Source organism: Photobacterium rosenbergii (assembly GCF_003026455.1).
Classification (GTDB): domain Bacteria; phylum Pseudomonadota; class Gammaproteobacteria; order Enterobacterales; family Vibrionaceae; genus Photobacterium; species Photobacterium rosenbergii.
In genome coordinates, this window is the sequence record NZ_PYMB01000028.1 from 1 (window position 1) to 52,369 (window position 52,369).

The window sequence follows — 52,369 nt, forward strand, 5'->3', positions numbered from 1 at the left end:
GTCCGCTCCGCCACTTATTCAGACAAAGTTAAGTCTTTAAAATAACTACAGGGGTGTAGCTCCAATTGGCAGAGCAGCGGATTCCAAATCCGCGTGTTGGGAGTTCGAATCTCTCCACCCCTGCCATATTTAAGCCTCAGCAGAAATGCTGGGGCTTTTTTGCGTCTGTTGCTTCTTTGAAGCAATGTTGGGAGCTGGAGCGCCAGCCCGGTCGAATCCCGGGGTGCCGGCCCAGTCCCCCCTGCCATCTTCAAGGCTCTAGCAGAAATGCTAGAGCCTTTTTCGTATTTGCAATTGGCAGAGCAGCGGATTCCGCCAACACCAAAAACAGCGCGTGTTGGGCGTTCGAATCTCCGGGATGCCGGCCCAGTCCACCCCTGCCATATTTAAGCCTCAGTCGAAAGGCTGGGGCTTTTTTACGCTTGTTGCTTTTCAAAAAATACGCCCTCAAGTGAGGGCGTATTATGAATCAATAGTTTTTGCAGCTGACCGCTTCCGGGCGGCAGAACATTTCATCATGATCACTGATGCACTGGTTGACGACCTTAGCAATTGCCTTGCCCCGGCTGGATGAACGGCCTTTATATGTTTCGCCAAAGATGCTCATTTTGCATTGGTACATTCGGTCATGGCGATCGTAATCTTGTTTGTGATCAAGCTCCCTTTCAAGGCTATCTACCCGTTGGGTCAGCAAGCGAATTTGGTATTCCAGCTCTTTGATTCGCTGATCAGTATTATTGCTTGCCGCATGGGCTTGTGTGGTGACAACAAGGCTGAGTGCCAGTAAGGGCAGTATTTTCTTAAACATAGTATTGCTGGATCTTTAAATTGAACGGTGTTTTATTTGTGTTTGATGGTAGCAAAATATCACTTGATTTGAAATGTGAAACACTTTGAATGGGGTGGTTTGTGTACAGTGTTTGACCCGAAATTGACAAAAATAGCTGCGAAAAAGATGTGTTAGATGGTATCTTGTGGCTTTTTCAGGTTAAGCAAAATTGGAGTTACCATGCCGCACCTGCGTTTCAGAGCCGTTGAATTTGATCATGTGAAGGCGCTGTCGACCAAACTGGTTGACGATCTGCAGCCGCTTATGGCTTGTCCTCGTGAGGATTTTACCCTTGAGCATATCTCAACCACTTTCATTTTTGATGGTGAGGTATCCGATGCCTACCCGTTTGTGGAGGTGCTGTGGTTTGATCGTGGCCAGGAAGTTCAGGATCAGGTTGCTGAGCTTATCACCAAGGCTGTGCGTGCTGAACTTGAAGAGCCAGAACAGGATGTTGCGGTAATATTCTCAGCGCTGACGCCGTCAGCATATTATGACAACGGTAGTCATTACTGATACTCAAAGCGGCCAATAGGCCGCTTTCCTTACTGTGGTAGCTTGTTTTAAGTCAGTTGTTGGTTGGGTAGGTTAGATGTCGCGTTATACCAAGGTTGTAGCAGGATTGGGGGTTGTCGCAGGAGCCTTGGGGCTCAGCACGGGCTTGTCATTTGATGTGTCCGAAGTCCCTGAGGTCAGTGCCAATGTGTTGGCACCACAGTTCTCGTTCAACTGTATAAAAAGCGATGTGGCCATGCCGCTGGATAACGATGGTTCGTTTTCGGTTTCGGTGTGGAATATCTACAAGCAACAGAAGGACAACTGGCGCAGCGAACTGGAAAGGTTCAGCCAAAATAGCGGGTTGGTATTGCTCCAAGAAGCGAGCCTGACCGCTGAGCTAAAAGATTACCTGGACGATACCCAATGGAAAGTCAGAATGGCCAATGCCTTCAAGTTCCTCAATACCCCGGCGGGTGTGATGAACTTGTCTTCGGTTAATGCCAAGACGACCTGTGCTTACTTGGCTATGGAACCTTGGTTGCGCTTGCCAAAATCGGCTTTGTTGTCCGAGTTTGTGCTTTCAAATGGCCAGACTCTGGCGGTCGTTAACTTGCATGGCGTTAACTTTGCCCTAGGCTTGGAAGAGTACAAGGAGCAGTTCCATACTCTCAAGCGGGTGTTGGATAAGCATATTGGCCCGGTGATCCTAGCCGGTGACTTCAATACCTGGCGACAGGCAAGATTGGACGTTGTCGATGAGTTTGCCCGGAGCTTAGGCTTGGAAGATGCGGTGTTGCGCCGCGACCAAAGGGTGAAGGTGTTTGGCAAGCCACTCGATCACCTGTACTACCGAGGGCTAGATTTAGTAAGCGCAGAGGCACCGTCAACCGATGCCTCTGATCATAACCCGATCATTGCCAACTTTAGGCTGCAATAATCATTATCGGCCAGACGATCAGTGTCAGCAGCCATGGCAAGGCGGCAACAATGATACATTTGGCACGGTCAAAGTCAGTCCATGCGGCAACCGCTGCATAGCTAAGCGCGATATACCATGGTGCCAACAGAGGGGCGGTGGTCGCAAATGCCGACCAAGGGTGGTTGAGTGGTAGCTTCAAGAACCCGTTGAGGCTGTTGAGATCCGCTGCGTTTGGCAAGAAGTTGGCCGTATTGAACACCGCATTCAAGTAGCTGGCCAAGTCACCGATGACCGCTGGCAGCATAATAAAGCATGCAGCAGCCAACCACTTACCAAAGCTGTGCTTGTAGCTATTGCTCTTGGTAGCCAGGTTCAACCATAGCGCCAAAACAAAAATCGCGGCCGTCCGGCCAAAGAAATCACTGAACACTTCACCAGCTAAAAGCACTTCCTTAGTCAACCAGGCTTCCTGTACCTGTTGCTCGACGTTCGGAAGTTGCATCATCAGAGTTTGCTGTAACCAGTCCATGTCGACATGGTTGAAGTAGCCCCCCCAAAAGAAGAACGGACCAACAATGATCAACAAATAGGGAAGGAACGCCCATTTAGGGCGTTCATGGACGGCAGCAAAGCAGTCAATCGGTGAGCGGAAGGTATCGAGAACCGCAACAAACGGGTTTTTGGAAGGCGTCATACACTTACCTTGGTAACATCAACATAAAGCTTTAATTGCTGTCCCGGTTTCAGGTACTTCTGGCCATTGATCTGGTTCCATTTCACGACATCGGCAACTTTCACCTTATAGCGCTGGGCAATGGTACTCAGGTTGTCACCAGAGCGAACCTTGTAGTAAACCGTGCGGATCACACCACCTGTCTCACTCGATTTCCATAGGGTCAGCTTCTGGCCAACGCGAAGCGGCGAGTTCTTGCTGATCCCGTTCCATCGGGTGATCTGGTCAATAGACACTTTTTGTTGGCGGGCAATGGTCCACAGGCTATCGCCAGACTGGACAGTATAGGTTGTACGGTAACCGCTGCCGTGGCTTTGCTGGGTGTTGTTTGCCATGCGGGCAGCAACAGTCTCGCCATCTTGCATCGCAACCGGGATAAGGATGTGGCGGCCAACACGGATATTGGTGCCGCTCATATTATTGGCACGCTGGATCTGCTTGGTCGTGGTCTTATGTTTGCGGGCCAGCACACTCAGGGTATCGCCCGGTTTGACCTCGTAGCGGATCACTTTCATGCCACGGTGACCATTCTCTGCAAAGGCAGCATTGAACTTGTCGACCTTGCTGACTGGCAGTAACAGGTGGCTCGGGCCTTCAGGAGCGGTCGCCCAGCGGTTGTAGCCGGGGTTCAGGCGTTGGATCTCATCAAGAGAAACATTGGCAAACTTTGCTGCCATCGCCAGATCCATTTGGGTCTTAGGCTTAACCAGTTTCACTGCAGGTTCGTTGTCGATTGCAGGGATACTGATGCCGTACTTGTCACGGTTCTGGATCACGTCAGAAACAGCAAGCAGTTTAGGTACATAGTCGCTGGTTTCACGTGGCAGGTCGAGCGACCAGAAGTCAGTCGGTTTACCTGCTGCCCTGTTATTGCGGATCGCACGGAATACTCGGCCTTCACCGGTATTGTAGGCAGCAAGGGCGTGGAGCCAGTTACCGTCAAACTTACGGTTGAGGTATTCGAGTAGGTCCAACGCGGCACGGGTTGACTCCACTACGTCACGACGACCGTCATACCACCAGTTTTGCTCAAGGCCAAAACTGCGGCCTGTCGGTGCTGTGATTTGCCACAGACCCGCTGCCCGGCCATGGGAGTAGGCAAACTGGTCGAATGAACTTTCAACAATCGGTAACAGGGCAAGCTCAAGCGGAAGATCACGCTTTTCGATTTCCTCGGTGATCATATAGAGGAATGGTTCGGCTCGCTGGGCTACGGTATTGAGGTGGCTTGGGTGACGGAGGTACCAGTCTCGGTAGTGGATGACGCGTTGGTCATTAGGGATATCCGCCCTCAGCTGCATGCTGATGCGTTCCCACACATCTTGTTGCTCCTGAGGGGTTGGAATTTTCTTAGGGACAACGACCTGCGGCTTAGGTGTTGTTTTTGTTGTTGCTGTTGGGGCAACTTGGGCCGCAGGGTCATTATTTGTTGTGTTTGTTTTTTCTTCTACTGTATTTGTCGTATTAGTAATTTGGCAACCAGCCAGAAGTAGCGCACTCGCCAAAAAAAATCGGGTTTTCATGTGTCCAGCCTATAGCCAAAATAGTTGGAGATAATACTTGTCCAACCACCTTAGTTACAAGTGACACAGGTCAAAATTCGTCTTTCCAACGGCGCAGTGCAGCAAAGGTTTCTACATCGCTATCGTTAACTGCTTTATTTGCCACTGATTTTTTGATACTCAGCTGGTCACAGCGCAGGAAGGGATTAATCAATTTTTCTTGTTTCAAAGTGCTAGGGATGGTGCTAATCCCCTGTGCCCGCATTCTGCTGACTTCTTCGCGGTAACGCTGCAAGTGCGGGTTGTCCTGCTCTGCCACTAGAGCGAAGGCCAAGTTGCTACTGGTATATTCATGGGCGCAGTACACTTCGGTTTCATCCGGCAGGGCGCTTAGCTTCTGTAGCGAGTTGTACATTTGCTCAGCGGTCCCTTCGAACAGGCGGCCACAACCGGCAGAGAATAGGGTATCGCCGCAGAATAGCTTGCCGTCGCCAACGTAGGCGACGTGGCCTGCAGTATGGCCCGGTACACCCAGTACCATGAAGCGCTCGCCGAAGATTTCAACCTGGTCGCCATCGTCAACGGATTGCGATACACCCGGGATAGGTTCGGCTGAAGGGGCGACGATATGGATATTCGGGTAACGGCGCTTGAGTTCGCTGATCCCACCGATATGGTCATGGTGGTGGTGGGTGATCAGGATGGCATCAAGCTCCAGCTGCTCTTGCTCCAGGAACGCCAGCACCGGAGTGGCATCACCGGGGTCGACCACCACACAGTGGTTATCCGGACTGTGAATCAGCCAGATGTAATTGTCATTGAATGCAGGTATGCTTTTAATGGTCAGCATCTTTGTTTCTCCGGCTTTTTTTGCTATTGAGCATCGACTTAGTTTGGAATTGCTATGAAGCCAGCCCGCATACTAAAACATATCGAACCACCACACACCTGGTCACAAGTGGTCAATGGTGAATGGGCAGCAGAGCTACTGCAAGCCCAGCTAGATGAATGGTGGCCCAAACTGTTTGGCTACCATATGCTGAAGCTGGGTGGGCTAAGCTGCGAATTGGCCAGTGGCCATTGTAACATCCAGCATCAGATTTGCATTGATAAGTTCAACCCTCTGCATAATGTTGTGGCGGATCCCTTTGCCTTGCCATTTGTCGAGAAGGCCTTTGATGCCTGTGTGATTGCCCATCAATTAGATTATTGCAGCGATCCCCACCGGCTGCTGCGGGAGGTTGACCGGGTGATTGTCGACGACGGCTATATCCTGATTAGTGGTAATAACCCGGTTAGTGCGTTGGGAATGCGCGGCCTTTTACCATGGAACCGTAAGCGTTTTCCCTGGAAAGGGCGGATGTTCATGCCGATGCGGGTTAAAGACTGGCTAGGGGTTTTGAACTACGAAGTTGTCTTCCATGAGAACTTTGCGATATTGCCTGCCACCCGCCACCAAGCATGTTCAGCCTGGGTGGAAGGGATGGTATCTGATAGCTTATCGTCGGTAGGCAGTATGTACCTGATTGTCGCGAGGAAGCGGACTGTGCCTCTTAAGCCGATTAAACCGACGTGGAAATTGAGGCGGCAGTTGGCTCCATTAGGCATGAACTGCCGCACTAAGGCATCCCGCAAGCAGAAGTGCTAACTCATACTTTGGCTAGCTAGCCTGATAGCCGGTATCGTCTTTGTCTGGTGATTCGGCAGCTGTGCGGGCCAGTTCATCACAGCGCTCGTTTTCAGGGTGGCCGGCATGGCCTTTCACCCAGTGCCAACTGACCTGGTGGCGTTGGGTTTCGTTATCGAGGCGCTGCCAAAGGTCGGCATTTTTTACCGGCTTTTTGTCGGCCGTTTTCCACCCGCGCTTTTTCCAGTTGTGGATCCATTGGGTGATACCCTGGCGAACATATTGGCTATCGGTGGTGAGATCTACCTGACAAGGCTCTTTCAGGCTCGCCAAACCGACAATCGCAGCGAGAAGCTCCATACGGTTGTTGGTGGTCATGAAAAAGCCTTCGCTGAGCTCTTTTTCATGCTGTTTATAGCGTAACACGGTACCATAGCCTCCCGGCCCCGGGTTGCCGAGACAAGAACCGTCCGTGAAAATTTCTACCTGCTTCGTCATATTTGGTAGTATTCGTCTTAGTTAAAACTTTAGTCTGACACAATCGTTACTATGAAAGCCACTAATGAACGCATAATCGTATTCGATACTGAAACAACCGGTATGAATATGACCGGTCCTCACTATGAAGGGCACTGCATTGTCGAGATCGGTGCCGTGGAGATCATCAACCGTAAGCTTACGGGCAATACTTTCCACGTCTATATCAAGCCAGATCGCGAAATCGATGCCGAGGCGATTGATGTCCACGGTATTACCGATGAGTTTTTGGTGGATAAACCGACTTATGGTGACGTGCACCAGGAGTTCATGGACTTCATCCAGGGGGCTGAGTTGGTGGCCCACAATGCGCCCTTCGATATCGGCTTTATGGACTACGAGTTCGGTAAGCTTGATCCCTCAATAGGCAAAACAGAGGATTTCTGCAAGGTGACCGATACCTTGGATATGGCCAAGCGCCTATTCCCAGGTAAGCGTAACAACCTTGACGTGCTCTGTTCCCGTTATGGTATTGATAACTCACACCGTACCCTCCACGGGGCATTGCTCGATGCCGAGATCCTGGCCGATGTCTACCTGATGATGACAGGTGGCCAGACATCCTTAGCTCTTAGCAGCGGCAGTGAAGAAAGTGATGCTGGTGCAGAAAATGCGATCCGGCGTCTGGCTTCCGGGCGAAAAGCGCTAAAGGTTATCCGAGCTTCTGCCGATGAAATACAAGCGCATGAAGCGCGTTTGGATATTATCGACAAGAAGGGTGACGTGATGTGGCGTCAGTAAGGGTATGATGAAGCGATTATGGTTGCTATTGCTGGTGTGGCCGCAACTGTTGTTATGGCCAACGTTATCGTGGGCTGACGGCAGTACGGTGATGTCATGGCTGGATAATCGCTTTCGTGTAGATCCTACGGTGCAGCAGGTCTCTTTTATGGTCAAGCGCGACCAGAAGAGTAACTCCGTCGTATTGGTCCGCCCCGATGGTCAAAAGTATTACGCCTGGCGCCATCCTGACAACGTCTCTTGGTATGAAGAGACGGGGATGGATATCATCTCTATCGAGAACCCAATGCCCGGGCCGTGGCAGGCCGTTGGTAAGGTGAGCCCGAAAAATCAAATTACCGTCCTGTCCGATTTGAAGCTGGATGTCGACAACCTACCGGCAAGGCTCTATCAATCGGAAACCATCAAATTTACCGCCCGCCTGAGCCAAAACGGCCAACCGTTACAGTTGCGCGATTTCCTCGACCGTGTCAGCTTATCCGTGGTGTTCTATGAATATATCGAGAACCCCGATGAACTCCCTAAAGAAGCCTTGCCGATGCCTATTCCAATGGGGACCTTTGCCGATGATGGTCAGGGATTTGACGAGGTGGCCGGCGATGGGGAGTTTACGGTTGCCCTTCCTGTAGAGCTTCAGCCGGGGAAGTACACGGTCAAGGTCAGTTCCAGCAACGGTATTTTTCTTCGTACCTTCGAGCAAGAAGTGTTGGTTTACCCTCCACCGATCAATGCTAGTTTTATTCAGGGGCGGGGACAAGAAGAAGCTCACCAAGTGGTCATTACTGGCGAAGAAGGTACATTGAAGACCGGCTCGCTGGCTGCCCATATTGAGCAGGTTAGCTTTGAAGGTGAAACCACTATTAGCCAGCAAGCGGCTTTGCCTGATGAGGAAAGGCTGACGGTATGGCTACCTAATGGGAAGTTACCGGGGCGTTATACATGGTCGGGATGGCTCTATGCGACCGATAATTTCAGCGAGCGGGAACTGATTTTCCAGATACCCCAAAGCCATTTTGCAGTTCAGGCTGAATTACAGCTCGATCGTAACCTCAATGCTTTCCGTGAACAGCAAGAGGCTAAGGAGCGGCAGGCGGAGTTTGCCCGGTTAGAGGCAGAACGTCAGGCCAGTCGTGCCAAAGCAATAAAAGTTATCGCCCTCGCCAATGTTGTCGTAATTGTGCTGGTGGTCGTCGCTGCCGTGCTTTGGCGCAAGCGCAAAGTGAAGAAAGCGATGGAAAGTGCTGAGCTCAGCGTGCCTGGAAGCTAAGGACTACCTTACAGAATGAGACAAATAAAAAGGGAAGCCGGCAATGGCTTCCCTTTTTGCTTCATGTCGATATGGATTAAGCCGCTATTTCCTTAGGTGTCGGTTGGTAAGGCTTAGCAGCAAGCTCTTGAGGATCGAAGTCATCGACGTTGATCGTGCGAAGTCGACCTTCCTCGGCACGGCAGAGAAGCTCGGCTTCTTCAGGGTTGATGACATTGAGTTCAAGCCCTTTCTCGGCCACTTTGTCCAGCTGCATGAACGGCATTTTCTTACCTGTGGCTTTACAGACACGGTCGTAGATTGGTTCGGCAGCAAGGATATCGCTTAATGTCGCTTCGATCATACCCACTGCGTTGTTGGCTGTTGCTTCGAGGTACTGGTTGCGGCCAATACGGCTGCGGGTTTCGCTCGGGGTCTGGATGATCCTAGCCAGCTTGTGATCCAGTTTGTCGGATGGGCGAACACGGCCTAGGCCAAGCGGGAACACCATGGCACGAAGCAGTGCCGCGACAGGACGGTTAGGGAAGTTACGCAAGAATTCATCCAAGGCTTCCTGGGTTTGGTAAAGCGCATCTTGCAGCCCCCAGTGTACCAATGGCAGATCTTCGGCTTTCGCACCTTCATCGGTGTAACGCTTGAGTGTTGCCGAAGCCAAGTATAGTTGGCTCAACACATCACCTAAGCGGGCTGACAAACGTTCTTTGCGCTTGAGCGAGCCACCCAGTACAGCCATAGAGATATCTGCCAGCAGAGCCAGGTTGGCACTGTAGCGGTTGAGTTGCTGATAGTAACGGGTGGTTTGATCTTTTCTCGGCGCTGCCGAGCCGCGACCATCAGTCAGGCCGAACCAGAATGAACGGACCATATTGCTGATCACAAAGCCGACATGGCCGAACAGCGATTTATCAAATTCCTGCAGCGCTTTTTCTGCATCTTCGTCGTATGCCGCGTTGATCTCATTGAGGACATAAGGGTGGCAACGGATCGCCCCCTGACCAAAGATGATCATCGAGCGGGTAAGGATGTTGGCCCCTTCCACGGTAACGGCAATCGGTGCACCTTGGTAACCTCGGGCGAGGAAGTTACTCGGTCCCATACAGATCCCTTTACCGCCAACAATATCCATCGCGTCGATGACACTGCGCTGGCCACGGTGGGTACAGTGGTATTTCACTATTGCCGAAATCACCGAAGGTTTTTCGCCAAGGTCGATACCGGCAACGGTAAAGTTGCTGGCAGCATCCATCACATAAGCGTTACCTGTGATACGGGCCAATGGCTCTTCAATACCTTCCATCTTACCAATAGGCAGTTTGAATTGGCGACGGATGCGGGCATAGGCACCTGTTGCCAATGCAGCGGTTTTCAGGCCGCCAGTTGAATTTGAAGGCAATGTGATACCACGACCGACAGATAAACACTCAACTAGCATCCGCCAGCCTTGGCCAGCCATTTCTTGGCCACCAATGATGAAATCGATAGGCACAAAAACCTTGTCGCCTTGTGTCGGACCATTCTGGAACGGGATATTCAGCGGGAAGTGGCGGCGGCCAATATCGACGCCATCAATATCGGTCGGGATCAGGGCACAAGTGATCCCCAGCTCTTCTTCGTCCCCAAGAAGATGGTCGGGGTCGAATAGCTTGAACGCCAGACCAAGAACAGTGGCGACAGGGGCTAGAGTGATATAGCGCTTGTTCCAGGTCAGTTCCATACCCAGCACTTCTTCCCCTTGCCAGATCCCCTTCTTGACGATACCGAAATCAGGAATAGATCCGGCATCAGAACCCGCTTCTGGGCTGGTCAGGGCAAAACAAGGGATTTCTTTACCTTCGGCAAGGCGAGGTAGGTAATGATTCTTTTGATCTTTGGTCCCGTAGTGCTGTAACAGTTCACCAGGGCCTAGTGAGTTAGGTACCCCTACTGTCGATGACAATACGGCAGAAACACCGGTCAGTTTTTGTAGCACCAGTGATTGGGCATAGGCTGAAAACTCCAAACCGCCGTACTCTTTTTTGATGATCATGGCGAAGAATTTGTGGTCTTTCAGATATTGCCAGACTTCCGGTGGCAGGTCGGCCAGTTCATGGGTGACCTGGAAGTCATTGACCATACGGCACACTTCGTTGACTGGACCGTCAAGGAAAGCTTTTTCTTCCGTGCTTAGGCGCGGGGCAGGGATATCATGCAGCTTGTTCCAATCAGGAGCACCACGGAACAGGTCCGCTTCCCACCAAACTGTACCGGCATCAATGGCTTCTTTTTCAGTGCGTGACATTTCAGGCATCACTTTCTTGAATGCCTCGAGTGCACGACGGCTTAGCAGTGAGCGGCGTAGGGAAGTAATGTTTAGCGGTATAGCAATAGCAAGGAAAGCCAGCCAGCTGGACTGACCGGTAATATCAAGTAAGGTGCCCGCAGCCAGTGCCGCAGCAATAGCCAGGGTGAAGGTGCGCAGGTTTGCCCGGTGGTAAGCCAGCACACCGGTTATACCAATCAGCCCCAGTAGGTACACGAGTGTAACCATTTTCAATCTCCTTATTTGGGCGTTGCTTTATTATATTTTGGGTACATTTTATGCAAGGTAAGAGGTCTAACCACTTGTGATAAGTGTAATGTTGTTTTTAATGAAATGTAAAATAATTTTCCGTTCTGAAAGTGGGGAGTTACGTAAAGATGTCTTGTCACTGCTTGTAAAATAAGGGATTGATCGAGATCAGCGGGAAGGAAAAAAGTACTTGCGTTAATTCCTCATACAATTAAGATCCCGTGACATAGCTCACGTATTACTAGGATCTCGGCATCGAAGCCGGCATTTTCGTGAATCTTCAAGGAACGAGCAGGGCGACGCAAAGTGGCCTTTTCAGATTGTTGCCTTTCCCGAACTCCGACTGACAGTTGCCCGCCGGATCCCATTCTCGGGATGACGACTACTTACAATTCTTCATTTTCTTTTCACCAAACGGTAACAAGCCGCATTTGGCTTTTGGCGTTCCTGTTTGGCTGGTAAGGGGTTATTTCCGTGTTGTTATTTGATGCGTTTAGACAGGCGTGGCGTGACGGTTTCTCTCTTTCGTCATTAAGATCCGATATTGTTTCTGGCGTCACCGTCGGTGTGGTAGCTATTCCTTTGGGCATGGCTTTGGCAATTGCAGTCGGTGTCCCGCCGCAGCATGGTCTTTATACTGTTATCGTAGCTGGCCTATTGGCTGCACTGTTGGGTGGCTCCCGTTTTAATATCACCGGCCCGACAGCGGCGTTTGTGGTGATCCTTTTGCCTATCACCCAGCAGTATGGCCTTTCAGGCTTAATGCTGGCGACTATGATGTCCGGGGTGATTTTGTTACTCATGGGCGTCTTGCGCCTTGGTCAGCTGGTGGCCTATGTGCCGTATCCTGTCACAACAGGGTTTACTGCCGGTATTGGCCTCACGATTGCTTTCTTGCAGCTTAAAGATTTGCTTGGCCTTAGCGTCGCAACGAATCCTATTCATTTCCCGGAAAAGGTGGTGGCGTACGCCAGTGCCATGCCAACGCTGAACATGGCGGATGCGTTGGTGGGTTTGGTAACGATTGCTGTCTTCATCCTTTGGGCCAAGCTAAAGACCAAGGTTCCTGCCCACGTTGTTGCACTTTTAGCGGGCACTTTGGTGGCTTTGTTTGTCAACCAGATGGGGGATAACCATGTCGGCCTATTGGGTGAGAAATTCCATTATCAAATTGGTGACTTGGTTGGTCAGGGGATCCCACAGGTATTGCCGCAGTTAGTGATGCCTTGGCAGGGTGGTCATTTTTCATGGGATCTAGTGATTGAGCTGCTGCCAGCTGCATTTACCATTGCCATGTTAGGTTGTATCGAGTCCTTACTGTGTGCGGTCGTTGCCGATGGCATGACCGGGACCAAGCATAACCCCAATGCTGAACTGGTTGGACAGGGTCTGGCAAACATCGTGGTCCCTTTCTTTGGCGGGATCCCGGCTACTGCTGCCATTGCCCGTACCGCGACCAACATCCGTGCTGGGGCATTTTCGCCAATCTCTGCCATAGTCCATGCTCTGTTTGTACTGGCTGCAATGATAGCTTTGGCCCCGATGCTTTCTTATGTCCCTATGAGTGCGTTGGCTGGCCTGCTAATCATGGTGGCATGGAACATGTCTGAGGCGCCGCACTTTGTTCATACCCTAAAAGTGGCACCACGCAGGGATGTGGCCGTATTGCTTACCTGTTTCACCCTAACTGTTGTCTTTGACATGGTAGTGGCTGTGGTGGTGGGGCTGCTTCTAGCAGGTGTGCTGTTTATCCAGCGAATTGCATCATTGACCACCGTTAACAAGGTATCGGGTGGACACCCGCACCAGAATTTTGGCGAAGATGTTGTCGTGTATGATATCAATGGTCCACTGTTCTTTGCCGCTAGTGAAAAAGCCTTGTCGGTGATTGACTACACGGCACCGGACACCCAGGCGGTGGTGCTGGATTTCAGTGATGTCAGCACCATCGACATTACCGCAATTCATGCATTGGAAAATGCCATTGACCGGATCCGCGATTACCCGGTTTACTTGCTTGGTGTGGCTGCGCATATTGAGAAGAAGTTAGCATCAGCCGGTCTTCTGGCCGTGGATAATGTCGCTTGCTGTGGCTCTGCCGACTCATTACGTGAACATTTGGCGCTAAAGACTCACAATGTTCAATCTAAGGAGTCGACACTTCCAAGCGTTTCTTTGTACACTGCTAGTTGATAATAATTTTTGATAAGACAGAGAAGGTCCTATGTATCAAGACACCATCCGCGCCGAGTTGACGGAAGCGGCAGACGTCCTCAACCGTTTTTTAAGCGATGACAAGAATATTGCTGATATCGAAGCAGCTGCCAAACTTCTGGCCGAGTCGTTTAAGCAAGGTGGCAAGGTGTTGTCTTGTGGTAACGGTGGATCTCACTGTGATGCGATGCATTTTGCCGAAGAGCTAACGGGACGTTACCGTGAAAACCGTCCGGGCTACCCGGGGATTGCGATTTCAGATCCGAGCCACCTGTCTTGCGTGAGTAATGACTTCGGCTATGAGTCGGTCTTTTCGCGCTACCTTGAAGCGGTCGGTTCGCAGGGTGATGTTCTGTTTGGCCTGTCGACCTCGGGTAATTCCGGTAATATCTTGAAAGCGATTGAAGCGGCCAAGGCCAAGGGGATGAAAGTGATTGCCCTGACTGGTAAAGACGGCGGTAAGATGGCAGGCTTGGCTGATGTAGAAATTCGCGTGCCGCATTTCGGCTATGCTGATCGTATCCAAGAAGTACATATCAAGATCATCCATATCTTGATCATGCTTATCGAAAAAGAAATGGCGGAATAATCCAGTCTCGATGACTGGTGCAACAGAGGAAGGGCATAAAGGACTATGTGTGAATTACTTGGCATGAGCGCCAATGTGCCAACAGATATTTGCTTTAGTTTTACCGGCTTGATGCAGCGTGGCGGGAATACTGGCCCGCACAGTGATGGCTGGGGGATTACCTTTTACGAGGGCAAGGGGTTTAGGACCTTCAAGGACCCAAACCCAAGCAGCAAATCGCGTATTGCAGAGTTGGTACAGGAATACCCGATAAAGAGCTGTGCGGTGGTCAGTCATATCCGGCAGGCAAACCGTGGCGGCGTGAGCTTGGAAAATACCCACCCGTTTACCCGTGAGTTATGGGGGCAGTACTGGACCTTTGCCCATAACGGCCAGCTGACGGGGTACGACGAACTGGATACCGGTCGCTTCAAGGCGGTTGGGGATACCGACAGTGAAATCGCTTTTTGCTGGCTGCTCAAGCAGCTAGACGACAGGTTCCCGGATACGCCGGATGACTGGGAGGCCGTCTATCACCTACTGGCGGAGAGTTGCGACAAGCTGCGTGAGTTGGGCGTATACAATATGTTATTGAGTAATGGTGAGTATGTACTTACCTATTGCACTAACAACTTGCATTGGATCACTCGCCGAGCACCATTTGGCAAGGCCTCACTGATTGATGAGGATGTCACTATTGACTTCCATCAGGAGACGACGCCGAACGATGTCGTGACGGTAATTGCTACCCAGCCGCTGACCAATGATGAAAGTTGGCACAAGATGGAAGTTGGCGAGTTCAATGTTTTCCACTTGGGCGAGCAGGTCTTCAACCGCACGCTGTAATATCAAGCCAGATAAATAAAAAACGCGACCTTAGGTCGCGTTTTTTGTATCTGTACTGTTTGCTAACAATCCCGATCACTCATCGGTCGCATAGCCGGACAGGGGCAATATCAGCCCATCTAGTACCGCTTTTCCGTCTGTCATTACAACACGGTCTTGCAGGCACCAGTTGGCAACCATCGGGTAGATACGGTGTTCCTGCTCCTGCACGCGTGCCATTACTTCCTCGGCATCGTCACCGGCAAAGATTGGCACCTTGGCCTGGAGGATCACCGGACCGCCGTCGAGTTCCTCAGTAACGAAATGGACGCTGGTACCATGCTCGCTGTCCCCGGCATCGATAGCCCGCTGGTGGGTATTAAGACCAGTGTATTTCGGTAGCAGGGAAGGGTGGACATTAAGCATCCGACCCTCATAGTGACGAACAAATTCGCCGCTGAGGATGCGCATGAAGCCAGCGAGGATCACAAGATCGGGCTGGTAGCTGTCAATGCGCTCGGCCATGGCTTGGTCAAAAGCCGCACGATCAGCATAGTCAGCCGCAGAAAGATGCAGAGCATCAATACCTGCTTGGCGGGCACGCTCTAATCCGTAAGCGTCAGCCTTGTTGGACAACACCGCACTGATGCGGGCGTCCTTGATGATGCCTGACTCGCAGGCATCAATCATCGCTTGAAGGTTAGAGCCGTTGCCTGAGATAAGAACAACGATATTCTTCATCGCTTACAGGATCTCCACCTGCTCTTCGCCTTCGTTAGCGTTAGCAATGTGGCCTAGTAGCCATGCTTGCTCGCCTTCGGCATTTAGGATGCTGATTGCTTGCTCTGCCTGCTCTTTTGGCAGGGCAATCACCAGACCAACACCACAGTTGAAGGTACGGTACATCTCGTACGTGTCCACGTTACCAGCTTGCTGTAGCCAGTTGAATACCGCAGGCCACTGCCAGCTGTTACCATCAACGACTGCCTTGGCACCTTCAGGAAGTACGCGCGGGATGTTTTCCCAGAAGCCACCACCTGTGATGTGGGAAATCGCGTGAACATCACAGCTTTCCATCATCTTCAGGGTCGACTTAACGTAGATTTTAGTTGGCTCTAGTAGGTGCTCAGATAGGGCTTTGCCTTCTAGCTCCTGGCTTAGGTCAGCATTTGAAACCTCAATGATCTTACGGATCAGCGAGAAGCCGTTCGAGTGTGGACCGCTTGAAGCGACAGCGATAAGTGCATCGCCTTCTGCCACTTTGCTGCCATCAATGATGTCAGCTTTCTCAACCACACCGACACAGAAGCCGGCAACATCGTAGTCTTCGCCGTGGTACATGCCAGGCATTTCAGCGGTTTCACCACCGATTAGTGCACAGCCAGACTGGATACAACCTTCACCGATACCGGCTACTACGTCAGCTGCTGTATCAACGTCCAGCTTGCCTGTTGCGTAGTAATCAAGGAAGAACAGTGGCTCGGCACCTTGTACGATCAAATCGTTGACACACATAGCAACCAGATCGATACCGATAGTGTCGTGCTTGTTCAGATCCATTGCCAGGCGCAGTTTTGTTCCAACACCGTCTGTACCAGATACCAAAACTGGCTCTTTGTACTTGGTCGGCAGGCTGCACAATGCGCCAAAGCCGCCAATACCGCCCATCACTTCTGGACGGTGGGTGCGTTTTACCACCCCTTTAATACGATCAACTAATGCATTACCTGCATCGATATCAACACCAGCATCTTTGTAGCTAAGAGAAGAGTTATTGCCGCTCACAGGAGTTTCCTCAACGTATTAAAGTAAAAAAGCGGGGGTATGATAACAGCAGTCAGGGCGGAAAGGAAAACGTTTGCGTCAATATTTGTCACTGGGTGTTTCCTGAGCAAATAACAGCTGCACCCCTACCAGAGCGTAAATGGTCTAGTGTATAATAGTGCGATTTTTTGAAATTTATTTGCCAGGAGTCAGAGATGAAAGTCGTTGAGGTTAAACACCCACTAGTAAAACATAAGATTGGTCTTATGCGCGAAGGTGACATCAGCACTAAGCGTTTCCGTGAACTAGCAACGGAAGTTGGCAGCTTGCTGACGTATGAAGCGACTTCAGACTTCGAAACAGAAAAAGTTACCATTGAAGGCTGGAATGGTCCAGTTGAAATTGATCAGATCAAAGGTAAAAAAGTCACAGTTGTGCCAATTCTTCGTGCCGGCCTAGGCATGATGGACGGCGTACTTGAGCATATGCCAAGTGCCCGTATCAGTGTGGTTGGTATCTACCGTGACGAAGAAACACTTGAGCCAGTTCCTTACTTCAACAAGCTAGCATCTAACATCGACGAGCGTATCGCGCTGGTTGTTGACCCTATGCTGGCAACGGGTGGCTCTATGATTGCTACTCTAGACTTGCTGAAAGAGCAAGGCTGTAAGCAGTTCAAAGTTCTAGTGTTGGTGGCCGCGCCTGAAGGTATTGCAGCGCTTGAGAAAGCACACCCAGATGTCGAGCTATACACTGCCGCTATCGATGAGAAGCTAAACGACAAGGGCTACATCGTACCGGGTCTTGGCGATGCGGGTGACAAAATCTTCGGTACTAAATAACTTCTAAAGCACCGCTGAAAAAACAAAAAGCCGGATTGTTATCCGGCTTTTTTTATGTGCTCGATACCTAAACTAACCGGGTATGGGGTCATTAACACCTGGTACCCGGTTAACGGTTTATCGTTTATTTGTCTGACGCTTCCATTTGAGCATTATCGACCACATGGTTCTCACCAAGGTCATCCGGCAAGATAAGGTTCAGCAGGATTGCCACAATACCGCACAAGCTCACACCCTGTAGGCTGAACTCGCCGATACCGAAAGCCATACCACCGATACCAAATACCAGTGTTACCGCCACAATGACTAGGTTACGAGCCTTGTGCAAGTCAACTTGGTTTTTGATCAGGGTATTGAGGCCAACGGTGGCAATTGAGCCAAACAGCAGGATCATAATACCGCCCATTACCGGCACAGGGATGGTTTGCAGCACGGCACCTAGCTTACCGACAAACGCCAGAACCAGTGCTGTGACAGCAGCATAGGTCATGATCACGGGATTAAAGGCTTTGGTCAGCATTACGGCACCGGTCACCTCTGAGTAAGTGGTGTTTGGCGGCGCGCCGAACATCGAAGCAGCCATTGTTGCTACCCCGTCACCTGCCATGGTGCGGTGCAGGCCTGGTTTTTTCAGGTAGTCTTTACCGGTGACGTTAGAAATAGCCAGCATATCGCCAACGTGCTCAACGGCAGGGGCAATGGCAACTGGGATCATGAATAGCACGGCATTGATGTTGAACTCAGGGAAAGTGAAGTTAGGTAGCGCTAACCATGCAGCCTGCTGCACTGGTGTGAAGTCAACCACGCCGAAGCCAAGACTAACTAAGTAGCCTGCCACAATACCAGCCATAATCGGGACAAGCTTGAAAAAGCCTTTGGCAAAGACGCTGAAGCCGATGGTCACAAGCAGTGAAATCGCTGAGATCCATAAAGCAGCATCCCCGTTGACCAACTGCACTGCACCATCACCGGTTTTACCCAGCGCCATGTTGACCGCCGCTGGTGCCAGTCCCAAGCCGATAACCATGATCACCGGGCCAACCACAACCGGTGGTAGCAGTTTATGGATAATCGCTACGCCGCGCACCTTGATGATGGCACCCATACAAACGTAGATTACACCGGCCATCATTAGGCCACCCATGGTCGCAGGGATCCCCCAGGTTTGTACGCCATACATAATAGGGGCAATAAAAGCAAAAGAGGAGGCGAGGAAGATAGGGACGGAGCGTTTGGTGATGACTTGAAAGAGGAGAGTACCGATACCGGCACCAAAGAGGGCAACGTTAGGATCCAGCCCGGTAAGAAGCGGTACCAGAACCAATGCACCAAATGCAACGAAAAGCATTTGGGCACCCTGTAATATCTGCATCATGGTTGATTTCCACCCTGTCTGTAAAAAAAATCGCGGAATGTTATCACAGGGGCAACCGTTTACCTACGGCTAATCGGCAAAATGTGCCAAAAAAGGATCTCAGCATAATTTTGTGATGTATGTAATGAAATCTTACAGAACATTGACGTTGATTATTGTCATATAGCAAAGACTTATAAAAAGTTAGGAACAGAAAAATACAATTGAATGATTTTTTTGTGTTCGTAGCAGTTGCCCCGCAAGATATGTTCAATTTATGATCGGGCATTAACTTTAGTGATAATGAGTACTTTATGTTGCGTATTGCATTACTTTTCTTGGCACTTTTGGCTTTGCCGTTGAAGGCAGCCACGGTGACTAACCTTTATCAGGCGCAGGTTGCCTTGCCTGATACGGATCGCCAATCCGAACAAGCAGCCAGGAAGCAGGCCCTAGAGCAGGTACTGATCAAGGTATCGGGGCAGAGTGACATCGTTGAGAACGAAGTCGTTGCCAAAGCGCTTGGAAGCAGTAGCCAATACGTCAGCCAGTTCAGCTATGCCAACCGAGATGGCCAGCGCACCTTGCTGCTGACTTTTGATCGTAGCCGTATCCGTACCCTGCTGACTCAGGCCAACTCAACCTTCTGGAGTGAACAGCGCCCGAGTGTGTTGGTATGGTTGGTGGAAGATGCTAACCGCAGCCGTAACATTATCTGGGATCAGTCTAATAACGATTTAGCCAAGCTTATCCAGAGCGAAGGCGATCGCCGCGGTGTGCCCGTGATGATGCCAATCGGTGATTTTGAAGATGTCACGGCTATCAGCACGCCAGATATCTGGGGTGGCTTTGTCCAGCCGATCGCAACAACTAGCCAACGCTACCAGCCGCAAGCCGTGCTTGTGGTACGTGCCCGCCAGCAAGATGACGAACAAGTTGCGCTGAATTGGCAGCTTTACAGTGGAAATATCGACCAGCTTGCCCGTAACCAGGTCGCTCCATCCGAAGGCCGTAACAGCGGTGAAACGGTGACAGCGGTCGGCCAGATGGTCGATAGCGTGTCCGATATCCTTGGGGCTAAATATGCAGTGCCGCTAGGTGGCGATACCAGTGGTCAGTTGGCAGTAGTAGTTGAGAATATCCAATCATCGAAAGATTTCTTTACCTTGGAGCGTTTGATCACCAACCTGACATCGGTAGCCGGAGTGAATGCTTACCGTATTCAGGGAAACCGTGTTGAGTTTACGGTTCAACTGCTAAGTACTGAAGATGTGTTCCAGCGTGAACTGAGCCAGGACAGCCGCCTATCAGCGGTCACTGCGCCAGTGGCGGAGCAGTATGAACCTGCACCACAGCCAGAAGGTATGCTGCGAGCAACTGATATCTCGACTCAGGCCCCAGCAGATCAGCCAGCCCCAGAGGGTGATGAGTCATCAGAGGTAGATGTTTCTGGCACCGAACAACTGGATGGTGAGCCACAAGCTGTGAATACGCAGCTCGAAGTAAAGCCAGCCAAACAGGCAGCGGTCTTTAGCTGGTCGAATTCAGCGTCAACATCGGTTGCGCTGTAAGTGGCAGCCTAAGCAAATTATTGTGACATTAAAAAACGGTGGCCAAGGCCACCGTTTTGTTTATCACGCCTAACGCCTAACGCCTAACGCCTAACGCCTAACGCCTAGCGCTATTGCCCTTCATGGCGGGCCCTTTCCTCTTTTTCGACCAGGGAGAGCTTTTTCAGCTTGAGGCCCAACTCCCTGCCACGGTGGCGGGCAAACAAAATATTGGCTATGAAAGCTGCAGTTGTCAGTGATAACTCAATCAGTGCCAGCCAGCGCTCACCGTCATCGATCCACAAGATGGTCAGGGCATGGAGGAAATAGAACATCAGGATGAAGTTGGCCCAGGCATGAGTATAAGGCTTGCCCGCTAAAATCCCCTTGAGCGGAAGTAGCAAGGGAGCCATCCAGACCAGCGCCATTACCATGTTATTGAGGTGTGGGTGCGGGGAAAGGCTGGCTTGCCATAAGGCTACCCAAGCCAATAGGCCTAGGTTGCTGGAAACGGCGCTATAGCGTAGCAAGCGCGTTTTTTTCTGCATGACGGTCATGACTTCTATCCTTGTAATTTGCAGGCAGTTTCCGCCAGACGTTTACCACAGGCTTGGGCCAATTCACACTCTTCTGCACTCAACTGGCGCGATTGCTCATGGTTGAGGTGAGAAGGGCCGTAGGGAGTCCCTCCTGTTCCGGTTGTATGCAACGCCGGCTCTGAATAGGGTAGGCCGACAATCAACATGCCGTGATGCAGCAGCGGTAGCATCATCGATTGCAGGGTGGTTTCCTGTCCCCCGTGCATTGACGAAGAGGCGGTGAACACACAAGCCGGTTTGCCGATCAGGGTACCGCTCAGCCACTCGGCGCTGGTTGAGTCAATAAAATGCTTGAGCGGCGCGGCCATGTTGCCAAACCGGACCGGGCTACCGAGAGCCAGCCCTGCACATTGCTGCAGGTCGGTTTTGGTCACTAGCGGATCACCTGTGGCTTCAAGCTGCAGTTGACCGTCAGCGCCAAGCTCGGCGACAGTGCGCAATACAGCCTCGCAGCCAGCAACCTGCTCGATACCACGAGCAATTTGCCGCGCCAGCTGGCGAGTGGAGCCGTGGCGGCTGTAATACAACACGAGAATGCTATGCATAAGCGCCTCGAGAGATTAAAGGATGTCTAGGACTTGCTCTGGTGGGCGGCCCATGGCTGCACGGTCACCGTTAACGACAATAGGGCGCTCAATCAGTTTCGGATTGGCCGCCATTGCATCAATCAGTTGCTGCTCGGTGATGTCTGCGCCTCCAAGCTCCAACTCTTTGTACAGGGCTTCTTTGGTGCGCATCATCTCGCGAGCTGAGGTGTAGCCCAGCTGGCTCAACAAGGTTTGGATCTGCTCGGCTGAAGGGGTGTCATCGAGGTATTTGACGATGGTTGGGGTGATCCCTTTCTCTTCTAATAGCGCAAGGGTCTGGCGGCTTTTTGAGCAACGCGGGTTATGGTAAATGGTGACTGACATGGTACTTCCTTCTAAAAGGTAACCGGCGTGCTGGTCACGCCGGTTACAAATTGTTTTGATGATGTTGCCCCATTGTAGAACAGCTGTCATCAAGAAGGAATGCTAGGCTCCCTGTTCTTTGAGAGCGCGATCAGAGATTAGCAAAGCGCTGTCTGGCCAATCGAAGCTGATCTATCCGGGCATCATAGCGGGCCTGATCCAGTGAATTGACTTCAACAATTTGGCTAGCTTGGATATACATCTGGATAGCCTTTTCCCATGCCCCGCGTAGGGCAAGCAATTCGGCCCTGGCTGCGAGTTCGGCATCCCGGCGGCCATTGGCAGCCTGCGCCTGTGCTAACAAGTGCCAACCGTTAGGATCTTCCGGGTTGTCATAGGTATAGCGGGTAAGGATTGGGATACTCTCATTGTTACGATCCGCTTCCTGAAGGGCATTGGCCAGGTTCAGGCGTAATACCTTGTTGTTAGGGTTAGCCCTCTGTGCTGCTTCTAGGCGGTTGATGGCACGGTCATATTTCTTCTGATGCAGGTCGAGATCAGTGGCCGAGTCGATATAGAAACGGTTATTTGGCTCTTTGGCTAATAGCGGATCAAGCAAGGCATGGGCTTTCTCGTATTGCTCTGAATCGATATAGACCAGCGCCTTTCCGTAGGCGATAGCATCCTTGGTTACGGCATTGCTCCGCTTCTCCTGGCGTTCGAACCAGTCAAGGGCTGCACTACTGTCGATACCGGCATAGCGGGCGACGATCCGGGACCTTGCCAACTGGTAGCGCTTCGAGGTTGCGACTTGCCGGGCCGGGAATTGGTTGGCGCGGCTGCGGCTATCCGTTATACGGGACTCTGGCAATGGGTGAGTCAGCAACATTGGTGGAGGCGTACTGACATAGCGGTACTGGTCAGCGAGACGGCCAAAGAAACGTGGCATGGCCTGCACATCAAAGCCGGCTTTGGACAAAGTGGCTATACCGATCCGGTCAGCTTCTTTTTCATTGCTACGGGTGTAGTTGATTTGGCCCTGAGCCGATGCTGCCGTCGTCGCATGTATCGCTGCGATACCGGCTTCCGGTGATGCAATGGCTAGCATCATGGAACCAATTAGTGCAGCCAATGTGGCCGGTGATTTCCTCGCCTGATCTTCCATACTGCGGGCAAGGTGGCGCTGGGTGACGTGGGCGATTTCGTGCGCCACAACCGAGGCTAATTCACTTTCGGTTTTAGCATGGAGGAATAACCCGGAATGGATAGCAACATGGCCGCCGAAGAAAGCGAAGGCATTGATATCCCGGTTCTGGATCATGAAAAAGTTGAACGGGGTTCGGACATCGTTGGCGTTGGCGACGAGGCGGTGACCAAGATCACTAATATATTCGGATAGGAGCGGGTCGCTAATCACTGGCATACTAGCCCGGATCATTCGCATATAAGCGTCGCCGTATTCCATTTCCTTTTCAATGCTGAGCGTTGCCGCTGCCGCCGTGCCGATATCGGGCAGGCTGCTCAAATCGTTGGCCGGAGCCGCAATGCTAGTGCCAAGTAGAGCACTGATAAGAAGATAGGCTGGCGCCTTAGCAAATCGAAACATAGTAATAATTGATACCGCCTTCTGTTGCGTGTTCCTGCATTCGCACTACTGCGAGGCTAAATCTTTCCTGAATAACGCTGTTTTTCACTAAGGTCAGACAGCGAAACCTTTGACAGGTTTCTTTTTTGTCGTTCGAATGTCCTTTACAATAACCTGATGGATGATATTTGTCAGTATACCGGAATGGAACCTGTATTGCTTAATTTGACGACGGAACGCTGCCCGATGGCATTGCTATTGGCAAAAAGGGCGGCCCAGTCGCTTAATGTGGGCGACAAGCTAGAAATTCATATCACTGACACAGGGGCACGGCAGGATATTCCCCGCTACCTCTCAAACCATGGCTTTATCATTGATGTACAGTTGGACAACCGACAGGTACTTGAAATTATTGTGACCAAAAGGCAGTAAACATTTTATGCTGGATATGCTGACTCGCTGGTATAAGCGACGATTTTCCGATCCCCACGCCGTGAGCTTGGTAGCTATTCTGTTAGGTGGCTTCCTGACTATCTACTTCTTCGGTAACCTGATTGCACCATTGCTGGTGGCGATTGTCCTCGCCTACCTGCTTGAATGGCCTGTGATGCAACTGACACGCTTGGGGCTACCAAGAACGCTGTCAGTGATGGGTGTGCTGCTCATTTTTGCCGGTGTAATGGTGATGGCTGTATTTGGCCTGGTACCGACAATTTGGCATCAGGTGGGTAATTTGATTGCCGATGTGCCGAATATGTTCAATGGTCTGCAGGAATATGTATCGAGCCTACCTGATCGCTACCCTGATTTTGTCCAGCCGCATCAAGTCTCTACCTTTATGGTCACCCTGAGAGAAAAGGTGCTTGGGTTGGGTGAAAGTGCCGTTAAGGGATCGTTGGCGTCATTGGTTAGCCTAGCCACCCTGGCCGTTTACCTGATTTTGGTCCCTTTGCTGGTGTTCTTCCTGCTTAAGGACAAGGAAGAGATGCTCGAGATGCTCAGTGGCCTGCTGCCAAAGAACCGCCGCCTAACCAGCAAAGTTGGGGCAGAAATGAACCAGCAGATCTCAAACTACATTCGTGGCAAGGTCACCGAAATCTTTATAGTTGGTATTGTCAGTTACATCACGTTCGCACTGATGGATTTGCGTTATGCGGTATTGCTCGGGGTGTTGGTTGGTTTCTCGGTATTGATCCCGTATATCGGTGCTGCCGCAGTCACCCTGCCGGTGGCGATGGTAGGTTTGTTCCAATGGGGGATCAGCCCCGAGTTCTGGTGGTTGCTGGTGGCCTACGGCATTATCCAGGCCCTGGACGGTAACGTACTGGTACCAATCCTGTTCTCTGAAGCGGTTAACCTGCACCCGGTGGCAATTATTGTTGCAGTCTTGGTGTTTGGTGGCATGTGGGGCTTCTGGGGCGTATTCTTTGCTATCCCATTGGCGACCTTAGTCAAGGCTGTATGGAATGCCCTGCCGGCCACTGAACCGCCAATAGAAGAGCACCTCGAAGAATAGCGAGTACACCTCAAATTGATATCCACACAAAGGTCGCGGCAGCGGCCTTTTTGTTATTCGTTGGTTCCAGTATTTTCGGCGCAAAACTGGAGGCAGACAGCAATTGGGTTCGCTTTGCTGCTACAAAGTGTGCCCAGCATCAGGGAATAGCAGGCATTTTATTGAGCAATATATTAGCTGTGATTAACTGGATATGGGCTATTTCAAGGGCAGTGCTACGTGATGAAAACAGTTTTAATGACAGGATTAACCGGAACACTCGGACCTATAGTAGCGGCGCAGTTCAGGCTCCGTGGTTGGGAAGTCATAGAGTGGAACCATCACCATGTTTCTCCTGAGGATGAAGAGCGGAGTGAATCGTTCTGGCAAAGCCTTCATATTGATGCCGTGTGCCATATGGCGATGGGGAGTGAAGAGTGGGCGGGATGGCTTGCACAGCGGTGTGCCTGGCGAAAAATCCCTTATCTATTTGTCAGTACCGCAATGGTCTTTGATAGCGAGCAGGATGGCCCCTACGGAATTTTTCAGGATAGGAATGCAAAAGACGCATATGGGCAATATAAGATCCGTTGTGAAGAGGCGATCTGGAAGGTGAACCCCAATGCAATGATTGCCCGGATTGGCTGGCAGTTTCATGACGGGGGGGAAGGCAATAATATGCTGGCTCACCTAGAACAACAGAATAATGAGCATGGGGTTATCAGGGCAAGTGTGGGTTGGTTTCCCGCAACCTCACATATGGAAGATACGGCTTTCGCCTTTTTACAATTGATAGAGCGGAACGACGCCGGGCTTTATCATCTCGACAGTAATGCCAATGACCGTTGGAGCTTCTTTGAACTGGCCTGCGCCCTCAATAATCATTTCAAAAAAGGTTGGCGAATTATTCCAAGTGAAGATTATCACCATGATCAACGCCTGAAAGATGAACGAATAGCTTTGCCGCCTTTGAGCGCGCGCTTTAACGCCTAACACTCAGATGGCAATGTTTGACTTGCCACATTTTCGAACTCAGTTAGACAATGGCTAATATAAAAAAAGCGCCACTTGCAATAGGGCAAGTAGCGCTCTTCATAGATACCAGAGAGGGACGATTAGCTGTTCTCTTTCAGGTAAGCTAATACAACTTCATGGTGATCTTTGGTCTTGAACTTGTTGAAGACATGTTCAATCACACCGTTTTCATCAATCAGGAAGCTGATGCGGTGCAGTCCATCATAGACTTTGCCCATGAACTTCTTCTCGCCCCACACACCAAACTGATCAGCCACAGCGTGATCTTCATCCGACAGCAGGGTGAAGTTGAGGTTATCGCGTTCGATAAATTTCGGCAGGCGCTTGACGGCATCGATACTGATACCCAGCACTTCGACATTGAATTCGTCTAACTCAGCTTTACTATCACGTAGGCCGCAAGCCTGAACCGTACAACCCGGCGTCATGGCTTTCGGGTAGAAGTAAGCGAGGACTTTCTTACCTTTAAAGTCAGCCAGGCTGACAGGCTCGTCATTTTGGTTTTGCAGAGTGAAGGCTGGCGCAGGCGTACCGGCGGTCAAAGTCTTCATAGTGGATTCCTTATTGATTATGGCCGACGAAAGTCACGTTGCCGCTGACGACCAAGTCTTGGCAAAGTGCTTCAAATTCTTCTTGTAAGGTCATTAGGTTACAGCCTTCAGGCAGGTTTGTCCCGATCTGCAGCTGAAATCTATTGGGAGAGCCATCCTGATTGCTCTCCTGGGTATGGGCGCTGAGTGAAGCGATGTCGATTGCCCTAGAAGCAAAGAAGCGGGTGAACTGTTCGATCAAGCCTGGGCTGTCATTGGCCTCTATTTGGAAGTCAGCGGTGTAGGCAAAATGACGGTATTCGTGTTTGGTAGTGCGTTTCATCACTGTCAGCAAGTCATGCTCACTGGCCTTTAGCGGTAAGGTGGACTCAACTCGAGAAATGGCATTGGCAGAGCCTGACAGCAGCATGATTAGGGTAAATTCTTGGCCGAAGAGGGCCAGTCGGCTGTCAACGATGTTGCAGTTGCAAAGGGTGATGAGCCGGGTGACTTCATCCGAGATGCCCGGGCGGTCGGTGCCAACCGCTGTTACGACGAGATAATGTTCCATATATTTACATCACATTTTGAATACCTTCTGCATGTTAGCACAGACCGGTTAGCTGAAAAGGAATATCTCCTGCAGATGCAAAAAGTGAACGATTGCATATTAGACGGTGATTTGCCGCGCATTATTAGCAGCAAAAAAGTAGATGTAAAAGTGAGCTGTTGGCAAAGAGTTAGCTATCACTGATTTACATACTTCTGTCTTGAGTTTACTGTTACTGAAAAGTAGTATGGTTTGTCTTGGCCGCTTGATTATTCGCTTATCCAGCATAAATTCATGACGAGGCCAGGGATATATTTATTCAGGGGAGATGGACATGTTTTCAGGAAGCATGGTAGCGCTAATTACACCGCTCGACGAAGCCGGTGAAGTTGATTACGCCAGTTTGGCGTCACTTGTAGAATACCACATTGCCGCAGGCACCGATGCGATTGTCGCAGTCGGCACAACCGGCGAGTCAGCCACACTGACTGTCGACGAGCATGTCAAGGTGGTATTGAAAACCTTGGAATATGCACAGGGCCGCGTGCCGGTCATTGCAGGTACCGGGGCCAATGCGACGCATGAAGCCATCACCTTTAGCAAACTCTTTTCTGGCACAGGTGTTGCGGGTTGTTTGACCGTCACACCTTACTATAACAAGCCAACCCAAGAAGGCCTGTACCAGCACTTCAAAGCGATTGCTGAAGCAACCGACCTGCCTCAGATCCTATACAATGTACCTGGGCGTACTGCTGTTGACCTGTTGCCAGAAACCGTGGCTCGATTGGCGAAGATTGATAACATCGTCGGTATTAAAGATGCGACAGCTGATTTGTCCCGTGTCCAGAAAACCCGGGAACTTTGTGGCGATGATTTTATCCAACTAAGCGGTGATGATGCCACAGGGTTGGATTTCGTTGCTGAAGGTGGCCATGGTGTGATTTCAGTCACAGCTAACGTAGCAGCAGCAGATATGTCACAGATGTTCAAATTGGCGCTGTCAGGCCAGATGGATGCTGCTATTGATATCAACCAACGATTGATGCCACTTCACAAGCAATTGTTTGTCGAATCCAACCCTATCCCGGTAAAATGGGCGGCTCATCAGCTTGGTCTTGTCTCGTATGGTACGCTTCGCCTGCCATTGACAGAGCTGAGCGAATCTGCCCAACCAGTAGTAGCCGAAGCACTCAAGGATGCGAACGTACTGCTGTAATTTGCTAGAGCGTAGGAGCGCAGAAGCGTAATGAATTATAAGTATAAGCTGGTGGCGGCTGCCGTTGCAGTAGTAACACTGGCTGGTTGCTCTGATGGCGCCGAACGTCGCCGTCAGGCTAATCAGGATTTTAATTACCTCAATACCCAACCGTTGGAAAGCTGGACATTGCCTAGCGATGCCCAGTCAGGGCAGGTCAGTGACTACGACATTCCGGCTGGTGAGTATCAGGGTGCCATTGGCTCTGGGGTTGATATCCGCCCGCCGCAACAGGTACTGGCGTTGATCCCGGGTGCACGAGCGCTGCGTGACAATGATGGTGTGACCTTGGTGATGGTCAAGCAGGAAGATCTGACCGATGTATGGTCGGTGACCCGTAAATTGATTGCCGAGCAAAACATCGCCCTGAGAAGCCAGAGTGCCGATGTGCTTGAGACTGACTGGATCAGCTGGAACAACGAAGATGAGGATACCGAAATCGGTAGCCGTTATCGCATCGAAAAATCTGCCGATGGTGGTCGCTATAGCTACCGGATCATGCTGGTTGACTGGCGTGAAGGTGGTGTTGAGCAAACGGTTAGCGTTGAGAACAAAGAGCGCTACAGTATCCTGATGACCAATCTGGTGACATCTCGCTACGATGAACAGGAGCGTGAGCAGGCCCGTTTACGAGCTCAGGAGTTGATCAAGCAGATCCCTATCTCTATGGGACAGGACCGTAGCGGTCTGCCGGTGATTATTGCCCGTGCACCGTACAACGTGTTCTGGGAACGTCTACCAGAGGTATTGGGCCAACTTGGCTTCACGGTTGAAGGCCGTAACCGCTCGCAGGGTGTGGTCGAGGTACAGTTCAAATCGCCAGAGGATGAGTTCTGGGCAGATCTAGGCACTCAGCCGATTGAACTAGAAAACCGTGCTTATAATTTACAGCTAGGTGATTTGGGCAACCGAACGTCTATCAACATTACTGATACCGACGGCAAACCTGTTACCGAGCAAGCGTTGAATAGCCTTGCACCTGTAATGGCAGCCGCTATCGAGCGAGCCAACCAAGGCTAAGCCATAAAATAGATAGCAATAAAAAACGCAGCTGGTCCAGCTGCGTTTTTTTATGTGCGTAATAAGCCAATGCAGCCAAGTACCCCGTAGGGAAGGCACTTGGCTGTCATCTCATGCTTATTTCACTTCTTCGCCTTTGGCCTGCATATCAGCATGGTAAGAAGAGCGAACGAACGGGCCACATGCGGCATGGGTAAAGCCAAGCTCAAGGGCAATTTCTTTCAGCTCATCGAATTCAGCAGGCGGCACGTAGCGCTCAACCGGTAGGTGGTGGCGGCTAGGTGCTAGGTATTGACCCAGTGTCAGCATGGTTACACCGTGGGCACGAAGATCTTTCAGTACCTCGATGATCTCTTCTTTGGTTTCACCCAAACCCATCATCAGACCTGACTTGGTCGGTACTTCAGGGTGCATTTCCTTGAACTTTTTCAGCAGGTCTAGTGACCACTGGTAATTCGCACCAGGACGAGCCTTACGGTATAGGCGAGGAGCGGTTTCAAGGTTGTGGTTGAATACATCTGGCGGATTGTCACGCAAGATGTTCAGCGCGCGGTCCATACGACCACGGAAATCAGGTACCAGAGTCTCAATTTTGATCTCTGGGCTAAGCGCACGAATTTCACGGGTACAATCAGCGAAATGCTGGGCACCGCCATCACGCAGGTCATCACGGTCTACAGAAGTCACTACAACATAGCGAAGCTTCATGTCTGCGATCGTTTTGGCTAGATGCTGCGGCTCTTCGGCATTAGGCGGCAGTGGGCGGCCGTGTGCAACGTCACAGAATGGGCAGCGACGGGTACAGATCGCACCGAGGATCATAAAGGTTGCCGTGCCGTGGTTGAAACACTCTGCCAAGTTCGGACAAGAAGCTTCCTCACATACTGAGTGCAGCTTGTTCTTGCGCATCGCAGACTTAATGTCCTGGATACGCTTGCTGTCTGAAGGAAGTTTGATCTTCATCCACTCTGGCTTGCGCAGTACTTCTTTCGGCGCTTCCTCAACCTCGACATTACGGGTTGGGATCAGGGCCATCTTGTCGGCATCACGGTATTTGACACCTTGTTCAATTTTGATTGGTTTACTCATGAATTGCTTTCCGTTTTCCACTCAATGCTCTGGTAATCGAGCAGGTTGACCAGCTCTTCTACAAGTACAGGCTGAATTTCCGCTAGTTCAGATGGCCCATTCAATAACGCTGTTTGCGTCATTTCCATCCCTGCATAACCGCATGGGTTGATGCGAAGGAAAGGTGCCAAATCCATATTGATATTGAGTGCCAGACCGTGAAAAGAGCAGCCGCGTCTGATCCGTAGTCCAAGTGAACATATCTTCTGACCGGAGACATAGACACCCGGCGCATCAGGGCGGGCATTGGACTCAATCCCGAAATGGGAAAGGGTCTTGATAATTGTATTTTCAATATGCGTGACCAGGTCGCGCACACCCATTTTCTTTCGACGCAGGTCGACAAGGACATAGGCAACGAGTTGGCCTGGCCCGTGATAGGTAACCTGACCACCACGATCGCTTTGCACCACGGGGATATCCCCGGTGTTGAGCAGGTGCTCGGCTTTGCCTGCCTGACCTTGGGTAAACACAGGATTGTGTTCAACCAGCCAGACTTCGTCCGTGGTTTCCGGGCTACGTTCGTCGGTGAACTTATGCATAGCCTGCCAGATTGGTTGGTAATCTTGGCGGCCGAGGTTGCGAATTATAATCTTATTTTGCAATGTCACACCCATTTAGTCATTTGGCGAAGCCTGAAAAACTGACACCCCGCATGGGTGTTCAATACCGATTGGTATTATAAAACTTGGCGGCTGAATTTACAGCCGCCAATTTTATAGGGGATTAGGGTAGTGCTTACAACACGACACGGACAATGTCGATTTCACCCAGTTCTTTGTACAGGGTTTCTACCTGTTCAATAGAAGTTGCTGTGATAGAAACAGACACGGCACTGTAGGTCCCTTTGCCACTTGGCTTAACGTCCGGGGTGTAGTCGCCCGGTGCGTGACGCTGGATCACCTCAACAACCAGATCTGGGAGTTCAGGTTTGTTGTAACCCATCACCTTGTAAGTGAACTTACATGGGAACTCTAGAAGATCTTTAAGTTTTGGCTGCTCTTGCTGCTGCATGCTGAACTCCGAGTATTTGCATTCATTTTGCGATGTTAGCCGAGCATATTAATGGGTATAGGGCTTTTTCACAAGTCATCAGGTGGGCTCTCAAATGGACGAAAAAGAAAGAGGCAACCCAAGGTTGCCTCTTTTCTTTATTTATCGGGATGTTATATCCGCTATCGCTGAATTAGCTCAACCAGCCCTTGAATAGCAGCATGATGTAATCAATCAGGCGGCTGAACATGCTACCTTCTTTGATGTCATCCAAGGCTAGCAGCGGGTACTCGGCAATATCTTCATCACCGACACGGTAGTAAAGCTTACCGACGACATCACCTTTGCTGATTGGCGCTTTAAGCTCTTTTTCTAGCACAAAGCTTGCTGTCAAATCTTTAGTCTGACCGCGAGGAAGCGTCACGAAAGTATCTTCGCTTACGCCAAGGGAGACCTCGTCTTTGTCACCCATCCAGACTTTCTCGGTCACAAAGGTTTCGTTGGCTTTGTGAGGAGAAACCGTTTCAAAGAAACGGAAGCCGTAGTTCAGCAGTTTCTTGCTCTCTGCTTTACGGGCGTTCGGGTTACTGGTGCCCATTACCACCGCGATTAGGCGCATCTGGCCTTCGGTTGCGGTGCTAACCAAGCTGTAGCCGGCATTGTTGGTATGGCCGGTTTTCAGGCCGTCAACGTTGAGGCTTTTATCCCACAGTAGGCTGTTACGGTTGTACTGGGTGATACCGTTGTAGGTGAAAGACTTCTCTTTGTAGATCGCGAACTCGTCTGGCACGTCACGGATAAGGCCCTGGGCAAGTAGCGCCATATCATACGGCGTTGTGTATAGGTCAGGGTTATCTAGGCCATGGACATTGGCAAAGTGGGTAGAGTCCATACCCAAGGTCTTAGCCCAAGCATTCATTAGATCGACGAAAGAGTCTTCAGAACCCGCAACATGCTCAGCCATGGCAACACAGGCATCGTTGCCTGATTGGATGATGATGCCACGGTTAAGATCTGAAACTTTTACTTCGCTACCGACTTCGATGAACATCTTTGAAGAACCCGGGAAGTTCTTGGCCCAGGCATTCTTGCTGATCACCACAGTGTCATCCATGGAGATATTGCCACGGTTAACTTCTTGGCCGATAACGTAGCTTGTCATCATTTTGGTCAAGCTGGCAGGCGGGATTTGATCGTATTCTTTGTTGCCAGCCAGGATCTTGCCTGAATGGTAGTCCATTAGGACATAGCCCTTGGCAGCAATCTGAGGAGCTTCAGGTACTACAGCTGGGGCAGCCGCTGCTGTTGCTGAAGCCAGCAAGGTTGCCGAAATAGCAACAGAGCGAAAAAGTGCAGCAGATTTTTTCATGTTGGTTGTAACTTAATTTGTCGAATGTAAAAAACTTCACACACTATATCAGATTGTCAATATGAGACCAGCTTTGGGCTCGGATATGTTGTGCGGCAGGCGAATCTTGACATAAGTTTGAGTCAAAAAAATACCAGAGCAGGTGTTTGCTCTGGTATTTTTTTATGACAGCCAATTAGGACTTTGGTTCCAACTCGCGTTTGGATGTGATGATGAAAGCCTGTGGGTACTGTCCGGCTTTGGCTTTATCACGCTGGATAATGGCTTCATCCCGGTCGATGTATGGCCCGAGGCGTAGGCGATAGATTTCTGCAGAATCGGCTTTCTTGAGATCAACCGACGTGTCGAACTCCTGTTCCAGCTGCTTGGCTATTTGATCGGCTTTGTCGGCATTAGTTACGGCAGCCAACTGGACAAAATAAAAGTTAGGGTTGGCACTTTGCCACTCGTTCGGGTTATCCGGTTTGGCGACTTGGATCAGCTCGATTTTAACCGGTGCCGTACCGTGCTTGATGACATCTAGCCTTGCCGCCGCAGCCATACTCAGGTCGATGATCCGGCCGTCATGGAAGGGGCCGCGGTCGTTAACCCGGACAATGGCGCTTTTGCCATTGTTGGTGTTGGTGACCTTGACATAACTTGGCAACGGCAGCGTTTTATGGGCCGCTGTCATGGAGTACATGTCGTAGATCTCACCGTTGGACGTTTTATGGCCGTGGAATTTCTGGCCGTACCATGAGGCATAGCCTTCTTCAACGAACGGCTGATCACCCTGCACAATCTGGTAGTGCTCGCCGCGTAGGGTGTAGTCCTTGTTACCGGCCAGGCTCTTTGGCTCATAGCGAGGCTGGGCATCTTCGATATGATCCAATGTCGGAGACGATTCTGGTGCGACATCGTCGGCCAGATCGTAGCGCTCGTTGCTCGGCGTCGAGCTACATCCGGCAAGGATAAGAACAAGGAGTAAGGGTGATATGCGCATTTAGGTCGCCTTGGACAACATTTTTCTATGGGTATGGATAGACATCAGGATCCCGAAGCCAGCCATCAGGGTCACCATCGAGGTGCCACCATAACTGACTAGGGGGAGTGGTACCCCCACAACAGGCAGCAACCCGCTGACCATCCCGATATTTACGAAAATATAAACAAAAAAGCTCAGAACGATACTACCAGACATCATCCGGCCAAAGGCTGTCTGGGCACGGCTGGCTAGCAGCAAGCCCCGTCCGATGATGAACAAGTAGATAGCCAGCAGGCACAGCACACCGATCAGGCCCCATTCCTCGGCAATTACCGCAAAGATGAAGTCGGTGTGGCGCTCGGGCAAGAACTCAAGTTGGGACTGGGTACCTTGTAGCCAGCCTTTGCCGGACAGGCCACCGGAGCCGATGGCAATTTTTGACTGGATAATATGGTAACCAGCGCCGAGCGGATCGGATTCAGGGTTAAACAGGGTCAGTACCCGGGTCCGCTGGTAATCCCGCATCAGGAATATCCACAGTACGGGGATGAATGCCCCGACCAGCACTCCCGCTGCGCCAATGATTTTCCAACTCATGCCTGAGAGGAACAACACGAATACCCCTGATGCAGCGATCAGGATGGATGTCCCCAAGTCTGGCTGCTTGGCAATCAAGATAGTCGGGACGAAAATCATCACTAGGGCGATGACGATGTTCTTCAGGCTCGGTGGCAGCGGGTTATTGCCGATAAAGCGTGCCACCATCAGTGGTACCGCCAGTTTGATCAGCTCTGAAGGCTGAAAACGGACGAAACCTAAATTGAGCCAGCGCTGGGCCCCTTTAGATGCCTCACCGAAAAATAGGACGCCAAGTAGTAAAAGCAACCCGACCCCGAACAGGTAGGGCGCCCAGGTTTCATAATGGCGCGGAGAGATCTGGGCCAGAATAAACATGATCCCCAATGACAGCACCATGCGAATGGCCTGCCGTTCCATCATGGCGAGTTCCTGACCGCTGGCACTGTACATCACCATCAAGGCGAAGCCCATCAGGGTGAGGATTCCCATCAACAGCGGGAAATCCAGGTGTAAGCGGTCACTTAAGGTCCGTTTGTTGCCTGTCGCGGCCATGATACTCATTGCGCTACCTCGGCTAATTTCTTATCGACGATTTCTACCAGTGGGTCTGGGGTTTCCGGTTTAAGTAGCATGTGGTCGAAAATACGACGAGCTACTGGACCACCGTTGGAAGAGCCGCCACCGGCATTTTCCAACACCATGGATACCACAACTTCTGGCTTATCATATGGAGCGAAGGCGGTGAACAGGGCATGGTCGCGCAAGTGCTCTTCCAGCTCCTCGGCGTTGTATTCCTGATCTTCAGCTAGGCCAAAGACCTGTGCTGAACCTGACTTACCACCGGCTTTGTACTCGGTACCATAGAACGGACGGCGGGCAGTACCACGCGGGCCGTAAAGCACTTGGTACATCCCTTGTTTGGCGACATCCCAAAATTTAGCATCAACATTGTCGATAGGTGGGAAGTCGTCATAGACCGCAGGCTTTTCGACATCGTCATCAATTATGTCTTTGAGCAGGTGCGGGGCCTGAACCCGGCCCTGGTTGACCAGTACCGTGGTGGCTTTGGCAATTTGTAATGGCGTCGCTGTCCAGTAACCCTGTCCGATACCGACAGGAATTGTATCACCCTGATACCAAGGCTGGCGGAAGCGGGCTTGCTTCCACTCGCGGGTTGGCATATTGGCTTTACTCTCTTCATGGATGTCGATTCCGGTGTATTCACCGAAGCCAAAGCGGCTCATCCAGTCAGACAGGCGGTCGATACCCATATCGTAAGCAATTTGGTAGAAGAAGGTATCTACCGACTCTTCAATCGCTTTGTAAATGTTGACCTTACCGTGGCCCCAGCGTAACCAGTCACGGAACGGGCGGCTGTTGGAGTTTGGAATACGCCAGTAACCCGGATCATTTCGGGTAGTACGGGTTGTGATCACACCTTCGCTCAGCGCGGCGACCGCAATCATCGGTTTGACTGTAGAGGCCGGCGGGTAGATCCCCAGTGTTACTCGGTTAACCAGCGGGCGGTTTTTGTCGTTCAGCAATTCACGATATTTAGGGCCGGAAATGCCATGGACGAACAGGTTCGGATCGTAGCTCGGGCTCGATACCATGGCCAGCACTGACGAATCACGAGGATCCATCACCACCACAGAGCCTCGTCTGTATTTGATTAGCTCCTCACCGGTGTCTGGGTCGAGTTTACGCTCAGTCAGTAGTTCTTTGACATAAAGCTGCAGCTCAATGTCGATATTCAGTTTGATGTCACTACCAGGGATCGGCGGAACATATTTCAGGGTACGGATGATCCGCCCACGGCTGTTGACCTCGACTTCCTGGTAGCCGGAGGTACCGTGCAGCATATCTTCGTAATAACGTTCGATACCCAGTTTGCCGATATCGCGGGTTGCCTTGTAGTTGTTGATTTTGTCTTCACGCTCAAGGCGTTGGAGGTCACGGTCGTTGATTTTTGCTACATAACCCAAGACATGGGTCAGGGCTTCACCGTAAGGGTAGTGACGCTTGAGGTAGGCTTTGACTTCGACACCTGGGAAGCGGTGCTGATTGACCGAAAACAGTGCAACCTGATCTTCAGTCATCTGGTTGAGGATCGGAACTGACTTGAAACGACGGGTACGGCGGCGCTCACGCTCGAAGCGCTCGATTTGCTCATCGGTAACGCCCATCAATTCTTTGAGGCGGTCGAAGGTATCTTGCCTGTCTGGCACTTTTTCCGAGGTGATCTCAAGTGAATATACCGGGCGGTTCTCGGCGAGGAGGATACCGTTACGGTCATAGATCAGGCCACGGTTGGGCGCAACAGGGACAATTTTGATCCGGTTATCGTTCGAACGTGTCTGGTAGTCTTCATGCTCCTGGATCTGGATATGATACAGGTTAGTGAGCAAGACCCCTACCAGCACGACGATGCCGATAAATGAGACAAGAGCCCGGCGGAAAAATAGCGCCGACTCAGCCCGATGGTCGCGGATCTGCGTTCGCTTTTGTCTCATTGCCCATTATTCCCTATGGTACGGATGGTTAGCCGTGATGCTCCACGCACGGTACAGGCTCTCGGCCATGACGATACGTACCAGCGGGTGGGGTAGCGTCAGTGGTGATAGCGACCAGCTTTGATCAGCTGCTGCCTTACAGGCTGGCGCCAAGCCTTCCGGCCCACCGATCAGGATAGAGACATCACGCCCGTCCAGCTTCCAGCTTTCCAGTTGGCCGGCCAACTGCTCGGTATCCCAGCGCTTGCCAGGGATATCCAAGGTGACAATACGGTTGCCTTTTGGCACTGCAGCCAGCATCGCTTCGCCTTCCTTTTGCAGGATACGGGCGATGTCGGCATTCTTACCGCGCTTGCCAGCCGTGATTTCGACCAGTTCAAGCGGCATGTCTTTCGGGAAGCGGCGGCTGTATTCTTTATAGCCTTCCTCGACCCATTTCGGCATCTTGGTGCCAACAGCAATCAGTTGAAGCTTCATTGTCGGTTAGCCCCAAAGCTTCTCCAGTTGGTACAGGTTACGTGCGTCTTCCTGCATGATGTGCAGCATAACGCTACCCATATCAACGATAACCCACTCACCGTCTTCTTCGCCGCTGATCCCAAATGGCGGGTAGTCAATCAGTTTCGATTCCTTGTTAACGTGATCGGCAATCGAGGCGACATGACGGTTTGAGGTACCAGTGCACAGTACCATGAAATCAGTGATGCTTGATTTACCGCGAACATCCAATGTAACAATGTCCTGTGCTTTGATGTCATCTACTTTATCAACAATAAAATCGTGTAGTTCTTGAACCTGCAAAAGGGGGTCCTCTTTTGTGTGTTTGGTGTCTTTACTGTAGACCCAGATAGGACTGGGTCCCAATGTAGCGGCGCAGTATACCATGCTCAAGCTTGTTCAATACAAGTTAGCAGTAACTTTACATAGCCTGCGCCTTAGTTGTTCTTGGTGGTTAAAGCTTGCCCGGGATAGCAGTATGCACACCGCACATTTCAGCACACAGTGCCGAAAGGGCATCCCATGGCTGGTAGTCGAAGTCGGTTTTGACCCTTAGCTCCAATTCGGCCAACTGGTGCAGCAATTTGATGATAACCGGTAGAGGTAGCCGGTGAAGGGCACCGATGTAGACCTCCCGGCGGCTTTGCCAGATCCTGAAATTCTCGAAGATGTTATTGAGCGAAGTGCCTTTGCTACCCATCTCTTGCATTTTATACAACTGGGTCAGTTCACGCTGTAACGTGCGTAGCAGGATCACTGCTTCAACCCCTTCGCCTTGTAGTTGGCGTAAAACCCGTTGGCTGCGCTTGGCCTGGCCTGCTAGCACGGCATCAAGCAACTGGAATGGCGTGTAGTGGTTGTGGCGGCTTAATGCCTCCTCTAGGCGCACAATGGTCAGGTCGCCGTCGGGGTAGAGCAGTACCAGTTTCTGTAGGCTCTGGGCCAGCGCAAGTAGGTTACCCTCGTGCCACTGTGCCAACAACTGTACCGATTCATGGTCCGGCTTGAGGCCAAGCTGTTGGCAACGGCCTTGGATAAAGCGCGGCAAGTGTCTGGCTTCTGGTGTATTACAAGGGATATAAAACCCCTTGGCATCAAGAGCCTTGAACCACTTGGTACTCTCCTGCTTCTTGTTGAGGCGCGGGCCTTGTACCAGCAGCAAGATGTCCTCGTGAATGCTGTCTATCACTTCCTGCAGGGATTTGGCTTGCTGGGCATTGAGGCCATTTTCAGGCAGCTCAAGCTCAATGATCTGGCGGGATGAAAACAGGCTCATGGCCTGACAACAATCAAGTACCGTATTCCAATCGAGCTGGGCATCCACAGTAAAGCTGTGGCGTTCATCGAAGCCGGCTTGCTGGGCCGCTTGTTTGATGTTATCGGCAGATTCCAGTTTGAGCAGAGGCTCATTGCCACTTAGCAGGTAAGCTTGACGCAGCCCTTTTGATAGCTGCTGCGTCAATTGTTCCGGGTAGATCCTCATTGTGCAGACTCAACCTGCATCGCTGACTGGTTACTGTTGTCAGAGGCTGATACGCTTTCTGCCTTCACATCTAGGCCAAGTTCGGTGCTGACTTGCTCATCACTCTCGCTGCTGGCGCTTTGTTCTAGCAGGGCTTCGAGCTCTTCTTCTTCCATCTTATTGAAAACGGCTGTCAGACGGGCAAGCTGGCGCATGATCTGCTTGGCGGCCTGCTCACGCATTTCCTGCTCGATCATGTCTCGCTCGACAGATTTGGCTAGTGCAGTCAGCGGGTTATCAAGGAAGGTACGGTTGACTCGGGTAGTATAGCTTTGGCTACCTTTGCCTGGTACCACGATACGGTACTGTACGGTGTAGGTAAGCTCGTATTCGGCAGCACGGGCGTTCTGGTAAAGCGACAGAGTACGTTCACCGGTCGACTCGCTGATCAGGTGCAGGTTAGGCACCTGGGCCGAAGGCGCAACAGGCTCGATACCATGTAGCTGGAATTGGGACTTTACCTGGCGGTGCAGCTGGCCGTATTGGTCAAAGCTGGTCAGGGAAAGTTTGGCAATGTCGTCGGGTAGCATGTAGTTACCACGGAGGTGAAAACCGCAAGATGCAGTTGCCAACGCCATAAGGACAACAAAGAAGGTTCGGATAATGCTTTTTGCAGAAATGAAAGCTCTCACCGAGTCTGCTCCATGAAAAAAAGTGAAAACTGACCGGCTGACGCGGATGGTGCTAAAAAAGGGTGGGTGAGCCGGATTAAACTGTGGCTCCATACAGGAGCCACAGGTTAGGCACTGGGAAACTGCTTTAGTTCGATGCGAAATTAGTTAGCAACGATATTCAGCAGTTTGCCCGGTACGTAAATCACTTTGCGAATTGTTTTTTCGCTAGTGAATTTGGTCACGCCTTCATCGGCCATTGCCAAGGCTTCGACTTGTTCTTTTGTTGCATCAGCGGCTACTGTCAGCTTAGCACGCAGCTTGCCGTTTACCTGAACAACAATCAGTTTCTCGTCTTCAACCAAAGCTTTGTCGTCAGCCACAGGCCAATCAGCATGGTCAACGTCGCTCTGGCCCAGCGCTTCCCACATCTCGAAACAGATATGCGGAGTCATTGGGTATAGCATACGAACGATAGCTTTCAGTGCTTCGTCAAGTAGGGCACGGTCTTGTGCACTTTCTTGCGAGGCTTTGGTCAGCTTGTTCATCAGCTCCATGATAGCTGCGATAGCCGTGTTGAATGTCTGGCGGCGGCCGATGTCATCGCCCACTTTAGCGATAGTTTTGTGAACATCGCGGCGTAGGGCTTTCTGATCTGAAGTTAGAGCAGTTACATCTAGCGCTTCAGTTTCACCTTTGGCTGTGTGGTCGTGAACCAGTTTCCAAACACGTTTTAGGAAGCGGTTAGCACCTTCAACACCAGATTCTTGCCATTCCAGTGTCATGTCAGCAGGAGAAGCGAACATCATGAACAAACGAACGGTGTCGGCACCGTACTTATCAACCATTTCTTGCGGGTCGATACCGTTGTTCTTCGACTTGGACATCTTGGTCATGCCCGAGTGAACCACTTCGTTGCCTTCGTTATCAACAGCCTTGGTGATACGGCCTTTGTCGTCACGCTCAACCGTTACGTCGGTTGGGGCAACCCAGATTTTCGCGCCTTTGTCGTTGGTGTAGTAGTAAGCATCAGCCAGTACCATACCCTGACAAAGTAGCTGCTTGAACGGCTCGTCGCTGGTTACCATACCGCAGTCGCGCAGTAGTTTGTGGAAGAAGCGAGAGTACAGCAGGTGCATACATGCGTGCTCGATACCACCGATGTACTGGTCAACTGGCAGCCAGTAGTTCGCGGCATCAGAATCTAGCATCTCGTCAGCCTGTGGCGAACAGTAGCGTGCGTAGTACCAAGACGATTCCATGAAGGTATCGAAGGTATCCGTCTCAAGCAGTGCTGGCTGGCCGTTGAACGTAGTCTTCGCCCACTCTTTGTCGGCTTTGATCGGGCTAGTTACGCCGTCCATCACCACATCTTCAGGCAGGATCACAGGTAGCTGATCAGCAGGCACCGGGTGAACTTCGCCGTCTTCAGTGGTAACCATTGGGATTGGAGCGCCCCAGTAACGCTGACGGGATACACCCCAGTCGCGTAGACGGAAGTTAACGGTTTTCAGGCCTTTGCCTTCTGCTTCCAGTTTGGCTGCGATGGCATCGAATGCCGCTTGGAAGTCCAGGCCGTCGAACTCACCTGAATCGAACAATACGCCTTTTTCGGTGTATGCCGCTTCAGTGATGTCTAGCTCGCTACCGTCTTCTGGCTTGATCACAGGGATGATGTCCAGGCCGTACTTAGTGGCGAACTCGTAGTCACGCTGGTCGTGGGCAGGTACTGCCATTACCGCGCCTGTGCCGTAATCCATTAGGACGAAGTTAGCAACGAATACTGGTACTTCACGGCCGTTTAGCGGGTGAATCGCCGTCAGGCCAGTTGCCATGCCTTTCTTCTCCATGGTCGCCAGTTCAGCTTCGGCTACCTTGGTGTTTCGGCATTCTTCGATGAACGCAGCAAGCTCAGGGTTGTTCTCAGCTGCCGCTGTCGCTAGAGGGTGGCCTGCAGCGATACCGACGTAAGTCACGCCCATTAGGGTGTCTGGACGGGTTGTGTACACTTCCAGATCGTCGTGGCCTTTCACTTCGAACTTAAGTTCTACACCTTCAGAGCGGCCGATCCAGTTGCGCTGCATGGTCTTAACCATGTCAGGCCAGCCTTCAAGGCTGTCTAGGTCGTCCAATAACTCTTGGGCGTATTCAGTGATCTTGATGAACCACTGAGGAATTTCTTTTTGCTCTACCGGCGTGTCACAACGCCAGCAACAACCGTCTTCTACCTGCTCGTTAGCCAGTACAGTCTGGTCGTTCGGGCACCAGTTTACTGAAGAGGTCTTCTTGTAAACCAAGCCTTTTTCGTACAGCTTAGTGAAGAACTCTTGTTCCCAGCGGTAGTATTCAGGGGTACAGGTCGCGAATTCACGGTTCCAGTCGTAGCCGAAGCCCAGCAGTTTTAGCTGGTTCTTCATGTATTCGATGTTTTCGTAAGTCCAAGGCGCAGGTGCCGTCTTGTTCTTAACTGCGGCGTTTTCAGCAGGCAGGCCGAATGCATCCCAGCCGATTGGCTGCATAACATTTTTGCCCTGTAGGCGCTGGTAACGAGAGATCACATCACCGATGGTGTAGTTACGCACGTGACCCATGTGCAGTCGACCACTTGGGTACGGGAACATGGAGAGACAGTAGAATTTTTCTTTATTAGGGTCTTCACTTACAACAAAGGTCTTTTTGTTGTCCCAATGTTCTTGAACTTTCTGTTCAATGTCCTGTGGACGATATTGTTCTTGCATCGATGACATCCGGGATTTTGTGAGTTGAGTACAAACACATTCAATATAATCGACATAGAATAACTAAAGGTAAAGGTGTCAACAATAGCTGAAACCACTTCGGGGACGAATTGTTGGCCGATAATGGTGCCAATTACGCAGAAGGCAGGCGGATGCCGGTGAATTAGCGGATAGGAGGTGACCTATGGCAACAAAGAAAACGGATTATGAGGCGCTACTAGAGCAAGTGACGGAAACCCTCAAACACAGCCCTGATGAGCTAAAACACTGGGCAGAGGTGACGGAAAAGTACCGGCAGGCAGCCAGTGACATGACCAAGGATGAACTGGCATTGATTTCTGCTTACCTCAAGCGGGATGTGCAGGAATTCGGCCAGAATGCCGATGAAAGCCCAGCCCCGTTTGGCGACAGCCCGTTCTACCGGGTGGTAAAAGAAACGATTTGGGAGGGGTTAGCCGAAGCAACGGACAAAACCCAGATCGAATGGCATGAAGTGATGGGGGATCTCAAGCACCAGGGTGTCTATGAAGCTGGCGAGATAGTCGGCCTTGGCCATTTGGTGTGCGAAAAATGCGGTCATGACGAAGTGATTACTCACGTCAAAGAAATATCAGCATGCCTAAACTGTGGGCATACCCGGTTTACCCGCAAACCACTCTCCCCTTAGCTTTTTTCATTAAAGTGATAAATTGAAAAACGGGCCAATAGGCCCGTTTTTGTATCGAATGTTGCATGGATACGCACTGATTTAGTTTAGTGGCTCCACCGTTTCAACGACGACTGTCGTTGGCTGGGTCTCTGGTAGTTGTACGGGCTCTGGCAACTGTGCAGGTTGAGCTGCAGATGGGTTGTTAACTGGCTCGACACTGAATTTCTGGCCGGCGATTGCAGCTTCAACCATCATCCCGCCTTTGGCAACGGTGAAGACAGCTACACCATTGGTGTAGTCTGCATCGGCATAGTTATCGCCCGCGCTGGCACGGAAGCCTGAAGTCCCCGCGTTGGCCTGGGCACCCTCGGTCAAGGCAACGGCAGAGGCTGAGGCATCAAGTTCGAAGTTACCACTCATAAAGCGGTCGTAAGCGCGTTTGTCTTGGAAGAAGACAATCTCGCTGTAGGACTGGCCACCAAACTGTAGGCCGAAAGAGACTTGGTATAGCTTGGCATGGCCTGTGATCTGGCCGTTTTTGAAAACGGTACCGCTGCCGTAGGCACCACCGACCCAGAAACCCCCTTTACCGACTGACGGGAAGACCGCATAGCCATAGGCAGTATGAAAAAAAGGCTGGGTTTGCGAGGAGGCCTGGAATTGAGTCAGGGCCGCTTGGGTTTCAAGATCTTCTTTGGCGACTGAGCCTGTGGCGACACAGAGCATGGCGACACTGCATAGCATTGCAAATATTTTATTGATCGATTTCATTGGCATTCCCCAAGTAGACATTGTGCTGTTTTTATTCCAAGTTGCAGAAAGTGCAGTGGCACATTCGAAATCACAGTGCTTGGTTATATGGCCAATATATTAACAAGGTGAATGAAAAGGCGAAGGGATTACCTTCGCCTTTTGCGAGCATTGTCAGCGTATATTCAGTGTTGGTTGCTGTGAGGGTTAGTCGTGGTAGTTGATCTGTGGTTGCTCGTCACGGAAGCGGCCTGCCTGGCGGCGGATAAGGATCCAAGACAAGGCAACAGACCACAGCATGTAGATATATAGCGGCCAACTGCCAAGGGTAGTGTACGGTGTCATGCCGATTGTCGGTACGACTTTAGCCCTCAACACGCCGGTTTCGAACTGCGGGATCTGCTCAATGATTTTGCCTTTGTGATCGACAATGCCGGTCAGCCCACTGTTGGTTGCGCGGAGCAATGGCTTACCCACTTCCAATGAGCGCATCTGGGCAATTTCCATATGCTGGAATGGGCCGATAGATTTGCCAAACCAGGTGTCATTAGACAGGGTCAGCAGGAACTCGGTATCAACATTGACGTTACGACGTACTTGCTCGCTAAAAGCAACTTCGTAGCACAGTGCTGGTGCCAGTGAGTAACCGTTGGCCTCGAGGTTCGGCTGGATATAATCACCGCGGCTAAACGACGACATCGGCAGGTTGAAGAACGGTGCCAGCGGGCGCAGGATATCGCCAAACGGGACGAACTCCCCAAATGGCAGCAAATGGTGTTTGCTGTAGCGCTCAGCCTGATCGTATTGGTACGGGCCAACCGCATTGACGCCAAGGGTCAGGATGTTGTTGTAGAACTCGCCATCCTCATTCTGATCCAGCACGCCGGTGATCACCGTACTGTTGTTGTTGCGCGCGGCGGCATCTAGGTTCTGCAGGAAGGTGGTAACCTGGGTTTCTAGCGCAGGGATTGCCGCTTCCGGCCAGATGATGATATCAGCCCCCCAGTTTTCCCGGGTCAGGTCGGTGTACTTCATCAGGGTTGGCCAGCGCTGGCTTGGTAGCCATTTGATCTCTTGCGGCACGTTGCCCTGGATCATCGCGACATCTACGGTGTTGTCTGCATCAGGCTTGACCCATTGCTTTTGGCCGGCAAACAGGCCTAGGGCCAGGACAAACATTGGGACTAACAGTGGACGCCAGTTGCGGTAGTAGGTAGCGGCGACGAGGGCACCACAGCTAATCACGATGGCGAGGGTGATACCCTCGACACCCAATATCGGTGCAAAGCCGGCATATGGGCTGTCGATTTGGCTGTAGCCAAGCCACAACCACGGGAAGCCAGTCATCAGCCAGCCTCGGATCCAGTCGAGGATCAACCAGATCACCGGGCCGCTCAGCATCAGCTGGTGAAATGGGCGGCCACGGTTGAATTTGTTAAATAGGGCGCCGAACACGGCAGGGTAGAGTGCGAGGTAGCCGATGAGTAGGGCCATCAAGCCCCAACCGGCAATCCATGGCATTCCACCGAAATTGGCGATGCTGACGTGTACCCAGCTGATCCCGGTACCGAATAAGCCTAATCCCCAGAGAAAACCTATCAAGCCGGAACGCTTGACCGATTGGTTCTGAAGTAGGTAGAGGAAAATAAACAGGGAAAGGGGAGCAAGGTACCAATGGTGGTACGGGGCGAAAGATAGGGTGGCTAAGGCACCTGCTGGGACAGCCAGCAATGGCTGTCCCAACTTCTTAAGGGTATTTGTCGTCATTCGTTATGATGTTGTCGTCGGTTGTGGTGCTTCGTGAGGCACGGTCACTTGCAACTGAATAACCCGGCGGTTGTCGGCTGACGTTACCTTGAATGAGTAGCCCGCCAATTCAACGATTTCACCACGGGTCGGCAGGTGGCCGAAACTCGTCATGACCAGGCCGCCGACAGTATCGACTTCCTCATCGCTGAACTGGGTATGGAACATTTCATTGAACTCTTCAATGGTTGTCAGTGCCTTTACCGCAAAAGTATGCTTGCTTAACTGACGGATATCCTGTTCTTCCTCGTCGTCGAATTCATCTTCGATTTCGCCAACGATTTGCTCCAAGATATCTTCAATGGTGATAACACCGGATACCCCACCAAACTCATCCACCACAATGGCCATGTGGTAGCGCTCTTCACGGAACTCCTTGAGCAGGCGGTCAACACGCTTGCTTTCAGGTACAACAACCGCTGGTCGCAGTACTTTTTCCATGTCGAACGGTTCGCTGTTCGGCTGCAGGTAACGCAAAAGATCTTTGGCCAGAAGGATACCTTCGACGTGGTCTTTGTCGTCACTGATGACCGGGTAGCGTGAATGCTGGGCATCAACAATTAAATCAATCAGATCCTCTAGCTTCTGAGAACGCTCGATTGTGACCATCTGAGAGCGCGGGATCATGATGTCACGGACACGCATCTCGGAGATTTCCATGACCCCTTCGAGCATGTCGCGGGTGTCGTGGTCGATCAAATCGTTTTCTTCTGAATCACGGAAAACTTCTACTAGTTCTTCGCGGTTCTGTGGCTCGCCCTGAAACAGCTGGCCAATACGTTCAAAGAAGGACTTTCTACTCGGACCTTCAGAATTTTGTGAGTTATCTTCGTTCATTGTTTGTAAGAATTACTTCTCTCAGTTAAGTGGCTGTGCCACGGGAAATAATACGGTACTTAGATTGTACCGTATCAGTTTGACAACAATATCATGAAAAGGTTAATGCTTTTCTTCGGCATACGGATCGGCAAAGCCCATCTGTTGCATGATTTCCGTTTCCAAGCCTTCCATCTCTTCAGCTTCGTCGTCCTCAATATGGTCATAACCTAGCAGATGCAGACTGCCATGTACAACCATGTGTGCCCAATGGGCATGTAGAGGTTTATCCTGTTCCTTGGCTTCTTTTTCGACAACCTGTCGGCAAATGATCAAATCACCCAGTAGTTCCAGTTCAACCCCCGGTGGTGCCTCAAACGGGAAAGATAGCACATTGGTTGGCTTGTCTTTACCACGGTACTCGTGGTTCAGGCCATGGCTTTCTTTCTCATCGACCAGCCTAATGGTAACTTCGGCATCGGCCTGGAAAGGCGTGACTGCCGCATCCAGCCATTGCTGGAATTGGGCTTCGCTCGGCATACCGTCGGTGTTGTCGGTCGCAACCTGGAGATCAAGATAAATCGCCATTAGTTTGTTTTTTCCGTTTCCGTTTCTGTTTCTGGTGTCGCTGCAGGCACTGATACCGGCGCTTGCTTTGCCGCTTGCTCATCTCGACGGCGCTGCTCTGCCAGTTTGCGCTGCTTCTGATCTTCGCTCTCCCACACTTCGTACGCCTGGACAATACGCGCTACGACTGGATGGCGGACAACATCGTCAGCCTGGAAGAAGTTGAAGCTGATTTCATCGACATCAGAGAGTACTTCAATAGCATGGCGTAGGCCTGAACGAGCACCGCGTGGCAGGTCGATCTGGGTGACGTCACCGGTAATTACCGCTCGGGAGTTGAAACCAATACGGGTCAGGAACATTTTCATCTGCTCGACCGTGGTGTTCTGGCTCTCATCGAGAATGATAAAGGCGTCATTGAGGGTACGGCCACGCATATAGGCAAGTGGTGCAACTTCAATCACGTTACGCTCAATCAGCTTCTCGACACGCTCGAAGCCCAGCATTTCAAACAGGGCATCGTACAGCGGACGCAGGTAAGGGTCGACTTTCTGGCTTAGATCGCCCGGAAGGAAACCCAGCTTTTCACCCGCCTCAACCGCAGGACGGGTCAGCAGGATACGGCGGATTTCCTGACGCTCAAGGGCATCAACAGCGGCAGCAACCGCGAGGTAGGTTTTACCTGTACCAGCAGGGCCAATACCGAAGGTAATGTCATGGCGAACCATGTTGGCAATGTACTGGGCCTGGTTTGGCGTACGCGGCTTGATCACCCCTTTCTTGGTTTTGATCACCACTTCCTTGCCGTAAGGAATGCTCGACTCGGTCGATTGCTCAAGCACACCGGACTCTTTGATAGCCAGGTGGACCTGATCAGGCTCGATATCAGGAATGGTGTTGCGAACCGGGGCGGTATCGACATACAGGGTTTTGATGATATGGGCGGCGGCTTCGGCGGTGTGGGGTTGGCCGACTACGCTGAAACTGCTGCTGCGGTGGTTGATTTCTACACCCAAACGGCGTTCAAGTTGTTTGATGTTATCGTCGAAAGGGCCACAAAGGCTGGAAAGGCGATGGTTATCGGCAGGTTCCAGATTGAATTCAATAGTTATAACTTTGCTCAAGATTTGCCTCTCAATAGGGCCACCCGTCTGGGTGGCCTCGGGTTCAGGGCGCGTCCTACTTTGTTCAGACGGGCGTCTTACTATGGAGTATATACGCCAACACCCAATTCATCTTCTTTGCGTGTTTTCTCCATCACTTCGGCAGGAGACATGGCCACGCGTAGGTCCATTTCCGCTTCAGTGCGCACCAGATCACCACGTAGCGAGTTGGTGAAGACGTCAGTGATTTTCACGTCAACGAATTGGCCGATAAGCTCAGGTGAACCTTCGAAGTTCACGACACGGTTATTTTCAGTACGGCCACGCAATTCCATTACGTTCTTCTTCGATGGGCCTTCAACCAGGATACGCTGCTCGGTACCTAGCATCTGGCGAGAGAAGCGCATAGCTTGAGTATTGATCTGTTGTTGCAGTTCGTACAAGCGTTCTTTCTTCACTTGCTCAGGCAGATCACATGGGTAATCGGCTGCCGGCGTACCAGGGCGCGCTGAGAAGATAAAGCTGAAGCTGATATCGAAGTCGACATCGCGGATCAGTTTCATCGTATCCTGGAAGTCCTGATCAGACTCGCCCGGGAAACCGACAATGAAGTCTGAGCTGATAGTGATATCCGGACGCGCCTTACGCAGTTTGCGGATCTTCGACTTGTACTCGATTGCCGTATGCGGGCGCTTCATGTTGGCCAGGATGCGGTCTGAACCACTTTGAACCGGTAGGTGCAGGAAGCTCACCACTTCAGGGGTGTCTTCGTACACTTCGATGATGTCATCGGTGAACTCGATTGGGTGGCTAGTGGTGTAGCGGATACGGTCGATGCCGTCGATTGCCGCAACGAGGCGTAGAAGTTCTGCGAAAGTCGCAATTTCACCATCATGGGTGTCACCACGGTAGGCATTCACATTCTGGCCAAGTAGGTTAACTTCACGTACGCCTTGCTCTGCCAGTTGGGCGATTTCGAACAGAACGTCATCCAATGGGCGGCTAACTTCTTCACCACGGGTGTAAGGAACCACACAGTAAGTACAGTACTTAGAGCAGCCTTCCATGATAGAAACGAAAGCTGTCGGGCCTTCGGCACGTGGTTCAGGCAGGCGGTCGAATTTCTCGATCTCAGGGAAAGAGATATCCATGACAGGTGCATGATCGCTTTGCGATTGCTTGATCATCTCAGGCAGGCGGTGCAGTGTCTGTGGGCCGAAGATAACATCGACATACGGTGCACGCTGGCGGATTGAGTCGCCTTCCTGGGTTGCTACACAGCCACCCACACCGATCACTAGGTCAGGTTTTTTGTCTTTTAGGGTTTTCCAGCGACCAAGCTGGTGGAACACTTTTTCCTGGGCCTTTTCACGGATGGAGCAGGTGTTAAGCAGCAGAACGTCTGCTTCTTCTGGTTCTTCCGTTAACTCGAAGCCATTGGCTGCATTAAGAAGATCGGCCATTTTTGATGAATCGTATTCGTTCATCTGGCAACCCCAGGTTTTGATAAGCAGTTTCTTAGCCATGTCTAACTCTTCACTCGTAGTGTTTATTCATTGCATTTCACATTGCATGTTTCCGCTTTGGCAGCCGAAAACAAGGCCGCCTGCGGTAGCAAGCCGCGTATTGTACTGCTTTAAAGCCTGCCTGACTAGATCATCACCACCCCGAATATTTTGTGGTTTTTTATTGTGCCGCTACTGGTTTGAGTTTATTGAGGGTTTGCGGGCCGAGCTGGCGCATCTGCTGGCGTATCCAGCGGCTGCGCTGCTGAATATACGGCGTCATTGGCGCAGGTTGCATCCGGTACGGGTTTGGTAATACCGCCGCGAGCTGCGCCGCTTGCTGGGCATTCAATCGGCTTGCTGGGATCCCGAAAAAGGTCTGGCTTGCGGCTTCAACGCCAAATAACCCTGGGCCGAACTCGACGATGTTCAGATAGACTTCGAGGATCCGTGTTTTTTCCCACAGTAATTCCATCCACAGTGAGAAATAGAGCTCAACCCCTTTGCGCAGGAATGTCCGGGAGGGAAAGAGAAACAGGTTTTTGGCAGTCTGCTGGGTGATGGTGCTGCCACCACGGCTGGGGCCACCACTACCGGTTTGCTTGATAATTGTCAAAATGGCGTTGATATCAACACCATGATGATTAGGAAAGTGCTGATCTTCAGAAGCAATCACTGCCAGTTGTACGTTGGGTGATATTGCCTCAATAGGTACCCAGAGATGGGCAGCGCGCGGCGGGTAGCCTTGCGGTGGAAATATATTGCGATGGAGTTGCCAACCCCAGACGGGCGGGTCGATGTATTTGCCTGCCAATACCAACAGGAAGGGTAACACAAGGGCTAGCAAGAGTAGCCTGAGCAGCCAACGTTTGATAAATCCGATCATCCACCTTATCCCTGTGTAGGTTCGCGGTTATTAATCACTGATGCGCTTGTGAAATTTAGTTAGAATAAAGGCAAGAGCGCCAGTGTGCGCTGAACTTTTATCTTGAGCATAACAAATGGAAACCGGAATGGAACAGTTTGATGTGGTTGTGGCCGGCGGCGGTATGGTTGGGGCGGCAACAGCAATAGGTTTGGCCCAACAAGGGTTATCTGTTGCAGTATTGGAAGGGGTACAGCCAGCCCCATTTGACGCCTCGCAGCCGATGGATTTAAGGGTATCGGCCATTTCCCCACATTCTGTTTCATTGCTAGAGCGGCTAGGGGCATGGGAGGCGGTCACAGCCATGCGCCTATGCCCGTATAAGCGGCTTGAAACTTGGGAGCACCCTGAGTGCCGTACCCGCTTCAATGCCGAACAGATGCACCTGGATCGCCTTGGCTATATTGTTGAAAACCGAGTGATCCAACTGGCACTGTGGCAGCAGTTCGAGCTTTACCCGAACCTGACGGTGAAATGCCCGTCTCGCATGGTTTCGGCGACAGATAGTGATAATGGCCAGACGATTGTGCTGGAAGATGGCAGCCAAATTCAAGCGACTTTGCTAGTCGGTGCCGATGGTGCAAATTCTAAAGTCCGCCAACAGGCTGGGATTGGCATCACCGCATGGGATTACCGCCAGCACTGTATGCTGATCAATGTCGAAACTGCCTTGCCACAGCAAGATATTACCTGGCAGATGTTCACGCCTCACGGGCCGCGCTCATTCCTGCCATTGCCGGGCCATCAGGCCTCGCTGGTGTGGTATGACAGCCCATCTCGTATTCAGCAACTCTCTGCGCTGAGCCCTGAGCAATTGGAAGGACAGATCAAAGCCCATTTCCCGGCGGAGCTTGGCGAGTTCAAGGTGCTTAATCATGGCCGTTTCCCACTCACTCGCCGTCATGCCCAGACTTATTATAAGCCGGGTGTCGTGCTGCTTGGGGATGCCGCACATACGATTAACCCATTGGCAGGACAGGGAGTCAACCTTGGCTTCAAGGATGTCGATGTGTTGCTGCATGAAATTGAGAAAGCAGGGCAGGATTGGCCGCAGCAACGAGTACTCAAAGCTTATGAGCGCCGCCGCCGTCCTGATAACTTATTGATGCAAAGCGGGATGGACTTTTTCTATACCACGTTCAGTAATGATTTGCTGCCGGTGAAGTTTTTGCGTAATGCTGGATTGAAGTTGGCCGAGCAAGCCGGGCCTATCAAGCAGAAAGTATTGAAGTATGCGATGGGGATGTAGCGGGCTTTTTCTTGCTAATTAACAGTCTGCAGAAAGAAAAAAGCCGAATGTTTATTGATAAACATTCGGCTTAACAACCAGAGAGATACGATCATTGAGTTGGTTGTAAAATCTGTTGTCTAACTTTTTGGATGCTGATGTATATCGTTATCCAAGTGCCAGACATAAGAAAACCCACCAAAAGGTGGGTTTCTAAATATGGTGCGGAAGGAGAGACTTGAACTCTCACACCTTGCGGCGCCAGAACCTAAATCTGGTGCGTCTACCAATTTCGCCACTTCCGCGTACTTACCGTCTAATTTCATTTTAGCAATGAATCATTAATGACGTTAAGCAAAATATGGCAGGGCTACCTGGATTCGAACCAGGGAATGACGGGATCAAAACCCGTTGCCTTACCGCTTGGCGATAGCCCTGCAGTGTGCTCTTCTGAGCATGTTAGAGAGAATGGTGCGGAAGGAGAGACTTGAACTCTCACACCTTGCGGCGCCAGAACCTAAATCTGGTGCGTCTACCAATTTCGCCACTTCCGCATATATTGTAGCTGATCACTCAGCGTTTTCTCTAACATCAAACTGAACATCTACGATGGTCAATTTAAATAATGGTGCGGAAGGAGAGACTTGAACTCTCACACCTTGCGGCGCCAGAACCTAAATCTGGTGCGTCTACCAATTTCGCCACTTCCGCATACTTACCGAATTATCGTGAGATAACCGTTAAGTTAAATGATGGCAGGTCTACCTGGATTCGAACCAGGGAATGACGGGATCAAAACCCGTTGCCTTACCGCTTGGCGATAGACCT

At 51.2% G+C, this 52,369-nt stretch carries 51 protein-coding genes and 6 tRNA genes; 18 read left to right on the forward strand and 39 right to left on the reverse strand.

Annotated features, from left to right (window positions below):
* Positions 1-49: 49 nt before the first annotated feature.
* Positions 50-126 (forward strand) — tRNA-Trp (locus tag C9J01_RS25870).
* Between the two features lie 343 nt (positions 127-469).
* Here the strand turns inward: C9J01_RS25870 and C9J01_RS25875 are convergent.
* Positions 470-808 carry a hypothetical protein gene (locus tag C9J01_RS25875; RefSeq protein WP_107300975.1) on the reverse strand — a complete coding sequence of 113 codons (339 nt, stop codon included), beginning with the start codon at positions 806-808 and terminating at the stop codon, positions 470-472.
* Between the two features lie 201 nt (positions 809-1,009).
* On the opposite strand from C9J01_RS25875, the gene C9J01_RS25880 reads away from it, so the two are divergent.
* Positions 1,010-1,345 carry a DUF1904 domain-containing protein gene (locus C9J01_RS25880; protein WP_107300976.1) on the forward strand — a complete coding sequence of 112 codons (336 nt, stop codon included), beginning with the start codon at positions 1,010-1,012 and terminating at the stop codon, positions 1,343-1,345.
* 76 nt (positions 1,346-1,421) lie between these two features.
* Entirely contained in the window at positions 1,422-2,264 is an 843-nt protein-coding gene (locus C9J01_RS25885) for an endonuclease/exonuclease/phosphatase family protein (RefSeq protein ID WP_107300977.1), read from the forward strand.
* Here the strand turns inward: C9J01_RS25885 and C9J01_RS25890 are convergent.
* From C9J01_RS25890 to gloB, 3 genes are all read right to left on the reverse strand, one after another.
* Positions 2,251-2,940 carry a Yip1 family protein gene (locus C9J01_RS25890; RefSeq protein WP_107300978.1) on the reverse strand — a complete coding sequence of 230 codons (690 nt, stop codon included), beginning with the start codon at positions 2,938-2,940 and terminating at the stop codon, positions 2,251-2,253. The two genes, C9J01_RS25885 and C9J01_RS25890, sit on opposite strands and share 14 nt — an antisense overlap.
* Complete coding sequence (locus C9J01_RS25895) at positions 2,937-4,502, reverse strand: lytic transglycosylase (protein ID WP_107300979.1); 1,566 nt, start codon at positions 4,500-4,502, stop codon at positions 2,937-2,939. The genes C9J01_RS25890 and C9J01_RS25895 overlap by 4 nt, the downstream gene beginning before the upstream one ends.
* A gap of 70 nt (positions 4,503-4,572) precedes the next feature.
* Positions 4,573-5,331: a hydroxyacylglutathione hydrolase gene (gene gloB, locus C9J01_RS25900; protein ID WP_107300980.1), complete on the reverse strand. Its 759-nt coding sequence runs from the start codon at positions 5,329-5,331 to the stop codon at positions 4,573-4,575.
* Between the two features lie 54 nt (positions 5,332-5,385).
* On the opposite strand from gloB, the gene C9J01_RS25905 reads away from it, so the two are divergent.
* Positions 5,386-6,129 (forward strand): methyltransferase domain-containing protein, encoded by a 744-nt coding sequence (locus C9J01_RS25905; RefSeq protein ID WP_107300981.1) that lies wholly within the window; start codon positions 5,386-5,388, stop codon positions 6,127-6,129.
* A gap of 12 nt (positions 6,130-6,141) precedes the next feature.
* Here the strand turns inward: C9J01_RS25905 and rnhA are convergent, their stop codons facing one another.
* A complete protein-coding gene (gene rnhA, locus C9J01_RS25910; RefSeq protein ID WP_107300982.1) occupies positions 6,142-6,606 on the reverse strand; it encodes a ribonuclease HI in 465 nt (154 codons plus the stop codon).
* A gap of 51 nt (positions 6,607-6,657) precedes the next feature.
* On the opposite strand from rnhA, the gene dnaQ reads away from it, so the two are divergent.
* Positions 6,658-7,386: a DNA polymerase III subunit epsilon gene (gene dnaQ, locus C9J01_RS25915; protein WP_107300983.1), complete on the forward strand. Its 729-nt coding sequence runs from the start codon at positions 6,658-6,660 to the stop codon at positions 7,384-7,386.
* 4 nt (positions 7,387-7,390) lie between these two features.
* Positions 7,391-8,653 carry a TIGR03503 family protein gene (locus C9J01_RS25920; protein ID WP_107300984.1) on the forward strand — a complete coding sequence of 421 codons (1,263 nt, stop codon included), beginning with the start codon at positions 7,391-7,393 and terminating at the stop codon, positions 8,651-8,653.
* 76 nt (positions 8,654-8,729) lie between these two features.
* Here the strand turns inward: C9J01_RS25920 and fadE are convergent, their stop codons facing one another.
* On the reverse strand, positions 8,730-11,180 hold the full coding sequence (gene fadE / locus C9J01_RS25925; protein ID WP_107300985.1) for an acyl-CoA dehydrogenase FadE: 2,451 nt from the start codon (positions 11,178-11,180) through the stop codon (positions 8,730-8,732).
* 495 nt (positions 11,181-11,675) lie between these two features.
* On the opposite strand from fadE, the gene dauA reads away from it, so the two are divergent.
* Genes dauA through C9J01_RS25940 form a run of 3 tightly spaced genes read left to right on the forward strand, consistent with a single transcriptional unit; the run spans position 11,676 to position 14,829 of the window.
* Entirely contained in the window at positions 11,676-13,394 is a 1,719-nt protein-coding gene (dauA, locus tag C9J01_RS25930) for a C4-dicarboxylic acid transporter DauA (protein ID WP_107300986.1), read from the forward strand.
* 31 nt (positions 13,395-13,425) lie between these two features.
* On the forward strand, positions 13,426-14,004 hold the full coding sequence (lpcA, locus tag C9J01_RS25935) for a D-sedoheptulose 7-phosphate isomerase (RefSeq protein WP_107300987.1): 579 nt from the start codon (positions 13,426-13,428) through the stop codon (positions 14,002-14,004).
* Positions 14,005-14,049: 45 nt separating this feature from the next.
* Positions 14,050-14,829 carry a class II glutamine amidotransferase gene (locus C9J01_RS25940; RefSeq protein WP_107300988.1) on the forward strand — a complete coding sequence of 260 codons (780 nt, stop codon included), beginning with the start codon at positions 14,050-14,052 and terminating at the stop codon, positions 14,827-14,829.
* Between the two features lie 75 nt (positions 14,830-14,904).
* On the opposite strand, the gene purN is transcribed toward C9J01_RS25940, so the two are convergent.
* Both purN and purM read right to left on the reverse strand, forming a co-directional pair.
* A complete protein-coding gene (gene purN / locus C9J01_RS25945) occupies positions 14,905-15,549 on the reverse strand; it encodes a phosphoribosylglycinamide formyltransferase (protein ID WP_107300989.1) in 645 nt (214 codons plus the stop codon).
* A 3-nt stretch (positions 15,550-15,552) separates the two neighbouring features.
* Positions 15,553-16,593: a phosphoribosylformylglycinamidine cyclo-ligase gene (gene purM / locus C9J01_RS25950; protein WP_107300990.1), complete on the reverse strand. Its 1,041-nt coding sequence runs from the start codon at positions 16,591-16,593 to the stop codon at positions 15,553-15,555.
* Between the two features lie 194 nt (positions 16,594-16,787).
* On the opposite strand from purM, the gene upp reads away from it, so the two are divergent.
* A complete protein-coding gene (gene upp / locus C9J01_RS25955; protein ID WP_044622620.1) occupies positions 16,788-17,414 on the forward strand; it encodes a uracil phosphoribosyltransferase in 627 nt (208 codons plus the stop codon).
* 124 nt (positions 17,415-17,538) lie between these two features.
* On the opposite strand, the gene C9J01_RS25960 is transcribed toward upp, so the two are convergent.
* Complete coding sequence (locus C9J01_RS25960; protein ID WP_107300991.1) at positions 17,539-18,789, reverse strand: uracil-xanthine permease family protein; 1,251 nt, start codon at positions 18,787-18,789, stop codon at positions 17,539-17,541.
* 293 nt (positions 18,790-19,082) lie between these two features.
* Here C9J01_RS25960 and C9J01_RS25965 point away from each other — a divergent pair, with 293 nt between their 5' ends.
* On the forward strand, positions 19,083-20,339 hold the full coding sequence (locus tag C9J01_RS25965) for a DUF2066 domain-containing protein (RefSeq protein WP_107300992.1): 1,257 nt from the start codon (positions 19,083-19,085) through the stop codon (positions 20,337-20,339).
* Positions 20,340-20,449: 110 nt separating this feature from the next.
* Here C9J01_RS25965 and C9J01_RS25970 read toward each other — a convergent pair whose 3' ends face one another.
* From C9J01_RS25970 to bepA, 4 genes are all read right to left on the reverse strand, one after another.
* Complete coding sequence (locus C9J01_RS25970) at positions 20,450-20,875, reverse strand: DUF2069 domain-containing protein (RefSeq protein ID WP_107300993.1); 426 nt, start codon at positions 20,873-20,875, stop codon at positions 20,450-20,452.
* 5 nt (positions 20,876-20,880) lie between these two features.
* Complete coding sequence (wrbA, locus tag C9J01_RS25975) at positions 20,881-21,462, reverse strand: NAD(P)H:quinone oxidoreductase (protein WP_107300994.1); 582 nt, start codon at positions 21,460-21,462, stop codon at positions 20,881-20,883.
* 15 nt (positions 21,463-21,477) lie between these two features.
* Positions 21,478-21,828 carry an arsenate reductase (glutaredoxin) gene (arsC, locus tag C9J01_RS25980; RefSeq protein ID WP_107301021.1) on the reverse strand — a complete coding sequence of 117 codons (351 nt, stop codon included), beginning with the start codon at positions 21,826-21,828 and terminating at the stop codon, positions 21,478-21,480.
* Between the two features lie 130 nt (positions 21,829-21,958).
* Positions 21,959-23,413 (reverse strand): beta-barrel assembly-enhancing protease, encoded by a 1,455-nt coding sequence (gene bepA, locus C9J01_RS25985; RefSeq protein ID WP_107300995.1) that lies wholly within the window; start codon positions 23,411-23,413, stop codon positions 21,959-21,961.
* A 183-nt stretch (positions 23,414-23,596) separates the two neighbouring features.
* On the opposite strand from bepA, the gene C9J01_RS25990 reads away from it, so the two are divergent.
* The 3 genes from C9J01_RS25990 (at position 23,597) to C9J01_RS26000 (ending at position 25,880) form a co-directional block, all read left to right on the forward strand.
* Positions 23,597-23,824, forward strand: a complete 228-nt coding sequence (locus C9J01_RS25990) for a sulfurtransferase TusA family protein (protein ID WP_107300996.1) — start codon at positions 23,597-23,599, stop codon at positions 23,822-23,824.
* 7 nt (positions 23,825-23,831) lie between these two features.
* Positions 23,832-24,908 carry an AI-2E family transporter gene (locus tag C9J01_RS25995; RefSeq protein WP_107300997.1) on the forward strand — a complete coding sequence of 359 codons (1,077 nt, stop codon included), beginning with the start codon at positions 23,832-23,834 and terminating at the stop codon, positions 24,906-24,908.
* A gap of 222 nt (positions 24,909-25,130) precedes the next feature.
* Positions 25,131-25,880 carry a sugar nucleotide-binding protein gene (locus C9J01_RS26000; RefSeq protein ID WP_107300998.1) on the forward strand — a complete coding sequence of 250 codons (750 nt, stop codon included), beginning with the start codon at positions 25,131-25,133 and terminating at the stop codon, positions 25,878-25,880.
* Between the two features lie 122 nt (positions 25,881-26,002).
* On the opposite strand, the gene bcp is transcribed toward C9J01_RS26000, so the two are convergent.
* Both bcp and C9J01_RS26010 read right to left on the reverse strand, forming a co-directional pair.
* Positions 26,003-26,473, reverse strand: coding sequence for a thioredoxin-dependent thiol peroxidase (gene bcp / locus C9J01_RS26005; protein ID WP_107300999.1), 471 nt, complete (start codon positions 26,471-26,473; stop codon positions 26,003-26,005).
* Positions 26,474-26,483: 10 nt separating this feature from the next.
* Complete coding sequence (locus C9J01_RS26010) at positions 26,484-27,023, reverse strand: glycine cleavage system transcriptional repressor (RefSeq protein ID WP_107301000.1); 540 nt, start codon at positions 27,021-27,023, stop codon at positions 26,484-26,486.
* 313 nt (positions 27,024-27,336) lie between these two features.
* On the opposite strand from C9J01_RS26010, the gene dapA reads away from it, so the two are divergent.
* Both dapA and bamC read left to right on the forward strand, forming a co-directional pair.
* Complete coding sequence (gene dapA, locus C9J01_RS26015; RefSeq protein ID WP_107301001.1) at positions 27,337-28,218, forward strand: 4-hydroxy-tetrahydrodipicolinate synthase; 882 nt, start codon at positions 27,337-27,339, stop codon at positions 28,216-28,218.
* A gap of 30 nt (positions 28,219-28,248) precedes the next feature.
* Positions 28,249-29,277: an outer membrane protein assembly factor BamC gene (gene bamC / locus C9J01_RS26020; RefSeq protein ID WP_107301002.1), complete on the forward strand. Its 1,029-nt coding sequence runs from the start codon at positions 28,249-28,251 to the stop codon at positions 29,275-29,277.
* Between the two features lie 117 nt (positions 29,278-29,394).
* Here the strand turns inward: bamC and lipA are convergent, their stop codons facing one another.
* The 12 genes from lipA to leuS form a co-directional block, all read right to left on the reverse strand.
* The gene (gene lipA, locus C9J01_RS26025; protein ID WP_107301003.1) at positions 29,395-30,366 is read right to left on the reverse strand and encodes a lipoyl synthase; all 972 of its coding nucleotides are present in this window, start codon (positions 30,364-30,366) and stop codon (positions 29,395-29,397) included.
* Positions 30,363-31,010 (reverse strand): lipoyl(octanoyl) transferase LipB, encoded by a 648-nt coding sequence (gene lipB, locus C9J01_RS26030; RefSeq protein ID WP_107301022.1) that lies wholly within the window; start codon positions 31,008-31,010, stop codon positions 30,363-30,365. Before lipB ends, lipA begins: the two co-directional genes overlap by 4 nt.
* 133 nt (positions 31,011-31,143) lie before the next feature.
* The gene (gene ybeD / locus C9J01_RS26035; protein ID WP_036820956.1) at positions 31,144-31,419 is read right to left on the reverse strand and encodes a DUF493 family protein YbeD; all 276 of its coding nucleotides are present in this window, start codon (positions 31,417-31,419) and stop codon (positions 31,144-31,146) included.
* Between the two features lie 172 nt (positions 31,420-31,591).
* Entirely contained in the window at positions 31,592-32,767 is a 1,176-nt protein-coding gene (locus C9J01_RS26040) for a serine hydrolase (protein ID WP_107301004.1), read from the reverse strand.
* Between the two features lie 175 nt (positions 32,768-32,942).
* Complete coding sequence (locus C9J01_RS26045) at positions 32,943-33,749, reverse strand: septal ring lytic transglycosylase RlpA family protein (RefSeq protein ID WP_107301005.1); 807 nt, start codon at positions 33,747-33,749, stop codon at positions 32,943-32,945.
* Positions 33,750-34,871 (reverse strand): peptidoglycan glycosyltransferase MrdB, encoded by a 1,122-nt coding sequence (gene mrdB / locus C9J01_RS26050; protein WP_107301006.1) that lies wholly within the window; start codon positions 34,869-34,871, stop codon positions 33,750-33,752.
* Positions 34,868-36,823, reverse strand: coding sequence for a penicillin-binding protein 2 (gene mrdA / locus C9J01_RS26055; RefSeq protein ID WP_107301007.1), 1,956 nt, complete (start codon positions 36,821-36,823; stop codon positions 34,868-34,870). The genes mrdB and mrdA overlap by 4 nt, the downstream gene beginning before the upstream one ends.
* A 6-nt stretch (positions 36,824-36,829) precedes the next feature.
* Positions 36,830-37,300, reverse strand: a complete 471-nt coding sequence (gene rlmH, locus C9J01_RS26060; protein WP_107301008.1) for a 23S rRNA (pseudouridine(1915)-N(3))-methyltransferase RlmH — start codon at positions 37,298-37,300, stop codon at positions 36,830-36,832.
* Positions 37,301-37,306: 6 nt separating this feature from the next.
* The gene (gene rsfS, locus C9J01_RS26065) at positions 37,307-37,624 is read right to left on the reverse strand and encodes a ribosome silencing factor (RefSeq protein WP_039461484.1); all 318 of its coding nucleotides are present in this window, start codon (positions 37,622-37,624) and stop codon (positions 37,307-37,309) included.
* A gap of 151 nt (positions 37,625-37,775) precedes the next feature.
* Entirely contained in the window at positions 37,776-38,804 is a 1,029-nt protein-coding gene (gene holA, locus C9J01_RS26070) for a DNA polymerase III subunit delta (RefSeq protein ID WP_107301009.1), read from the reverse strand.
* The gene (locus C9J01_RS26075) at positions 38,801-39,475 is read right to left on the reverse strand and encodes an LPS-assembly lipoprotein LptE (protein WP_107301010.1); all 675 of its coding nucleotides are present in this window, start codon (positions 39,473-39,475) and stop codon (positions 38,801-38,803) included. Before C9J01_RS26075 ends, holA begins: the two co-directional genes overlap by 4 nt.
* Before the next feature lie 143 nt (positions 39,476-39,618).
* Positions 39,619-42,192 carry a leucine--tRNA ligase gene (gene leuS / locus C9J01_RS26080; protein WP_107301011.1) on the reverse strand — a complete coding sequence of 858 codons (2,574 nt, stop codon included), beginning with the start codon at positions 42,190-42,192 and terminating at the stop codon, positions 39,619-39,621.
* Positions 42,193-42,376: 184 nt separating this feature from the next.
* Here leuS and C9J01_RS26085 point away from each other — a divergent pair, with 184 nt between their 5' ends.
* Positions 42,377-42,859 (forward strand): zinc ribbon-containing protein, encoded by a 483-nt coding sequence (locus tag C9J01_RS26085; protein WP_107301012.1) that lies wholly within the window; start codon positions 42,377-42,379, stop codon positions 42,857-42,859.
* Between the two features lie 81 nt (positions 42,860-42,940).
* Here the strand turns inward: C9J01_RS26085 and C9J01_RS26090 are convergent, their stop codons facing one another.
* From C9J01_RS26090 to mtgA, 7 genes are all read right to left on the reverse strand, one after another.
* Positions 42,941-43,612, reverse strand: coding sequence for a lipid-binding SYLF domain-containing protein (locus C9J01_RS26090; RefSeq protein ID WP_107301013.1), 672 nt, complete (start codon positions 43,610-43,612; stop codon positions 42,941-42,943).
* Between the two features lie 186 nt (positions 43,613-43,798).
* Entirely contained in the window at positions 43,799-45,358 is a 1,560-nt protein-coding gene (gene lnt / locus C9J01_RS26095; protein ID WP_107301014.1) for an apolipoprotein N-acyltransferase, read from the reverse strand.
* A gap of 3 nt (positions 45,359-45,361) precedes the next feature.
* Positions 45,362-46,234, reverse strand: a complete 873-nt coding sequence (corC, locus tag C9J01_RS26100; RefSeq protein ID WP_107301015.1) for a CNNM family magnesium/cobalt transport protein CorC — start codon at positions 46,232-46,234, stop codon at positions 45,362-45,364.
* Positions 46,235-46,336: 102 nt separating this feature from the next.
* Positions 46,337-46,801 (reverse strand): rRNA maturation RNase YbeY, encoded by a 465-nt coding sequence (gene ybeY / locus C9J01_RS26105; protein ID WP_107301016.1) that lies wholly within the window; start codon positions 46,799-46,801, stop codon positions 46,337-46,339.
* Positions 46,801-47,907, reverse strand: coding sequence for a PhoH family protein (locus tag C9J01_RS26110; RefSeq protein WP_107301017.1), 1,107 nt, complete (start codon positions 47,905-47,907; stop codon positions 46,801-46,803). The genes ybeY and C9J01_RS26110 overlap by 1 nt, the downstream gene beginning before the upstream one ends.
* A gap of 77 nt (positions 47,908-47,984) precedes the next feature.
* A complete protein-coding gene (gene miaB / locus C9J01_RS26115; RefSeq protein ID WP_107301018.1) occupies positions 47,985-49,409 on the reverse strand; it encodes a tRNA (N6-isopentenyl adenosine(37)-C2)-methylthiotransferase MiaB in 1,425 nt (474 codons plus the stop codon).
* Between the two features lie 160 nt (positions 49,410-49,569).
* Positions 49,570-50,274, reverse strand: coding sequence for a monofunctional biosynthetic peptidoglycan transglycosylase (mtgA, locus tag C9J01_RS26120; protein WP_107301019.1), 705 nt, complete (start codon positions 50,272-50,274; stop codon positions 49,570-49,572).
* 127 nt (positions 50,275-50,401) lie between these two features.
* Here mtgA and C9J01_RS26125 point away from each other — a divergent pair, with 127 nt between their 5' ends.
* Positions 50,402-51,562, forward strand: coding sequence for a 2-octaprenyl-3-methyl-6-methoxy-1,4-benzoquinol hydroxylase (locus tag C9J01_RS26125; RefSeq protein WP_107301020.1), 1,161 nt, complete (start codon positions 50,402-50,404; stop codon positions 51,560-51,562).
* Positions 51,563-51,761: 199 nt separating this feature from the next.
* Here the strand turns inward: C9J01_RS26125 and C9J01_RS26130 are convergent.
* From C9J01_RS26130 to C9J01_RS26150, 5 genes are all read right to left on the reverse strand, one after another.
* Positions 51,762-51,846 (reverse strand) — tRNA-Leu (locus tag C9J01_RS26130).
* A gap of 57 nt (positions 51,847-51,903) precedes the next feature.
* Positions 51,904-51,978 (reverse strand) — tRNA-Gln (locus tag C9J01_RS26135).
* Between the two features lie 32 nt (positions 51,979-52,010).
* Positions 52,011-52,095 (reverse strand) — tRNA-Leu (locus C9J01_RS26140).
* A 72-nt stretch (positions 52,096-52,167) separates the two neighbouring features.
* Positions 52,168-52,252 (reverse strand) — tRNA-Leu (locus C9J01_RS26145).
* A gap of 42 nt (positions 52,253-52,294) precedes the next feature.
* Positions 52,295-52,369: transfer RNA gene (locus C9J01_RS26150), tRNA-Gln, on the reverse strand.

What these genes read in the sequence shown, in the direction of transcription:
- C9J01_RS25875 (WP_107300975.1), bottom strand. Translation starts at nt 808, where the DNA reads ATGTTTAAGAAAATACTGCCCTTACTGGCACTCAGCCTTGTTGTCACC.
- C9J01_RS25880 (WP_107300976.1), top strand. Translation starts at nt 1,010, where the DNA reads ATGCCGCACCTGCGTTTCAGAGCCGTTGAATTTGATCATGTGAAGGCG.
- C9J01_RS25885 (WP_107300977.1), top strand. Translation starts at nt 1,422, where the DNA reads ATGTCGCGTTATACCAAGGTTGTAGCAGGATTGGGGGTTGTCGCAGGA.
- C9J01_RS25890 (WP_107300978.1), bottom strand. Translation starts at nt 2,940, where the DNA reads ATGACGCCTTCCAAAAACCCGTTTGTTGCGGTTCTCGATACCTTCCGC.
- C9J01_RS25895 (WP_107300979.1), bottom strand. Translation starts at nt 4,502, where the DNA reads ATGAAAACCCGATTTTTTTTGGCGAGTGCGCTACTTCTGGCTGGTTGC.
- gloB (WP_107300980.1), bottom strand. Translation starts at nt 5,331, where the DNA reads ATGCTGACCATTAAAAGCATACCTGCATTCAATGACAATTACATCTGG.
- C9J01_RS25905 (WP_107300981.1), top strand. Translation starts at nt 5,386, where the DNA reads ATGAAGCCAGCCCGCATACTAAAACATATCGAACCACCACACACCTGG.
- rnhA (WP_107300982.1), bottom strand. Translation starts at nt 6,606, where the DNA reads ATGACGAAGCAGGTAGAAATTTTCACGGACGGTTCTTGTCTCGGCAAC.
- dnaQ (WP_107300983.1), top strand. Translation starts at nt 6,658, where the DNA reads ATGAAAGCCACTAATGAACGCATAATCGTATTCGATACTGAAACAACC.
- C9J01_RS25920 (WP_107300984.1), top strand. Translation starts at nt 7,391, where the DNA reads ATGATGAAGCGATTATGGTTGCTATTGCTGGTGTGGCCGCAACTGTTG.
- fadE (WP_107300985.1), bottom strand. Translation starts at nt 11,180, where the DNA reads ATGGTTACACTCGTGTACCTACTGGGGCTGATTGGTATAACCGGTGTG.
- lpcA (WP_107300987.1), top strand. Translation starts at nt 13,426, where the DNA reads ATGTATCAAGACACCATCCGCGCCGAGTTGACGGAAGCGGCAGACGTC.
- C9J01_RS25940 (WP_107300988.1), top strand. Translation starts at nt 14,050, where the DNA reads ATGTGTGAATTACTTGGCATGAGCGCCAATGTGCCAACAGATATTTGC.
- purN (WP_107300989.1), bottom strand. Translation starts at nt 15,549, where the DNA reads ATGAAGAATATCGTTGTTCTTATCTCAGGCAACGGCTCTAACCTTCAA.
- upp (WP_044622620.1), top strand. Translation starts at nt 16,788, where the DNA reads ATGAAAGTCGTTGAGGTTAAACACCCACTAGTAAAACATAAGATTGGT.
- C9J01_RS25960 (WP_107300991.1), bottom strand. Translation starts at nt 18,789, where the DNA reads ATGATGCAGATATTACAGGGTGCCCAAATGCTTTTCGTTGCATTTGGT.
- C9J01_RS25965 (WP_107300992.1), top strand. Translation starts at nt 19,083, where the DNA reads ATGTTGCGTATTGCATTACTTTTCTTGGCACTTTTGGCTTTGCCGTTG.
- C9J01_RS25970 (WP_107300993.1), bottom strand. Translation starts at nt 20,875, where the DNA reads ATGACCGTCATGCAGAAAAAAACGCGCTTGCTACGCTATAGCGCCGTT.
- wrbA (WP_107300994.1), bottom strand. Translation starts at nt 21,462, where the DNA reads ATGCATAGCATTCTCGTGTTGTATTACAGCCGCCACGGCTCCACTCGC.
- arsC (WP_107301021.1), bottom strand. Translation starts at nt 21,828, where the DNA reads ATGTCAGTCACCATTTACCATAACCCGCGTTGCTCAAAAAGCCGCCAG.
- bepA (WP_107300995.1), bottom strand. Translation starts at nt 23,413, where the DNA reads ATGTTTCGATTTGCTAAGGCGCCAGCCTATCTTCTTATCAGTGCTCTA.
- C9J01_RS25990 (WP_107300996.1), top strand. Translation starts at nt 23,597, where the DNA reads ATGGAACCTGTATTGCTTAATTTGACGACGGAACGCTGCCCGATGGCA.
- C9J01_RS25995 (WP_107300997.1), top strand. Translation starts at nt 23,832, where the DNA reads ATGCTGGATATGCTGACTCGCTGGTATAAGCGACGATTTTCCGATCCC.
- C9J01_RS26000 (WP_107300998.1), top strand. Translation starts at nt 25,131, where the DNA reads ATGAAAACAGTTTTAATGACAGGATTAACCGGAACACTCGGACCTATA.
- bcp (WP_107300999.1), bottom strand. Translation starts at nt 26,473, where the DNA reads ATGAAGACTTTGACCGCCGGTACGCCTGCGCCAGCCTTCACTCTGCAA.
- C9J01_RS26010 (WP_107301000.1), bottom strand. Translation starts at nt 27,023, where the DNA reads ATGGAACATTATCTCGTCGTAACAGCGGTTGGCACCGACCGCCCGGGC.
- dapA (WP_107301001.1), top strand. Translation starts at nt 27,337, where the DNA reads ATGTTTTCAGGAAGCATGGTAGCGCTAATTACACCGCTCGACGAAGCC.
- bamC (WP_107301002.1), top strand. Translation starts at nt 28,249, where the DNA reads ATGAATTATAAGTATAAGCTGGTGGCGGCTGCCGTTGCAGTAGTAACA.
- lipA (WP_107301003.1), bottom strand. Translation starts at nt 30,366, where the DNA reads ATGAGTAAACCAATCAAAATTGAACAAGGTGTCAAATACCGTGATGCC.
- ybeD (WP_036820956.1), bottom strand. Translation starts at nt 31,419, where the DNA reads ATGCAGCAGCAAGAGCAGCCAAAACTTAAAGATCTTCTAGAGTTCCCA.
- C9J01_RS26040 (WP_107301004.1), bottom strand. Translation starts at nt 32,767, where the DNA reads ATGAAAAAATCTGCTGCACTTTTTCGCTCTGTTGCTATTTCGGCAACC.
- C9J01_RS26045 (WP_107301005.1), bottom strand. Translation starts at nt 33,749, where the DNA reads ATGCGCATATCACCCTTACTCCTTGTTCTTATCCTTGCCGGATGTAGC.
- mrdB (WP_107301006.1), bottom strand. Translation starts at nt 34,871, where the DNA reads ATGAGTATCATGGCCGCGACAGGCAACAAACGGACCTTAAGTGACCGC.
- mrdA (WP_107301007.1), bottom strand. Translation starts at nt 36,823, where the DNA reads ATGAGACAAAAGCGAACGCAGATCCGCGACCATCGGGCTGAGTCGGCG.
- rlmH (WP_107301008.1), bottom strand. Translation starts at nt 37,300, where the DNA reads ATGAAGCTTCAACTGATTGCTGTTGGCACCAAGATGCCGAAATGGGTC.
- holA (WP_107301009.1), bottom strand. Translation starts at nt 38,804, where the DNA reads ATGAGGATCTACCCGGAACAATTGACGCAGCAGCTATCAAAAGGGCTG.
- leuS (WP_107301011.1), bottom strand. Translation starts at nt 42,192, where the DNA reads ATGCAAGAACAATATCGTCCACAGGACATTGAACAGAAAGTTCAAGAA.
- C9J01_RS26085 (WP_107301012.1), top strand. Translation starts at nt 42,377, where the DNA reads ATGGCAACAAAGAAAACGGATTATGAGGCGCTACTAGAGCAAGTGACG.
- C9J01_RS26090 (WP_107301013.1), bottom strand. Translation starts at nt 43,612, where the DNA reads ATGAAATCGATCAATAAAATATTTGCAATGCTATGCAGTGTCGCCATG.
- lnt (WP_107301014.1), bottom strand. Translation starts at nt 45,358, where the DNA reads ATGACGACAAATACCCTTAAGAAGTTGGGACAGCCATTGCTGGCTGTC.
- corC (WP_107301015.1), bottom strand. Translation starts at nt 46,234, where the DNA reads ATGAACGAAGATAACTCACAAAATTCTGAAGGTCCGAGTAGAAAGTCC.
- ybeY (WP_107301016.1), bottom strand. Translation starts at nt 46,801, where the DNA reads ATGGCGATTTATCTTGATCTCCAGGTTGCGACCGACAACACCGACGGT.
- miaB (WP_107301018.1), bottom strand. Translation starts at nt 49,409, where the DNA reads ATGGCTAAGAAACTGCTTATCAAAACCTGGGGTTGCCAGATGAACGAA.
- mtgA (WP_107301019.1), bottom strand. Translation starts at nt 50,274, where the DNA reads ATGATCGGATTTATCAAACGTTGGCTGCTCAGGCTACTCTTGCTAGCC.
- C9J01_RS26125 (WP_107301020.1), top strand. Translation starts at nt 50,402, where the DNA reads ATGGAACAGTTTGATGTGGTTGTGGCCGGCGGCGGTATGGTTGGGGCG.